34 protein-coding genes are annotated in these 45,140 nt (G+C 72.6%); 21 read left to right on the forward strand and 13 right to left on the reverse strand.

What is annotated here, in order from left to right:
- From HMPREF2863_RS11550 to HMPREF2863_RS07830, 3 genes are all read right to left on the reverse strand, one after another.
- The coding region (locus HMPREF2863_RS11550) for a biotin/lipoyl-containing protein (protein WP_305791288.1) at positions 1 to 147 on the reverse strand (147 nt) is incomplete at its 3' end.
- A gap of 99 nt (positions 148 to 246) precedes the next feature.
- Positions 247 to 1,626, reverse strand: coding sequence for a dihydrolipoyl dehydrogenase (gene lpdA / locus HMPREF2863_RS07825; protein WP_067188629.1), 1,380 nt, complete (start codon positions 1,624 to 1,626; stop codon positions 247 to 249).
- Positions 1,627 to 1,744: 118 nt separating this feature from the next.
- Positions 1,745 to 3,292, reverse strand: a complete 1,548-nt coding sequence (locus tag HMPREF2863_RS07830; protein ID WP_070639259.1) for a leucyl aminopeptidase — start codon at positions 3,290 to 3,292, stop codon at positions 1,745 to 1,747.
- A 263-nt stretch (positions 3,293 to 3,555) separates the two neighbouring features.
- Here HMPREF2863_RS07830 and HMPREF2863_RS07835 point away from each other — a divergent pair, with 263 nt between their 5' ends.
- The 4 genes from HMPREF2863_RS07835 to HMPREF2863_RS07850 all read left to right on the forward strand — a co-directional run bounded on the left by HMPREF2863_RS07835 (position 3,556) and on the right by HMPREF2863_RS07850 (position 8,200).
- On the forward strand, positions 3,556 to 4,518 hold the full coding sequence (locus HMPREF2863_RS07835) for a PAC2 family protein (RefSeq protein WP_070639261.1): 963 nt from the start codon (positions 3,556 to 3,558) through the stop codon (positions 4,516 to 4,518).
- Between the two features lie 50 nt (positions 4,519 to 4,568).
- The gene (locus HMPREF2863_RS07840) at positions 4,569 to 5,639 is read left to right on the forward strand and encodes a DUF4192 family protein (RefSeq protein WP_067188624.1); all 1,071 of its coding nucleotides are present in this window, start codon (positions 4,569 to 4,571) and stop codon (positions 5,637 to 5,639) included.
- Between the two features lie 127 nt (positions 5,640 to 5,766).
- Positions 5,767 to 7,491, forward strand: a complete 1,725-nt coding sequence (locus HMPREF2863_RS07845; protein ID WP_371327627.1) for an RNA polymerase sigma factor — start codon at positions 5,767 to 5,769, stop codon at positions 7,489 to 7,491.
- Between the two features lie 130 nt (positions 7,492 to 7,621).
- Positions 7,622 to 8,200 carry a GNAT family N-acetyltransferase gene (locus HMPREF2863_RS07850; protein ID WP_067188620.1) on the forward strand — a complete coding sequence of 193 codons (579 nt, stop codon included), beginning with the start codon at positions 7,622 to 7,624 and terminating at the stop codon, positions 8,198 to 8,200.
- 188 nt (positions 8,201 to 8,388) lie between these two features.
- Here HMPREF2863_RS07850 and HMPREF2863_RS07855 read toward each other — a convergent pair whose 3' ends face one another.
- Positions 8,389 to 8,610, reverse strand: a complete 222-nt coding sequence (locus HMPREF2863_RS07855) for a DUF7455 domain-containing protein (RefSeq protein ID WP_067188618.1) — start codon at positions 8,608 to 8,610, stop codon at positions 8,389 to 8,391.
- A gap of 213 nt (positions 8,611 to 8,823) precedes the next feature.
- On the opposite strand from HMPREF2863_RS07855, the gene HMPREF2863_RS07860 reads away from it, so the two are divergent.
- The gene (locus tag HMPREF2863_RS07860) at positions 8,824 to 10,929 is read left to right on the forward strand and encodes a DNA gyrase/topoisomerase IV subunit B (protein ID WP_070639264.1); all 2,106 of its coding nucleotides are present in this window, start codon (positions 8,824 to 8,826) and stop codon (positions 10,927 to 10,929) included.
- A 51-nt stretch (positions 10,930 to 10,980) separates the two neighbouring features.
- On the forward strand, positions 10,981 to 11,388 hold the full coding sequence (locus HMPREF2863_RS07865; RefSeq protein WP_143745234.1) for a hypothetical protein: 408 nt from the start codon (positions 10,981 to 10,983) through the stop codon (positions 11,386 to 11,388).
- A gap of 53 nt (positions 11,389 to 11,441) precedes the next feature.
- On the opposite strand, the gene HMPREF2863_RS07870 is transcribed toward HMPREF2863_RS07865, so the two are convergent.
- The gene (locus tag HMPREF2863_RS07870; protein ID WP_067188612.1) at positions 11,442 to 11,807 is read right to left on the reverse strand and encodes a VOC family protein; all 366 of its coding nucleotides are present in this window, start codon (positions 11,805 to 11,807) and stop codon (positions 11,442 to 11,444) included.
- An 87-nt stretch (positions 11,808 to 11,894) separates the two neighbouring features.
- Between HMPREF2863_RS07870 and HMPREF2863_RS07875 the strand changes: the two genes are divergently transcribed.
- Positions 11,895 to 12,923, forward strand: coding sequence for a helix-turn-helix transcriptional regulator (locus HMPREF2863_RS07875; protein ID WP_070639266.1), 1,029 nt, complete (start codon positions 11,895 to 11,897; stop codon positions 12,921 to 12,923).
- Here HMPREF2863_RS07875 and HMPREF2863_RS07880 read toward each other — a convergent pair.
- The 3 genes from HMPREF2863_RS07880 to HMPREF2863_RS07890 form a co-directional block, all read right to left on the reverse strand.
- Positions 12,908 to 13,972 (reverse strand): NAD-dependent epimerase/dehydratase family protein, encoded by a 1,065-nt coding sequence (locus tag HMPREF2863_RS07880; protein WP_070639268.1) that lies wholly within the window; start codon positions 13,970 to 13,972, stop codon positions 12,908 to 12,910. The two genes, HMPREF2863_RS07875 and HMPREF2863_RS07880, sit on opposite strands and share 16 nt — an antisense overlap.
- Positions 13,972 to 16,944 carry an alpha/beta fold hydrolase gene (locus HMPREF2863_RS07885; protein WP_070639306.1) on the reverse strand — a complete coding sequence of 991 codons (2,973 nt, stop codon included), beginning with the start codon at positions 16,942 to 16,944 and terminating at the stop codon, positions 13,972 to 13,974. Before HMPREF2863_RS07885 ends, HMPREF2863_RS07880 begins: the two co-directional genes overlap by 1 nt.
- A 61-nt stretch (positions 16,945 to 17,005) precedes the next feature.
- Positions 17,006 to 18,028: a 3-oxoacyl-ACP synthase III gene (locus HMPREF2863_RS07890; protein ID WP_070639270.1), complete on the reverse strand. Its 1,023-nt coding sequence runs from the start codon at positions 18,026 to 18,028 to the stop codon at positions 17,006 to 17,008.
- A gap of 209 nt (positions 18,029 to 18,237) precedes the next feature.
- On the opposite strand from HMPREF2863_RS07890, the gene HMPREF2863_RS07895 reads away from it, so the two are divergent.
- From HMPREF2863_RS07895 to HMPREF2863_RS07905, 3 genes are read left to right on the forward strand one after another with little or no spacing between them, the layout of a single operon-like run.
- Positions 18,238 to 19,824: a cytochrome ubiquinol oxidase subunit I gene (locus HMPREF2863_RS07895; protein ID WP_067188606.1), complete on the forward strand. Its 1,587-nt coding sequence runs from the start codon at positions 18,238 to 18,240 to the stop codon at positions 19,822 to 19,824.
- 31 nt (positions 19,825 to 19,855) lie between these two features.
- Positions 19,856 to 20,878, forward strand: coding sequence for a cytochrome d ubiquinol oxidase subunit II (gene cydB, locus HMPREF2863_RS07900; protein WP_067188604.1), 1,023 nt, complete (start codon positions 19,856 to 19,858; stop codon positions 20,876 to 20,878).
- Complete coding sequence (locus HMPREF2863_RS07905) at positions 20,875 to 24,456, forward strand: ABC transporter ATP-binding protein/permease (protein WP_070639272.1); 3,582 nt, start codon at positions 20,875 to 20,877, stop codon at positions 24,454 to 24,456. The genes cydB and HMPREF2863_RS07905 overlap by 4 nt, the downstream gene beginning before the upstream one ends.
- Before the next feature lie 102 nt (positions 24,457 to 24,558).
- Here HMPREF2863_RS07905 and HMPREF2863_RS07910 read toward each other — a convergent pair whose 3' ends face one another.
- Positions 24,559 to 27,150 carry a DNA gyrase/topoisomerase IV subunit A gene (locus tag HMPREF2863_RS07910; RefSeq protein WP_070639274.1) on the reverse strand — a complete coding sequence of 864 codons (2,592 nt, stop codon included), beginning with the start codon at positions 27,148 to 27,150 and terminating at the stop codon, positions 24,559 to 24,561.
- 49 nt (positions 27,151 to 27,199) lie between these two features.
- On the opposite strand from HMPREF2863_RS07910, the gene HMPREF2863_RS07915 reads away from it, so the two are divergent.
- The 3 genes from HMPREF2863_RS07915 to HMPREF2863_RS07925 all read left to right on the forward strand — a co-directional run bounded on the left by HMPREF2863_RS07915 (position 27,200) and on the right by HMPREF2863_RS07925 (position 31,859).
- A complete protein-coding gene (locus HMPREF2863_RS07915) occupies positions 27,200 to 29,932 on the forward strand; it encodes a bifunctional acetate--CoA ligase family protein/GNAT family N-acetyltransferase (protein WP_070639276.1) in 2,733 nt (910 codons plus the stop codon).
- 86 nt (positions 29,933 to 30,018) lie between these two features.
- The gene (locus HMPREF2863_RS07920; protein WP_067188597.1) at positions 30,019 to 30,684 is read left to right on the forward strand and encodes a DUF5998 family protein; all 666 of its coding nucleotides are present in this window, start codon (positions 30,019 to 30,021) and stop codon (positions 30,682 to 30,684) included.
- A complete protein-coding gene (locus HMPREF2863_RS07925) occupies positions 30,681 to 31,859 on the forward strand; it encodes an alkaline phosphatase family protein (RefSeq protein WP_070639278.1) in 1,179 nt (392 codons plus the stop codon). The genes HMPREF2863_RS07920 and HMPREF2863_RS07925 overlap by 4 nt, the downstream gene beginning before the upstream one ends.
- A 116-nt stretch (positions 31,860 to 31,975) precedes the next feature.
- Here the strand turns inward: HMPREF2863_RS07925 and sepH are convergent, their stop codons facing one another.
- Entirely contained in the window at positions 31,976 to 33,445 is a 1,470-nt protein-coding gene (gene sepH / locus HMPREF2863_RS07930) for a septation protein SepH (protein WP_083315313.1), read from the reverse strand.
- A 337-nt stretch (positions 33,446 to 33,782) separates the two neighbouring features.
- Here sepH and HMPREF2863_RS07935 point away from each other — a divergent pair, with 337 nt between their 5' ends.
- A complete protein-coding gene (locus HMPREF2863_RS07935; protein ID WP_070639280.1) occupies positions 33,783 to 34,082 on the forward strand; it encodes a DUF4193 domain-containing protein in 300 nt (99 codons plus the stop codon).
- A 128-nt stretch (positions 34,083 to 34,210) separates the two neighbouring features.
- Here HMPREF2863_RS07935 and HMPREF2863_RS07940 read toward each other — a convergent pair whose 3' ends face one another.
- The gene (locus HMPREF2863_RS07940; protein ID WP_070639281.1) at positions 34,211 to 34,732 is read right to left on the reverse strand and encodes a DUF3093 domain-containing protein; all 522 of its coding nucleotides are present in this window, start codon (positions 34,730 to 34,732) and stop codon (positions 34,211 to 34,213) included.
- Between the two features lie 72 nt (positions 34,733 to 34,804).
- On the opposite strand from HMPREF2863_RS07940, the gene dut reads away from it, so the two are divergent.
- The 4 genes from dut to HMPREF2863_RS07960 are packed head-to-tail and all read left to right on the forward strand — an operon-like array spanning position 34,805 to position 37,157.
- Positions 34,805 to 35,305: a dUTP diphosphatase gene (dut, locus tag HMPREF2863_RS07945; protein ID WP_070639283.1), complete on the forward strand. Its 501-nt coding sequence runs from the start codon at positions 34,805 to 34,807 to the stop codon at positions 35,303 to 35,305.
- Between the two features lie 25 nt (positions 35,306 to 35,330).
- Positions 35,331 to 36,089 (forward strand): DUF3710 domain-containing protein, encoded by a 759-nt coding sequence (locus tag HMPREF2863_RS07950; protein WP_070639285.1) that lies wholly within the window; start codon positions 35,331 to 35,333, stop codon positions 36,087 to 36,089.
- 1 nt (position 36,090) lies between these two features.
- Positions 36,091 to 36,384, forward strand: coding sequence for a hypothetical protein (locus HMPREF2863_RS07955; RefSeq protein ID WP_067191155.1), 294 nt, complete (start codon positions 36,091 to 36,093; stop codon positions 36,382 to 36,384).
- The gene (locus HMPREF2863_RS07960; RefSeq protein ID WP_227718818.1) at positions 36,381 to 37,157 is read left to right on the forward strand and encodes a DUF3159 domain-containing protein; all 777 of its coding nucleotides are present in this window, start codon (positions 36,381 to 36,383) and stop codon (positions 37,155 to 37,157) included. Before HMPREF2863_RS07955 ends, HMPREF2863_RS07960 begins: the two co-directional genes overlap by 4 nt.
- Before the next feature lie 41 nt (positions 37,158 to 37,198).
- On the opposite strand, the gene HMPREF2863_RS07965 is transcribed toward HMPREF2863_RS07960, so the two are convergent.
- Entirely contained in the window at positions 37,199 to 37,873 is a 675-nt protein-coding gene (locus HMPREF2863_RS07965) for a potassium channel family protein (RefSeq protein ID WP_070639287.1), read from the reverse strand.
- A complete protein-coding gene (locus tag HMPREF2863_RS07970; RefSeq protein ID WP_067191159.1) occupies positions 37,870 to 38,544 on the reverse strand; it encodes a potassium channel family protein in 675 nt (224 codons plus the stop codon). The genes HMPREF2863_RS07965 and HMPREF2863_RS07970 overlap by 4 nt, the downstream gene beginning before the upstream one ends.
- Positions 38,545 to 38,638: 94 nt before the next feature.
- On the opposite strand from HMPREF2863_RS07970, the gene HMPREF2863_RS07975 reads away from it, so the two are divergent.
- The 3 genes from HMPREF2863_RS07975 to acnA all read left to right on the forward strand — a co-directional run bounded on the left by HMPREF2863_RS07975 (position 38,639) and on the right by acnA (position 45,076).
- A complete protein-coding gene (locus tag HMPREF2863_RS07975) occupies positions 38,639 to 40,609 on the forward strand; it encodes an APC family permease (RefSeq protein ID WP_070639313.1) in 1,971 nt (656 codons plus the stop codon).
- Positions 40,610 to 40,744: 135 nt separating this feature from the next.
- The gene (locus tag HMPREF2863_RS07980) at positions 40,745 to 42,187 is read left to right on the forward strand and encodes a class I SAM-dependent RNA methyltransferase (RefSeq protein WP_070639289.1); all 1,443 of its coding nucleotides are present in this window, start codon (positions 40,745 to 40,747) and stop codon (positions 42,185 to 42,187) included.
- A gap of 186 nt (positions 42,188 to 42,373) precedes the next feature.
- A complete protein-coding gene (gene acnA / locus HMPREF2863_RS07985) occupies positions 42,374 to 45,076 on the forward strand; it encodes an aconitate hydratase AcnA (RefSeq protein ID WP_070639291.1) in 2,703 nt (900 codons plus the stop codon).
- Positions 45,077 to 45,140: the final 64 nt, after the last annotated feature.

Raw genomic sequence — 45,140 nt, forward strand, 5'->3', positions numbered from 1 at the left:
CGGGATCTCGGTGTCGACCTTGTCGGTGGACACCTCCACGAGCGGCTCGTCGACGGCGACCTCGTCACCGACCTCCTTGAGCCAGCGGGACACGGTGCCCTCGGTCACGGATTCGCCGAGTGCGGGAAGGTTCACGGTTTCGGACATGTGGCCGATTCTCCTCACGGACGGACGACCGTCGTCGCAGTCGTCGGGTGGTCTGTCCGGCCCGCGGGGACGCGGGTCGGGATGTCTGGGTGGATGGGGTCAGCCGTGCAGCGGGTGGCCGAACAGGGCCATGGCGGCCTCGCCCAGCGACTCGTTCTGGGTCGGGTGGGCGTGGACGAAGGCCGCCACGTCCTCCGGGTAGGCCTCCCAGTTCACGATGAGCTGCGCCTCGCCGATCTGCTCGGAGATGCGCTTGCCGATGCCGTGCACGCCGACGATCGGGCCGTTCTTCTGGCGAACCATCTTGATGATGCCGCCGGTGCCGAGGATGGAGGACTTGCCGTTGCCGGCCAGGTTGTACTCGGTGATCTCGACGTTGTCCTTGCCGTACTTCTCCTCGGCCTTCGGCTGGGTGAGGCCGACGGACATGATCTCCGGCTCGGTGAAGGTGACCTTCGGGATGTTGACGTCCTCGACGACCATGGGATTGTTGCCGGCGATCTCCTCGGCGACGAAGATGCCCTGCTGGTAGCCGCGGTGGGCGAGCTGCAGGCCCGGGACGATGTCGCCGACGGCGTAGATGTTGCCGACGCCGGTGTGGAGGCGCTCGTCGGTCAGGACGAACCCGCGGTCCATCTTGATGCCCTGATCCTCGTAGCCCATGCCCTCGGTGTTCGGACCGCGGCCCACGGCGACGAGGCAGACCTCGGCGGTGAACTCCTTGCCGTCGGCGAGGGTCACCTTGACGCCGTCCTCGGTCTCCTCGACCTTGTCGAAGAAGGTGCCGAGGTTGGTCTTGATGCCCTTCTTCTTGAACTCGCGCTCGAGGACCTTGATGATGGCCGGGTCCTCGTTCGGGACGAGGTGCTCGAGGCCCTCGATGACGGTGACCTCGACGCCGAAGGAGTTCCACAGGGAGGCGAACTCGGAGCCGATGACGCCGCCGCCCAGGACGATGGCGGACTTCGGGGTGTAGTCGAGCTCCAGGGCCTCGGTGGAGGTCATGATCTTCTTGGAGATCGGCAGGCCCATGGTCTTGGAGACGGAGCCGGAGGCCAGGACGATGTTCTCGCCCTTGTAGCGGGTGCCGTCGACCTCGATCTCGTTCTCGGAGACGAGCTTGCCCTCGCCCTCGATGACCTGGATCTTGCGCATCTTCATCAGGCCAGACAGGCCCTTGTGCTTGCCGGCGACGATGCCGTCCTTGTAGTCGCGGACGGCGGACATGTCGACCGACTCGAGGGTGGCCTTGACGCCGAACTTCTCGGCGTGGCGGGTCTCATCGGCGACCTCCGCGGCGTGCAGGTACGCCTTGGTGGGGATGCAGCCCGTGTGGAGGCAGGTGCCGCCGAGCTTGGCCTTCTCGACGAGACCGACGGTCTTGCCGTACTGGACGGAACGCAGCGCGGCTGCGTAGCCGGCGGAACCACCGCCGAGGACGAGGACGTCGAATTCCTGAGCGGATGCCTTGTCGGCCACGATGGAGCTCCTTGGGTGCTGGATCGATCGCTGATTGCTGTCCGGATGCCGACCGAGCCGCGGCGACGCCCGTGGTGTCGGCGCCGCCGCAGGTCCGGTGCGGACGGTCGTGTCTACCTTACCCGGCGCGGCCCGCGATGAAACCAATCAGGGTGCGGACCATCGTGCCGGTGGCGTCCTTCGGGGTGTAGCCGTACGGGGCAGACTCGTTGAACGAGGGGCCGGCGATGTCCAGGTGTGCCCACGGGGTGGGGGACTCGGCGCGCTCGGACTCGTCGCGGGAGGCGTCCACGAAGTCACGCAGGAACGCGGCGGCGGACATCATGCCGCCGAAGCGGTCACCCACGTTGGAGATGTCTGCCACGCGGGAGTCCAGCGAGGCGCGCAGGTTCTCCGGGATCGGCATGGCCCAGGCGGTCTCGCCCACGCGGTCGGCGGTGGCGACGAGCTCGTCACGGATCTCGTCGTCGCCCATGATGCCGGTGGTGCGGGTGCCCAGCGCGATCATCTGGGCGCCGGTGAGGGTCGCGATGTCCATGACGACATCCGGGGTCTCCTCGGTGGCGGCGACGATGGCGTCGGCCATGACCAGGCGGCCCTCGGCGTCGGTGTTCATGACCTCGACGGTCTTGCCGCCGTACATGGTCAGGACGTCGGACGGGCGGATCGCGGTGTCCGAGGGCATGTTCTCGGCGAGGGCGAGCCAGCCGGTGACCTTGACCTTCAGGCCGAGGCGGGCGGCGGCGCGCACGACGGCGAACACGGAGGCCGCGCCGCCCATGTCCGACTTCATGGTGGTCATGGACGTCGCCGGCTTCAGGGAGATGCCCCCGGTGTCGAAGGTGATGCCCTTGCCCACGATGGCGACGTGGGCCGCGGCGTCAGCAGGGGCGTGCTCGATGCGCACGAGGCGCGGCAGGCGCGAGGATCCCTGGCCTACGCCCATGATGCCGCCGAAGCCCTCGGCAAGCAGCTGCTTGTCGTCCCAGACCTTGACGGAGACGCCCGAGCCGGCGAGGTCCTCCTCCACGGTCTTCGCGAAGGTCTCCGGGTAGAGGTGCGACGGCGGGGTGTTGATGAGGTCGCGGGTGGCGCACACGGCGTCGGCGATGTGCCCGGCGCGCTCGAGGACGGCCTCGGCGTCGGCGGCCTCGGTCACGAAGGACAGGGCGGAGACCGGGGCGGAGCGGCGGGCGGCCTCGGTGTCCTTGGTGGACTTGTGGGCGGTGAAGGCGTAGGAGCCCATGCCGGCGCCCTCGGCGACGGCGGCGAGACGCTCGGCCGTGTCGGCCGGCAGGCCCACGGCGACCTTCTCGGTGCCGGCGAGGGCGCGGACCGCGGCGCCGGCGGCGCGGCGCAGGGCCTCCTCGGTCGGCTCGGCGTCCTCCACCGAGCCGACGCCGGTGAGCACGACCAGCTCGACGGGGCAGCCCTCCACGCCCGGCACGCGGACGACCTCGTCCGCCTTGCCCGAGACGCCCAGCGGCTCCAGCAGGGACTGGAGTCTCTCCGCCGCGTCGGCCGGCAGGGGGTTGGCCAGCAGCTCGGCGCCGTCGGCGCCGGTGCCCACGCCGATCACGAGGGCAGCGGCGTCGGTGCCCTCGAGCGTGCAGGTGGTCAGGGTCGGACGATCGGTGGTGATCACGTCGTCGGTCCTCGTTTCCATGTCGATGGTTCTGGTCGCGAGCGCGCTGTGCCGCGCACGGGCGGGCCCCGCGGCATGATGCGCGTCACGCCCGATCCTATCGTCGCCTGTTGCGAGCCGTTCGCGGCGGGCGATCGGAGCGGCGCGGCATCGGCGGACGACCCGCATCGTGCGGGGAATGGACCGGCATGCGGCATCGTTGTGGATCGAGGCGGGGCCGACGGCGAGCCGTCTGCGCCGAGATCGAGGAACCGGACCAGGAAGGACCAGGTGAGGCCGCGGCCATGCAGACTCCCGAGACGCTCATGACCCTGCACCCCGGCGTGGAGGTGCCCGAGGGGCTCGACCTTCTGGTCGCCCTCTCCGGGCACATGGACGCCGGACGCGTGGCCCGCCAGCTGCGCGAGGCCGTCCGCGACCGGCTGGAGACCACCCCGGTGGCGGACGTCGACCTGGACGCCGTCTACGACTACCGCGCCCGCCGTCCGCACGTGCGCTTCGAGCGGGACCGCTATCTGGACCTGCAGGTGCCGCGCATCGGCGTGGATCTCGTGAAGGACCTGCTGGGCCATCCGTTCCTCATGCTCTCCGGGCCGGAGCCGGATTTCCGATGGCACGGCTTCGCCGCAGAGGTCCTGGAGCTGGCCGACCGCTGGAGGGTCAACTCGTTCGTCCTCGTCGACTCCGTGCCGATGCCCGTGCCGCACACGCGCCGGGTCGGCGTGACCGCCCATGGCACGCGCACCGACGTCCTGGCGGGCTTGAGCACCTGGTCCGCCGAGGCCGAGATGATGGCCGGGATGCTCCAGCTGCTGGAGACGGCCGCCGAGGAGAAGGGCATCCCGACGGCCGGCTACTCGCTGCACGTGCCGCACTACATCGCCGAGGCGAAGTTCCCCCAGGCGGCGGTCGCGGCCTTCGAGTACGCCGGCGCCGCCATGGGGCTGATGCTCCCCACCGACGAGCTGCGGGACAAGGCACGGGACGTCGAGGCCGAGCTCGAACGGCAGACCGCAGGCTCCGAGGAGATCCAGGCCATGGTGTCCGGTCTTGAACGCACCTTCGACCAGAACGTCGCGGAGCAGGGGCGGTCCCTGCTCGAGACCTCCGAGGGACTCCCCGACGGCGACGAACTCGCCTCGGCCGTGGAGGCGTACCTGCTCGGACGGGAGGGTGGCCCGTCCGCACGCCCCTCCTCTCCTGCACAGGACGACGAGGGCCCGGACCCGTCCACAGACACGCCGTGACGCAAGGGGTCGCGCTGGTCTGAAACGGCACGGCGGTCCAGCGTGACGGCATGGACACCACACAGCACACCGCCACCGTCCCGCACGCCTCGGCCCGCGACGTCGACGACCTGCTCGGCTACATCGGGCACGTCCTGGGCCGACTGCCCCGCTCCAGCCTCTGCTTCATCACCCTCCGGGGGAAGACCATGCGCGCCGTGGCGCGGGTCGACGTCCCCGTCCCCGCCCCGTCGGCAGAGGGGACGCGGCGACGCTGGGCCGAGGCCGTCGCCCGCGCCGTCCGCTCGGACCGCGACGCCGACGGCTGCCTGCTCGTCGTCCATGAGCCCGGCCTGGACGAGTCCGTGCACCGGCCGCTGGCGCCGGTCCTGCGAGCAGTCCTCCAGCGGGCCGGAGTCCCCGTCGTGGCCGCATGGTGCGTGGAGGACGGGGCCGCCGTCGCCTGGACCGGAGAGGGTGAGGACATCGACGTCGGCCAGGACGACGAGCCGCGCCCGATCGGTTCCCCCGAGCTGAGCGCCGTCTCCCTGTCCCTGATGGCGGCGGAGGGGTCGATCTGGAACTCCGGGCCCGGACGCGCAGATGTGCCCACCCCGGCGGCACAGCACGCCCCCTGGCCGCTGCCGGCGGACGACGACGAGGCCTCGATCACCGCCTGGCTCGGACTCTGGGCGCGGATCCTGGCCGGGCGGTCGCGCATCGGCGTGCTGAACCGCAGGCAGGCTGCGGCCCCGCTGGCGCTGCCCCTGTGGCGGGACCGCCTGCTGGGGATGGCCGCCGTCGGGCATGACCACGACGCGGGGCCCGACGCCTGTCCCGTCGACCTCTTCTTCGCCGACTCGGACGAGGCGCCGCGCTGGGACCTGCTCGACCGTCTCCACGACGAGCTGCGGGCCGCCGTCCCGGACCTGCCCGTCGAGCAGGCGGCCAATGCGCTCGCCGTGGTCGGATGGATCGCCTGGGCCCGAGGGCAGGGGTCACGGGCCGGCGCGCACCTCGAGGAGGCATGGCGCCTGCGGCCAGGCCACGGCCTGACCTCCCTGCTCCTCCGTCTGGTCGAGGGCGGGCGCATCGCCGGTTGGGCGTCGAACCCGCGGACCGCCTGGCGACCCGCCGGGTGAGGGCCCGGCCGAGCGCGGGTCTGCGTGGCATAATCGGGCCTCACGGCAGGCCGCGGAGCATTTCCGTCCCGAGCGGGAATAGACCGTCAGCAGGCCGTGTTGTGCGCACCGAAGACCCTGGAGTCCGATGCGGTCGCCGGACACGCCGCGGCGCGGTGTGGCCTTCAGGCCTGGACTTGACAGGGTCACGCGCATGTCGGCTCCCTGCGGTCCTCCACCGGGCCGGAGAGGCGACGGTGCGCGCCACTGCAGACACCCGCGGAACGGCCGCGGACCAACCGAAAGGCCACGTGTGACCCCGACGTCGACCACCAGCGGCAAGCAGGACGGTCCGGAGACCACCTCGACCCCCGCCGCGAAGAAGACCACCGCTCGCAAGACCACCGCGGCCAAGAAGTCCGGCACGACGGGCTCGACGACGACCGCTGCGAAGAAGCCTGCGGCGAAGAAGGCCACGGGCACCGGCTCTGCCTCGACCGCGAAGTCCTCGACGGCGAAGAAGACCACCGCCGCGGCGAAGAAGACGACGTCGACCGCGACCAAGAAGGCCTCCACCGCCAAGACCCCCGCGGCGAAGAAGACCACGGGCACCGGCTCTGCCTCGACCGCGAAGTCCTCGACGGCGAAGAAGACCACCGCCGCCGCGAAGAAGACCACCGGCACGGCGGCCGAGAAGGCTCCGGCCGCGAAGACCGCAGCCCGCAGGCCTGCAACGAAGAAGGCCTCGGCCAAGGCCGCCGCGGAGCTCGAGGACCTCCAGCCGACCGCGCCCGACGCCGTCGAGGAGACCGAGGTCGAAGAGCCCCAGTCCGACGAGTCGGCGGCCAAGGAGCAGGCCGGCGTCAAGGGCGACAAGAAGGGTGAGGACGCCGGTTCCTCCGGCGGCTTCGTGGTGGACAACTCGGAGGACGACGCACCGGTCCAGCAGGTCGTCGTCGCCGGTGCGACCGCTGACCCGGTGAAGGACTACCTGAAGCAGATCGGCAAGGTCGCCCTCCTCAACGCGGAGCAGGAGGTGGACCTCGCGATGCGCATCGAGGCCGGCCTCTACGCCGAGCACAAGATGAAGGAGAACCCGGTCGAGGACTACCGCGAGCGTCGCGACATGCAGCTGATCATCGCGGACGGCCGCCGGGCGAAGAACCACCTGCTCGAGGCGAACCTTCGTCTCGTGGTCTCCCTGGCCAAGCGCTACACCGGCCGCGGCATGCTCTTCCTGGACCTCATCCAGGAGGGCAACCTCGGTCTGATCCGTGCCGTCGAGAAGTTCGACTACACCAAGGGCTTCAAGTTCTCGACCTACGCGACCTGGTGGATCCGTCAGGCCATCACCCGCGCGATGGCGGACCAGGCGCGCACCATCCGCATCCCGGTGCACATGGTGGAGGTCATCAACAAGCTCGCCCGCGTGCAGCGCCAGATGCTCCAGGACCTGGGCCGCGAGCCCACCCCGGAGGAGCTGGCCAAGGAGCTCGACATGACCCCGGAGAAGGTCGTCGAGGTCCAGAAGTACGGCCGCGAGCCGATCTCCCTGCACACTCCGCTCGGTGAGGACGGCGACTCCGAGTTCGGCGACCTCATTGAGGACTCCGAGGCGGTCGTCCCGTCGGATGCCGTGTCCTTCACCCTGCTTCAGGAGCAGCTGCACTCCGTGCTGGACACGCTCTCCGAGCGCGAGGCCGGCGTCGTCGCCATGCGCTTCGGCCTCACCGACGGCCAGCCGAAGACCCTGGACGAGATAGGAAAGGTCTACGGCGTGACGCGGGAGCGCATCCGGCAGATCGAGTCGAAGACCATGTCGAAGCTGCGCCACCCCTCGCGTTCCCAGGTCCTCCGCGACTACCTCGACTGACCCCGCGGCCCCACGACGCCCCTGCCGGCCCCGCCGAGCGGGGCGTCGTCGCAGGCACCCACGCCGCGTCGTCGCAGGCCCCCACCGTTGCCCGCCGCGACCGGCGAGCCCGTCTTCGAGAGGACGCCCGATGTCGGACATCCCCGTTTCCGGCCGACGGCCGGAGGTCACCCTGCCCGAGACCGTCCATCCGGACGCGCCGCTCTCGCTGCGTCTGCTGGACGAGGCGGACTGGGAGTCCTACCGCGAGCTGCGCCTGGAGATGCTCGCGGACGCCCCGGACTACTTCTGGGCAACCCTGGACGACGTCGCCGACTACACGGAGGCCACCTGGCGTGAACGGGTGTCCGGACCGCACACCCACCTCCAGGCACTGGCGGACGGTGTTCCGGTGGGCGCGCTGAGCATCGACTGGGTCGGCTACACCGAGGACATGCTCCTGGACGAGGACACGGTGAACATCGTGTCCGTCTACGTGCGCCCCGGTCACCGCGGCCGCGGCGTCGTCGAGGCGCTGTTCGCGGGGGCGGACGAGGTGATGCGGCAGGCAGGGCGGAGCCGCCAGCTGCTCGAGACGCCGGAGGACAACATCGCGGGGCGTCGCGCCTACGAGCGGCTCGGATTCACGGAGACCGGTCACCGCTCCGCGGACCCCCGCCGGCCCCAGCTCGCGGAAGTCGAATACGGACGCCTGGTCCCGGCCCGCTGACGTGGGCTGGGTGGTGGGCCTGTGAACCTCGTCCTTCGCCCGCGCAACGGGCCCGCCAGAGCGTGAGCGACGGCGGGCAGGAGGTCGAACCTCGTCGGCCGGGGACGCGGGCGAACCTCGTCGACCGGGAACGAACTGAGGGCCGGGACCCCGCACTGGAGTCCCGGCCCTCGTCTGCGTCCGGCAGGTCAGTCCTCCGGGGTGGGACGCACGGTGAGCTCGTGGGTCTGGTCCTGCCACACCGAGGTCTGCGGACGCAGGACGTCCTCGACGGCCCGGGCGTGGTGGCCGCAGAAGAGCAGCTCGCCGCCGGCGGTGAGGACGGCGCGCACGTAGGCCTGCGCACCGCAACGGTCGCAGCGGTCGGTGGCGTTCAGCGAGGCCGGTTCGGCCACAGCGGTCGTGGACATGGCGTCCTCCTTCGGTCTTCGGTGTCCGGCAGCGGGCGACGGGTCCGTCTCGACGGTCCCGCGGGCGTGCCCGCTCCATCCATCAGAACCACCACTATGGCAGGTCTGTTCCCTCCCGTGGTGTCGCGGCCGCGGTGTTTCGCCGCCCGCGTAGCGGGCTGCCGACGTACCCTGGAAGACGCCCTCGATCCGCAGGAAAGGCAAGATCCCGCCGTGAGCCGCTCAACCGAGTACAACGCCCGCCACCTCTCCGTGTTGGAGGGGCTCGAGGCCGTGCGCAAGCGCCCCGGCATGTACATCGGCTCCACCGACTCCCGCGGCCTGATGCACTGCCTGTGGGAGATCATCGACAACTCGGTGGACGAAGCCCTGGCCGGCTACGGCTCCTCGATCGAGATCACGCTGCACCCGGACGGTTCTGTGGAGGTCGAGGATTCCGGCCGCGGCATCCCCGTGGACGTCGAGCCCCGCACCGGCCTGTCCGGCGTGGAGGTCGTCTTCACCAAGCTGCACGCCGGCGGCAAGTTCGGCGGCGGCTCCTACGCGGCCTCCGGCGGCCTGCACGGCGTGGGCGCCTCGGTGGTGAACGCGCTGTCCTCCCGCCTGGACGTCCACGTCTCGCGCGGCGGCAAGGTGCATCGCATGTCCTTTCGCCGCGGAGTGCCGGGCACCTTCCAGGACGGCTCCCGCCCGAGCCCGGAGGCGCCGTTCGCCGAGAGCACCGAGGTCACCCCGCTCGAGGTCGTCGGCAGGGCCAAGCGCGGTGTCACCGGCACCCGGGTCCGCTACTGGGCGGACGAACAGGTGTTCACTCCGGACGCCCGCTTCTCCGTGGAGGAGCTGCAGGCCCGCGCCCGCCAGACCGCCTACCTGATCCCGGGCCTGCGCATCACGGTGCGGGACCTGCGCCGGCTCAAGGGCACGCCGGGGGAACAGGGCCCGCATGAGGAGGTCTTCCAGTACGACGGCGGCATCGCCGAGTTCGCCGAGCACCTCACCCCGGCCTCGCCCGTCACAGATGTGTGGCGCCTGCAGGGCTCCGGCACGTTCTCCGAGCGCGTCCCCGTGCTGGGCGCGGACGGCCGCACCCAGATGAAGGACGTGGATCGCACCTGCGAGGTGGACGTGGCCCTGCGCTGGGACGTGGGCTACGAGACCACGTTCCGCTCCTTCGTGAACATCATCGCCACCCCCAAGGGCGGCACCCACCAGTCCGGCTTCGAGGCAGCGCTGCTGAAGACCTTCCGCGACCAGGTCGCCGCGAACGCCCGCAAGCTCAAGGCCGGCACCGACAAGCTGGAGAAGGACGACGTCCTCGCCGGACTCACCGCGGTGCTCACCGTGCGCCTGGCCGAGCCGCAGTTCGAGGGCCAGACGAAGGAGGTGCTCGGCACCCCGGCCGTGCGCCGCATCGTCAACAACGTGGTCTCCAAGGAGCTCGCAGCCCTGCTGAAGTCCGGCGCCCGAACCCAGAGGCAGCAGTCCGCCGCGGTGCTGGAGAAAGTCGTGGCGGAGATGAAGTCCCGCATCGCGGCCCGCACCCACAAGGAGAACCAGCGCCGCAAGAACGCGCTCGAGTCCTCCTCCATGCCGTCGAAGCTGGCCGACTGCCGCACCAACGACGTCACCTCCTCCGAGCTGTTCATCGTGGAGGGCGACTCGGCGCTGGGCACCGCGAAGCTGGCCCGCTCCTCGGACTTCCAGGCGCTGCTGCCGATCCGCGGCAAGATCCTCAACGTCCAGAAGGCCTCGGTGGGGGACATGCTCTCCAACGCCGAATGCTCCGCGCTGATCCAGGTGGTCGGCGGCGGTGCCGGCCGCTCCTTCGACCTGGACGCCGCCCGCTACGGCAAGGTCATCCTCATGACCGATGCGGACGTGGACGGCGCCCACATCCGCACCCTGCTGCTCACCCTGTTCTTCCGCTACATGCGGCCGCTGGTGGAGGCAGGCCGCGTCTACGCCGCCGTCCCGCCGCTGCATCGCGTGGAGGTCGTGGCCCGCGGCAAGAAGGAGCGCGAGGTCGTGTACACGTACTCCGAGAAGGAGCTGGCGCAGCTGCTGACCCGCCTCGAGTCGGAGGGCCGCAGCTACAAGGAGCCGATCCAGCGCTACAAGGGCCTGGGCGAGATGGACGCGGACCAGCTGGCGGAGACCACCATGGACCCGCGCCACCGCATGCTGCGCCGCGTGCGCATCAGCGAGTTCGAGGCCGCAGAGAAGGTCTTCGACCTGCTCATGGGCTCCTCCGTGGCACCCCGCAAGGAGTTCATCGTCTCCAACGCGGACGAGCTGGACGCCGAGCGCATCGATGCCTGAGGACGCGGTGCGGTGGACCCGGCGGCCGGTGGGGCCCCTAGGGTGGGGGACATGAGCTTCGCCGCCGTGACAGAGCCTTCCGTGCTCAGACGATTGACGGTCGCCTCCGTGTGCGTCGGCGTCGCGTTGACGAGCGCCGGCCTCCGCGCGCTGGTGGGGGACTGGCCCGCCCTGGCGGGCATGGTGGTGGCGATGGTCGTCGCCGTCGTGGCCCTGCTCCCCGTGCAGCGGCGGTTCAGCGAGCTCCGGGCGGCCGGCGGTTCGGCGTCCCAGGACACGGTGCCCGCCGCGGCCGCGCTCGCCCTGGCGTTCGGGGCGGCCATCGGACCGGCTCTGATCGCGGGACTGCCGGGCGGGACGTTACAGGTCGCGGCGGCCGTGGCGCTGGGCACCGTCGTCGGCGTCCTCTTCCACCGGAGCTACCGTGCAGTGCTGCTCGACTCGCCCGCCGACCGGTGAGGCCGGGCGCCGCCCCGTGACGGGAACGCGGCGCATCAGCCTCCGGCCGCCGGTCAGTCGACGGGGCTGACCCGGATGAGGTTGCCGTCGGGGTCGGCGATCACGAAGGTGCGGCCGAACACCTCGTCGTAGGGCCCTTCGACCACCCGCACGCCCTTGGCGGCCCACCGCCGGTACACCTCGTCGACGGCCGACGCCGGGCCGGGGACCATGAGTCCGACCTCGCTCGTCCGAGGCGTGCCGGCGACCGCGTTCTCGCTGCGGCCGGTCCAGATGGCGAACAGCACTCCCGGGGCCACCTCGAAGGCGACATAGCGGGGGCTGGTGAAGGTCGGTTCGATCTCGAACAGGTCGCTGTAGAAGGCGGTGGACCGCTCGGCGTCGCTCACGTAGTTCAGGAACAGGTTGGGTGCCGTCATGGTGGCTCCTCGGATCGGTGGTTCAGGAGCCACCATTCGAGCAGGGAAACATGACATCTGCTGTCATGCTTCTGGCAGGATCGGCCTATGAGGTCCTCCCGGCTGCTGTCGATCCTGTTGCTCCTGCAGACACATGAGCGGATGACGAGCGCCGAACTGGCCCGTCGCCTCGAGGTGTCCTCGCGCACCATCCTCCGGGACGTTGTGGCACTGTCGGCCGCGGGTGTGCCCATCCACACGGAACAGGGCCGCGGCGGAGCGATCGTGCTGGACCGCCGGGCACGGCTGGACGTGGCACGCCTCGATCCGGGCGAACTGCAGGTGCTGACCGCGGCCGGCCCGGATGCCGAGCTGCTGAACCAGATCGGACTCAAGGCGCACCAGGTGAGTGCCCAGGAGAAACTGACGGCCGTGGCCCTCCGGGGACGGGCCCCCGAGACGACACCGCTGTCCGAGGTCCTGCTCATCGACCCCACCGGGTGGTTCACCGTGGGGCAGGAGCAAGACCTGAGCGATCTTCTCACCGCCGCGCGCCGGCGACGACGCATCCGCCTGCGTTACCGCCGCAGCGGTCAGGCCGACGGGACCTGGCTCACCGCGGATCCGTACGGCCTCGCGAACAAGGCTGGCGCGTGGTACCTCGTGGCCGACGTCGGCGGCGCGCCCCGCATGTTCCATGCCGGCCGCATCGACCGGTACGAGGCCCTCACGGACGACGCGGTGCTGCGCCCCGGCAGCGATCTGCGATCGGTCTGGCACGAGCTGGTCACCGGACTCTCACCGACCCCCGGCGTCGAGGTGCAGGCGATGCTGCGCTCGACCCGTCTGGACCTGGCGCGGCGGATCCTCGGAACCCGGCTGGTCGCCGCGGGTGTCCCGGAGGAAGGCTGGACCCCGATCACCGTCCACTATTCGGATGTGGAATCGGTGCGTCAGCTGCTCCAGTTCGGCGACCACATCCGCCTCCTCAGTCCTCCCGGGGCGATCGAGCGCTTCCGTGAGATCGCCGCGCAGATCGTGCAGGCACACGCCGGCGGCGTGACCGACCCGCGGCCCAGCGCCGGCGGTAGGACGCGGCCGGGACGGCCCGGCGCGGAGGGTCAGCGCTCGGCGTAGTGCTCGGCGACGCGTTCGAGGCCCTCGTCGATGCTCACCCGGGGACGCCAGTCCAGGACCTCGCGGGTCCGGCGCTGGTCGAACCAGTGGGAGGTGGACAGCTGCTCGGCGAGGAACTCGGTGAGCGGCGGTTCGCCGTCGGCGGTGGCACGGCGCATGCCGAAGAGGTTCCGCTCCCACGCGCGCTCGACGAGGGCGCCGGCGCGGCGGGCCACGCCCGCGGGCAGGCGCAGGCGGGGCGGGGCGGCACCGCCGGCCATGGCGATGCGGGTGATGAGCTCGCCCACCGGGCGCGGCTCGCCGTTGGTGACCACAAGGGACTCGCCGTGCGTGTGGTCCGCGGCGGTCACGGCGGCCAGGACGGCCTCGACGGCGTTCCAGGTGTAGAGGGTGTCGACGAGGGCGGCGCCGGAGCCGAGCACCGGCATGCGGCCGGCGCGGGCCCGCTGCACGATGCGGTCGGTCAGCTGCATGTCTCCGGGACCCCACATCAGGTGCGGGCGCAGGGCGAGCACGTGGAAGGACGGCGAGTCGGCGGACAGCGCGATCAGCTCGCCGGCGGCCTTGGTGCGGGCATAGGGCCCCCGCGCGGCGGCCGGGTCGGCCGGGCCGGCCCCCTCACCGACGATCGAGTTGCCGGCATGCGCCACGGACGGGGAGGAGATGTGCACCATGCGGCTGACGCCGGCGTCCCTGGCGGCCTCCACCACGTACTGGGTGCCGGCGACGTTGACGAGCTCGAACTCCTCCTCGCGGCCGGACACCGAGACCTTGGCGGCCACGTGCACGACCGTGTCCACGCCGTCCATGGCGCGGGCGACCGCCTCGGGATCCGCCACGGAGCCGCGGACGTCCTCGGCGCCCTCGACGCCGGAGGGGCGGCGCTGGAGGGTGACGACCTCGGAGCCGGAGGCGAGCAGCGCCCGCGCCACGCCCTGGCCCAGGATGCCGGAGGCGCCGGTGACGAGGACGCGGTGCGCCTCGGGCTGCTCGAAGACCTGAGGAGTGCCCAGCGCGTCGAGCTCGACCTCGAATCCCATGCGTGACATCAGGGACGGCCCACCTTTCCGCCGGCCAGCACGTGCTCGGCCCACCGGGCCATGCGGGCACGGTCGATCTTGGAGTTGTGTCGGATGTCCGTGGGGATGGCCTCCGTGACGAGGACGGCGGAGACGGCCAACGGCGCCACGGCCGCACGGACCTGGGTCGCCAGCTCGGCGGGGGCCAGACCCGGCTTCGGGCGGCCGTCCCGCAGGTGACCGGCACGCTTCTCCGGACGGGTCGCAGGCTTCGCCGCCTCCACGCAGACCACCAGCGCCTGGGTGCCGGCGGGGCCCACGCCGACGACCGCGCAGCGGTCGACCGGGCCGAGGGCGTCGATGGCGGCCTCCGGGCCCACCGGGGCGACCGGGCCGTGAGGGGTGGACACGACGTGCTGCAGTCGGCCCTCGATCCAGAGGCGCCCCTCGGCGTCGACGTGGCCGACGTCGTTGGTGCGGTGCCACACGCGCCCGCCGCCGCCGAACAGGCTGTCCCGCTTGGACTGCTGGTCCGTGTACCAGAGGGCGTCGTAGCGCTCCTTCAGATGCGGCGCCGAGACGACGACCTCGCCCAGCACGCCCCAGCCGGACTCGCGGTCCAGGATGACCTCCTCCGCGGAGCCGTCCTCCAGCAGCGGGGCGATCGCGACCTCCACGGTCTCGATGGGGGTGCCGACGCACACGCCGGCGTCCTTGGCGTGCACGAGCTCCTGGACGGTGTCCGCGTCGATGTCCGTGAGCAGCAGGCCCTCGGTCATGCCGTAGGGGGAGTGGACCCGCGCGTTCGGCACGAGCGCGGTCACCTGGCGCATCAGGGACGGCGGGACGGGGGCCCCGGCGGAGAGGACCAGACGGATCCGGTCGAGGACGGCGTGCCCGGCCTCGTCCAGCTCGTCGGCCGTGGCCACGACGTTGCGCAGTGCGGCGGGGGAGGCGAACAGCACGGTGGACTGGCCTGCCTCTGCGGCTTCGGCGAGGCCGCGGGCCGTCAGCGTGGCCGGCTTGGTGACGTCCATGTCCGGGGACACGGAGGTGGCGCCCAGGGCAGGGCCCAGCAGCGCGAACGGCGCGAACCCGGCGAGCAGGGACGAGCCCGGCTCGATGCCGAGCGTGCGGCGGATGCGCCGCACCAGGTGGCCCAGGCGGCCGTGGGTGTAGACGACGCCCTTGGCCGGACCGGTGGAGCCGGAGGTGAACAGGACGGCGGCCTCTTGGTGCTCCTCGGGGACCGGCAGGATCTGGCCCTGCTCGTCCACCGGGCCGACGCGGTGCGGGTCGCGGTGGCGCTCCACCATGGCGTAGAGGCTGTCCTCCACGTTCAGCAGGGAGCGCTGGGCGGCCCCCAGCGTGGCCACGGAGAAGCGGGTGCCCGGCCAGGACTGCGCCCGGGCGAGGGTGAGGCCGGGGGTCTGACCGATGATCCACTTCGGGCGGGCGGACTTCATGGCCCGGGTCATGCCCTTGATGCCCAGGCCCTGGTCCGCGACGACGGCCACGGCGCCCAGGCGCAGCACGGCGTAGAGGGCGGCGGTGAGGTCCCGGCCCGGCGGCACGAGCATGGAGACGCGGTCCCCCGGACGGACCCCCGCGGCCCACAGGCCGGTGGCGATCGCCGAGACCATCTCCTGCAGCTCGCCCCAGCTCACGGCCACGGGGCGGCGCTTCCGGCGCACGATCGCTCGGGAGCTGGCGGCGCCGGTCATGTCCACCAGGGCGGTGGCGTCGCGGTTGTAGGCCTCCGGGGCGCCCCATTCCTCCAGCTGGTCCCACAGGCGACGGCGTCCGGAGGACGGGGAGGTGGGCTGCACCGGGGCGGCGGCGACGTCCTGGCCGGAGGGTGCGGTGCCGTCGTCGTCCTCCTCACCGGCTGAGACGTGGGACTCGAGGTCCTCCAGGTGCAGGGACGTGGTGGACGGGTGCGCCTCGTAGCGCAGCTCGGGCTCCGGCAGGGACACGGGCAGGCCCGATCCCGGGGAGGAGAGCATGCCGGTGTCCAGCAGCTCCAGCCACGTGAGGACGGGTCCGGTCAGGTCCCGGTCCTCGATGAGCAGGTGGCCGGCCTCCTCGTAGCGGTGCACACGGGCGGCCGGAAGGCGGTCGCGCAGGTCGTCGAGGTAGCGGTCGAGGAAGACCGGGTCGTCTGCGCCCCACAGGATCAGGGCGGGAACGTCGGCGGCGCCCAGGGCGGACACGCCTGCGGAGACCTCCCGCAGCGCGGGGTGGGAGCCGTGCTCGGCGGTGGCGGGGATGTCCGCCACGAAGCCGCCCACACCGCCGCGGCGGTCCGCAGAGGTGTACGGCAGGTGATAGGCGGCGCGCACCGCGCGGGACAGCTGCGGGCTGGCCAGGGACGTGGTGACGGAGACGAACGCGTCCGTGGCCACGGTCGAGTTGGCCAGCAGGGGGCCGGCGAGGGCGGCCTGCAGCGGCACCGGGATGGGGGCGCCCTCCGGCTGGTGGACGGCGGTGTTCAGCGTCATCACACCGGACAGCAGCTCGGCGTGGCGGCCGGCCCAGCCCAGGGAGACGACGCCGCCCCAGTCGTGGCCGATCGTCACGAGGCGGTGGCCGGCGGCCACGAGGCCGGGCAGCTCCAGGGCGTCGGTGATCGCGGTGAGGTCGTCCAGGCGGGCGGCGAGGCCGCGGTAGTCCGAGTCGGCGGTGCCCATCGTCTCCGGGCGGGGCATCTGCGCGTGGGGAAGGCGCTCGGAGAAGCCCATGTCCAGCTGGTCCGGGGCGATCACGCGCCAGGCGGTGCCGCCGGCACGGGCCTGGTCCACGGTGGCGCGCATGAGCGAGCGCCACAGGTAGGACCAGGTCGGGTTGCCGTGGACGGCGAGGATGGTGCCGTGCACCTCCACGCCCATCGCGGCCAGGGCCGGGCCGGTGTCCGCGATGTGGAAGGTCCGGACGGTGCCGGCCGGGTCCGCGGGGGACTGGACCGTGAGCAGGCGGGACCACTGCGGGTCCCACCCGGGCATCCTGTCGATCGGGGGGATGGTCGCTGCGGCTGCGGGGATGCTCACGGCGTGGTCCTCCTTCTCACCACTGGATCTCGAGCATGGCGGTGTTCAGTCCGGAGCCGACGCCGAGGCAGAGGACCTTGTCCCCGCGCTCGAGGGTGTCCTGCTCGCGGACGAGGGTGATGGGCAGGGACGCGGGGCCGATGTTGCCGAGCGTCGGGAAGGTGGTGGGGACGCGGTCGAGGTCCAGGCCGGCGGCCTCCGCGATCGCGTTGGTGTGCAGCTGGGAGACCTGGTGGGTGATGAACCGGTCCGCGTCCTTCCAGCCCCAGTCCGCGGGCGCGTCGTTCCAGGCGTCCATGACGAGCTCGAGGCCGCCGTCGAGCAGGCCAGTGGAGTCGGTGTACATGCCGTTGTGGTCGCCTACGCAGAGCAGGTGGTGCTCGGAACCGGCGCGGGTGACGCCGCGGACGATGCGGTGGCCCTCCGGGTGCTCCTCGGCGGAGCCGATCACCGCGCCGGCGGCGCCCGAACCGAGGGTGAGGGAGGCGAACTGCTCCATGAAGTTGCCGCGGTTGGTCTGTGGGGAGTGCAGGTTCTCCACGGTGGCGTCCTGGACCTTGAGGGCGTCCTCTCCGGCCACGACCACGGCGTAGTCGATCTGGCCGGCGTCCACGAGGGAGGAGGCCAGCATGATGCCGTTGACGAAGCCGAGGCAGGCGTTGGTGATGTCGAAGTTCACCGCGGAGGTCGGCAGGCCCATCATGTGGTGGACGCCGACGGCCACGGACGGCTCGAGGGTGGCGCGGGTGACCGAGGTGTTGACGATCAGGCCGACCTGGTCCGGGCGCACCCCCGCGGCCTCGAGGGCGGCGGTGCCGGCGCGGGCGGCGGCCTCCTGGAAGTCGCCCGGCCTGTCCCAGTTGCGGCGGGCGCGGACACCGGCCACGCGCTGCAGCAGCCCCTTGGGCAGCTTGAGGCGCTTGAGGACGTCGTCCAGACGGACGTCCAGCTCATCGGAGGTGAGCTCGTTCGGGGCCTCGACCTCGGTCACCGCCAGGAGGGCGGCGCGGGAGTATTCGAAGCTGGCGTTGCCGGACACGTTCGGTTACCTGGGCCAATCTGCTCGGGGCACGTCTGTCGGGCCCGCCGAGCGGGCAGGCCGGAGAACGAGTCTATCCCCCGGGGGGACCGAGGACCTCAGGAGGGTGATCGGAGCCACTCGACACATGCCTGACCGGTGATGGCCCAGGGGTATCCTGAGAACGTCCCACACCGTGGAATCACGTCTCTGCGCTGGAGTCTCACAGTATGGATCCCCTGGAACTCGCCCGCTGGCAGTTCGGCATCACGACCGTCTACCACTTCCTCATGGTCCCGCTCACGATCGGCCTCGGCCTGCTCGTGGCGGTCCTGCAGACCGCCTGGTTCGCCACCGGAAAGGAGGCGTATCTGCGCATGACGAAGTTCTGGGGAAAGCTCTTCCTCATCAACTTCATCATGGGTGTGGCCACGGGCATCGTGCAGGAGTTCCAGTTCGGGATGGCCTGGTCCGAGTACTCCCGCTTCGTGGGCGACGTGTTCGGCGCCCCGCTGGCCATGGAGGCGCTCATCGCGTTCTTCCTGGAGTCCGTGTTCCTGGGCGCCTGGATCTTCGGCTGGAAGACGCTGCCGAAGGCCGTCCACCTCGCCGCACTCTGGCTGGCCGTGATCGGCGCCCACTTCTCCGCGTTCTTCATCATGGCGGCCAACGCCTTCATGCAGCATCCGGTGGGATACCGGGTCGTGGACGGACGCCCGGTGCTGGACGACATCGGCGCGGTGCTGACCAACCCGATCCTGCTGACCCACTTCCCGCACACCCTCATGGGCGCCTACGCCGTCGGCGGGGGCTTTCTGCTCGGCATCTCCTGGTACCACCTGTGGCGACGACGTGCCGACGGCATCGACACCGTGGACGCGGACGGCCGTGTGGTGGTGGGGGAGACCGGCTCGGCCGCCCGTGACCGCCAGGACCACACCGTCTGGCTCCGCTCCCTGCGGATCGGCGCCGTGGTCGCGATCATCGGGTTCGTCGGCACCGCCTTCACCGGTCACGCGCAGGCTCAGCAGATGATCGAGAACCAGCCGCTCAAGATGGCCTCCGCGGAGGCGGCCTGCCACGACGGCACCGCGTTCTCGGTCTTCTCCTTCGCCGACCTCTCCAACCGGTCGGGCGCCACCACCTGCGACGACGTCGTCGGAGTGGTCGAGATCCCGGGCCTGCTGTCCTACCTCGCCTATGAGGACTTCACGACCCCGGTGAAGGGCGTCACCACCCTCATCCCCGAGTACGAGCAGAAGTACGGCACCCACCTGCCTGACGACCCCATGTACGGCGAGCGCGCCGGCATGCAGATCGACTACCAGCCGCTCATGGAGGTCACCTACTGGGGCTTCCGCCTGATGATCACCTTCGGCGGCCTCGCAGCGCTCGCGGCCGCCTGCGCCCTGTGGATGACGCGCAGGGGGACGGTGCCGGCCAGCCGGAACTGGATGCGCGTGGCCGTGCTGTCCATCGGAGGCTCCTTCGGAGCGAACATGGCCGGCTGGGTGTTCACCGAGATGGGCCGCCAACCGTTCGTCGTGGCCCCGAACCCCGCCCTGCCCGCCGGCGACCAGGTGTTCATGTTCACCGCCGCGGCGGTGTCCCCGGGCGTCGACGGGTTCGAGATCCTCGTGTCCCTGATCGTCTTCGCCCTGCTCTACGGCACGCTGCTCGTGGTCGAGGTCGTCCTGCTGGCCCGCTATGTGCGCGGCGGTGTGCCCGCCGGCATGCCGGAGCTCACCGCACACGAGCACGCGGACCCCGCCGACCACGACCACGACGAGGACGACGTCCTCGCCTTCGCCTACTGACCCGCGATCGGGACCCAAGGAGAACGTCACCATGGCAGAGACCCTGCCCACCATCTGGTTCGCCCTCATCGGAGTCCTCTGGCTCGGCTACCTGCTGCTCGAGGGCTTCGACCTCGGCGTCGGGATGCTCATGCGCCTGTGGGCGCGGGACGAGCGCTCCCGGCGCCAGCTGCTCAACACCATCGGTCCCGTGTGGGACGGCAACGAGGTGTGGCTGCTCACCGCTGGCGGCGCGACCTTCGCGGCGTTCCCGCACTGGTACGCCTCGCTGTTCTCTGCCCTCTACCTGCCGCTGACGCTGACGCTGGTGGGACTGATCCTGCGCGCCGTGGCCATCGAGTACCGCGGCAAGGCGATCACCGACGCCGGGCGCGCCGTATGGGACGCCTGCCTGGCCGGCGGCTCGCTGCTGGCCGCCTTCACCGTGGGCGCCATGCTCGCCCTGACCACCACCGGCCTGCCGCTGGATGCCAACGGCGACCGCGTGGGCGGCCCCTTCGTCTGGATCACCCCGTATGCGCTGCTCGGCGGCGTGGCGGTGGTCCTCTACGCGATCGCCCAGGCATGGGCATTCCTCGGCCTGAAGACCGACGGCGCCGCGCGTGAGGCGGCCCGTCGGGTGCTGGGCCGCTGGCTCCCGGTGCTCGTGGCGCCGTTGGCCCTGTGGGTGGTGCTCGTGGTCGCCCGCCGCGGCGCCGTCCTGCCGTGGGTGCTCACGGTGCTCGCCGTGGTGGCCCTGGCGGCGGCCTGGATGTGGGCGCGTGCCGGCCGTGAGGGCCTGACGTTCGCCGGCATGGCGGGCTTCCTGGCCGCCGGCGTGGCCGCGCTGTTCACCGCCGTCTACCCGGTGGTGCTGCCCTCCACCATCGACCCCGCGTACAGCCTCACCGTGGAGAACGCCTCGTCGGGTGCCTACACGCTCACTGTCATGGCGTGGGTGACGGTCGTCTTCGTGCCGATCGTCCTGGCCTACACCGCCTGGTCCTACTGGACCTTCCGCCGCCGCATCGCCGTCACCCACATCCCCACGGCCCACGCGGTCCGCCCGGTGTGAGTCGTCCCGACGACGGCCGGGCACCTCGGTCTTCCGGCCCCCTTCCCCGAGACTCCGCCTCCCGGCGGCTGCTGGTCCCCCTGCTGGGCTGCGCCGTGCTGCGTGCGGGCGGATGGATCCTGCTCGCCGAGGCGCTGACCCGGCTGCTGACCGGGCTGGCTGCGGCCCTGCCCGTCCCCGATGCCTCCGACCTGCTCGACCTGCTCCTGCGCCCGCCGGCCCCTGCCGGGCCGGTGGAGGCGGACCAGGTCGGCCTCGCCCTGCTGCTGGGCGCGGCGGGCACCCTGCTGCGTGCGGCGGCGGAGGCGATCGCTCCGGCGCTGGGGCGCCGGACCTCCCTGCAGGTGCAGGCGGACCTGCGCCGTGCGCTGCTGCGGCGCCGCCTGGACGAGGCCGACGCCCTGGGCGAGGATGTGGGCCCGGACGCGGTGGTGGCGACCCGCGGCCTGGAGGGACTGGACGACTACCATGCGCGGGTGCTGCCCGCCCTGGCCGCGGCCGCGGTGGTCCCACCCGCGCTGATCGGGTGGGCGCTGCTGCGAGATCCGCTGTCCGCGCTGCTGCTGCTGCTCACCCTGCCGCTGGTGCCGTTGTTCATGGTCCTGATCGGCCGGCACACCGCCGAGCGCATCGCCGACTCCGCCGCGGGACTGGCCCGGCTCTCCTCCCAGCTGGCCGAGCTCGCCCGTGGGCTGCCGGTGCTCGTGGGCCTGCACCGGGCCGGGGTGCAGCGGCGCTCTCTGGAAAGGGTCTCCGAGCGGCACCGGGCCGCCACGATGGGCACCCTGCGCACCGCGTTCGTCTCCGGTCTTGCTCTGGAGCTGATCGCCTCCCTGTCCGTCGCGGTCGTGGCGGTGGTGATCGGCGTGCGTCTGGTCTCCGGGAGCCTGGGGCTCGCGGAGGGGCTGGTGGTCCTGGTCATGGCCGCCGAGGTCTACCTGCCGCTGCGGGACCTGGGTGCCGCCTTCCATGCCACCGAGGATGCCGAGGCGGCCCGGGACCGCATCGACGCCCGCCTGCACGAGCCGCTGCGTGTCCCCGCCCTGGACAGGCTGCGGGGCGCAGACGACGCAGGTGAGGACCCTGCGCAGCCGGTGCTGGCCCTGGACGGGCTGCGGATCGCCTACGGGGCCGGGCCATGGGTGGTGGACGGCCTCGACCTGTCCGTGCCCGCCGGCGAGGCCCGGGTGCTCTCGACCGGGTCCGGCACCGGCAAGTCCACCGTCCTGCACCTGCTGGCCGGGCTGCTCCGCGACGACGACGTCCGTGTGGCCGGCACGGTGCGGGCGCCCGAGCCCGGACGCGTCCTGTGGCTGGGGCAGCATCCGGAGTTCGCCGCCCCCACGGGCGCCGAGGAGCTGGCGTTGGCGGGGGCGGACCCGGTGCAGGCCCGGTCCGCTCTGGAGGCGGTGGGCCTTCGCGCGGACCTGGCGGAGCGCCCGGTCGACGACCTCAGCCCCGGGGAGCGGCGTCGTCTTGCCCTGGCCCGGCTGCTCGCCCGGCTCGCGCAGACGGGCGACGACGACGCGGACGGCGCGCCTCGGCTGGTGCTGCTCGACGAGCCCACCGCCCACCTGGACGAGACGGCGGCGGACCGGGTGCGCAGACTGCTGCTGACGATCAGGACGGATCGGGTGCCCGGACTGTCCCTGCCGCCGGTCGCCCTGCTCATCGCATCCCACGACCCCGCCCTCGCCGGATCAGGGCGGCCGCCGACGGCCGCCGTGGCCGATGCCGGCATCGATGCGGTCGATACCGGGCCGCCGGTCGCCTCCACCGCACAGCGTGTCCCGCGCGGGCGCCACGTCCTCCGGCTGCTGCCCTGGGATGCCCGCAGGCTGTGGGCGTCGGTCGGCTGGGCCGTGGGGACCCACCTGTCCGCCGCGCTGCTGGCCGGTCTGTCCGGCTGGCTGATCGTCATGGCCGCCTATCAGCCGCCGATCCTGTACCTGCTGGCCGTGATCGTGCTGGTGCGGGCGTTCGGCGTGTCCCGCGGCGTCTGCCGCTACCTGGAGCGGCTGTCCGCCCACGACGCGGTGCTGGCGTGGGCGGGCCGGCTGCGTCTGCGGATCTGGGACCGCCTCGGCGCGGATCCCGCCGCCTTCCGCCGGCTCAGCCGGGCCGACGGGGCCCTGTCCGCGCTCGTCGCGGACGTCGACGCACTGCGCGACGCCGTGCCCCGCGTCCTCGTCCCGGTCCCGGCGGCGCTGCTGGCCTGGGCTGTCACGGCCGCGATCGTCTCCGTGCTGGCCCCCGGTCCGGCCGCGGCGGCCCTGCCCGTCGCGGCCGCCGGGCTGGTGCTGGTCCCCGCGGCGGTGCTGCTCGTCGACCGGGCCGCCTCCGGGGCCGCCGCCACGCGACGCTCGGCGCTGCTCGGACACGTCACCCGCCTGCTTCAGGCAGCGGCAGACCTGCACGCCAACGGCCTGGCAGAGCGCGCCCTGCAGAGGCTTGACCGGACCGCCGAGCAGCTGGACGCCCCGGCACGCCGCGCCTCCCGCGCGGCCGGGCTCGGGGCGGCCCTGGCCGTGGCCGCGTCCTCGGCGTCCGCCCTGGCCGCCGCCCAGGCCGCCCTGGACACCGGCACCGCCGCTCCGGCCGCGGCGTTGGCCGTCCTTATCGCTCTGAGCTGGGCCGAGCCGCTGGCCGCCCTGGGGACCGCCGCGGCGCAGCTGCCCGTGCTGCGGGATCGGGGCCGCGCCGTCGCGCCACTGCTGGCCGGGCCGGAGCCGACCGGATCGGGGCGTCCGACATCCGCCGCCGAGGCCGACACCGTCGTCGAGGCCGACACCGTCGTCGAGACCCTGCTGCTCGAGGACGCCGCCGCGTGGCATCCGGGGGCACAGGAGCCGGTCTGGACCGGCCTGGACCTTCGTGCTCGGCGGGGCGAGCGGATCGGGGTGGTGGGGCCGTCCGGCTCCGGCAAGTCCACGCTGCTGTCCGTGCTGCTCGGCCTGCTCCCGCCTGCCCAGGGCCGCTATGCGCTGCTCACCGCGGCGGAGTCGGAAGAGGTGGAGTCAAAGGAGGCGGGGCCGGAGCTCGGGCCCGGGACGGCCCCGGTGTGCCGGCCGGGCGCCGACGCGGCCGGCACGGGGCGCCGAGCCGAGGCCGGGCGCAGGCCCTCGGCGGACCGCCTGCGCCGGGTGGCGTGGACGCCGCAGGACGCGCTCGTGTTCGACTCCACCGTGCGCGGCAACCTGGCGCTGTCCCGAGACCCGCAGCAGGCCCCGGACGAGGAGGAGCTGACAGACGCCCTGCGCCGGGTCGGGCTGGACGGCTGGCTCGCGGCACAGCCGGACGGGCTGGACACCCGGGTCGGACCGGGCGGCCGGCGACTGTCCGGCGGGCAACGTCAGCGTCTCGCGGTGGCCCGGGCCCTGCTGGCCGGGGCGGATGTGGTCCTGTTGGACGAGCCGACGGCGCACCTCGGCCGCGACGAGGGCCACGCGCTCATGCAGGATCTGGTGGCGGGCCTGGGGGAGAGGATCACGGTGACGGTCACCCATGACGAGGCGCTGGTGGCGGACGCCGACGTGGTCCTGCGGCTCGGGGCCGAGCACGGCCACCGCCGGCGGTGACCCGACGCCGCGTCAGGGGCCGTCACGGCGCGCAGTGAGTCGTCGTCCACGCGCTCGGCAGGTCAGCCCCGGGTGCCGGAGCGGTGACCTGCACCGCGACGCTCACTCGGCCGAGACCTCCACCGCGTCGTCGGCCTCCGGGGCGGCGGCCACCAGGATCGGCGAGGCGCCGGAGCCGATCGCCTCGATCCTCTGGTCCACCGGGACGCCCGAGCCGTCGCGGCGGCCGAACTCGGTGGGCAGGGCGCGGGCGACGCCGGCCTTCGACGCGGCGAGGGCGGGGGAGGCGCCGGCCCAGGCCAGCACCACGGCGTTCTCGCCCTTGAGCATCCGGTGGGCGCGGACGCCGGCGGTGCCGCGGCCCTTGGTCGGGTACTCGCCGAGCGGGGTGACCTTCACGGACCCGGGCGCGGAGCCGAGCAGGTCGGACTGGCCGTCGGCCACGGTGACCACCACGGCCGGACGCTCGGAGGAGGACAGCTCGGCCTCGGGCACCACGGTGCCGGCCGGGGCGACGGCGAACGCGAGGACGGTGTCCTTGTCCGCCACACGCATGCCGGCCATGCCGCCGGCGGACGGGCCCTGCGGACGGACCAGCGAGGCCTCATAGTGCAGCAGCTGGCCGGCGGCGGTGACGAACACGAGGTGGTCCTCGTCCTGCACTGCGGGTGCGGCGCCCACCACGGCGTCCCTGTCCTTGAGGGTGATGGCCTCGAACACGTCCCGGTTCAGCGGCCACTGTGGGCGGACGCGCTTGACCACACCGCGGGCGGTGCCGATCGCCAGGACGGCGTCCAGGGGGACGAGGGCGACGAGGGACTCGCCGCGCTCGAGCGGGACGAACTCCTTGGCGGGCACGGACTCGGCCATGGCCGGGGAGGCGGAGGCCTCCGCGGCGGCGGGGATGTCCACGACCTGGAGGCGGTGGAGGCGGCCTGCGGAGGTGAGGGCACCGATCTCGCCGCGGGCCGTCGTCGGGACCACGGAGGTGTAGGAGTCGTGCTTGTGGCGGCGGCCGACAGGGGCGATCGGGGTCCGGTCCGCGGTGCGCAGCAGGCGGCCCGCGGTGGACAGCAGCACCCAGCAGGGGGTGTCCGCGACCATCATCGGGGACGCGACGGCCCCGGCCTCCTTCGCCGCCGGGGCGGAGGCGGTGGGGGAGGCGAGGTTCTCGGCGTCGAGCAGCCGGGTGCGGCGGTCGTCGCCGTACTCGGCCGCCACGTCCGCCAGCTCGCCGGAGACGACCTCGCGCAGGCGGGCGTCCGAGGCGAGGATGGCCTCCAGCTCGGCGATCGCGGCGGCCAGCTCGTCCCGCTCTGCTTCGAGCTCGATGCGGGAGAACCTGGTCAGCTGGCGCAGGCGCAGCTCGAGGATGTGGTTGGACTGGACCTCGGTGAGGTCGAAGACCTGCATGAGGCGGGTGCGGGCCGCGGCGGCGTCGTCCGAGGTGCGGATGATCTCGATGACCTCGTCGATGTCGACCAGGGCCAGCAGCAGGCCCTCCACCAGGTGGAGCCGGTCCCTCTTCTTGCCGAGGCGGTACTCGGTCCGGCGACGCACCACGGACAGGCGGTGGTCCACGTAGACCTGGAGCAGCTCCTTCAGCCCCAGGGTCTGCGGCTGGCCGTCCACGAGGGCCACGTTGTTGATGCCGAAGGTCTCCTCCAGCGGCGTGTGCTTGTAGAGCGCGGCGAGCACCGCCTGCGGGTTGAACCCGGACTTGAGCTCGATGACGAGCTTGAGGCCGTTCTTGCGGTCCGTCAGGTCGACGACGTCGGAGATGCCGGTGATCTTCTTGGCGTTGACGCCGTCCTTGATCCGCTCGATCACCTTCTCCGGGCCGACGCCGTACGGCAGTTCGGTGACCACGAGTCCGGTCTTGCGGGCGGTGACCTGCTCCACGGCGACGGTGGCGCGCATGCGGAAGGAGCCGCGGCCGGTGGCGTAGGCGTCCTTCACCCCGTCCAGGCCCACGATCCGTCCGCCCGACGGCAGGTCCGGGCCGGGGACGTGCTCCATCAGGTCCGCGAGCTCCGCGTCCGGGTGCCAGAGCAGGTGGCGGGCCGCGGCGACGACCTCACGCAGGTTGTGCGGGGCCATGTTGGTGGCCATGCCCACCGCGATGCCGGAGGCCCCGTTGACCAGCAGGTTCGGGTAGGCCGACGGCAGGACGCCGGGCTGGGTGAACTGGTTGTCGTAGTTCGGGACGAAGTCGACCGTGTCCTCGTCCAGGTCGGCGGTCATCGCCAGCGCCGCCGGAGCCATGCGGGCCTCGGTGTAGCGCGGGGCCGCCGGACCGTCGTCGAGCGAGCCGAAGTTGCCGTGGCCGTCCACCACCGGCAGGCGCAGGGAGAACGGCTGGGCCATGCGCACCATGGCGTCGTAGATCGCGCCGTCGCCGTGGGGGTGCAGCTTGCCCATCACCTCGCCGACCACGCGCGCCGACTTCACATGCCCCTTGTCCGGGCGCAGCCCCATCTGGGACATCATGAACAGGATGCGCCGCTGGACCGGCTTCAGGCCGTCGCGGGCGTCCGGCAGGGCGCGGGAGTAGATCACCGAGTACGCGTACTCGAGGAACGAGCCCTCCATCTCCTGCGCGACGTCGACGTCGACGATGTTCTCCTGCTCCACGGGAACGGGCTGCGGGGCGTCGCCACCGGCCGAGCGGGAACGGGTCGATCGGGCTGTCATGGTGCTTCGGGAGTCCTCAACGGTTCGGAGATTGTCTAGGCTGAATCCTATGGGTGAGAAGCGTCAGAAGCCTGTATATCCCCGCCACTGGGAGGCGGACGTCGTGCTCAGGGACGGCACCACCGCCCGCCTGCGGCCGATCACTCCGGACGACGCGGACGGCCTGCAGGCCATGCACCGCGGCCAGTCGGAGTCGTCGATCTACCTGCGCTACTTCACGTACAAGTCGCAGCTGTCCAAGAAGGACCTCGAGCGCTTCACCGTCGTCGACTACAAGGACCGCGTGGCCTTCGTGGTCCAGCGCCGCGGCCGCATCCTCGGCGTCGGCCGCTACGACCGCTACCCGAACCAGGACGTCGCCGAGGTGGCGTTCAACATCGCCGACGACGCGCAGGGCCGCGGCCTCGGCTCCATCTTCATGGAGCACCTGGCCGTCGCCGCCCGTGAGAACGGCATCCGCCGCTTCACCGCCGAGGTCCTCCCGGAGAACCGCAAGATGCTCTCCGTGTTCCAGGAGTCCGGCTTCGAGATCGCCCGTCGCTTCGAGGACGGCGTCGTGGCCGTCGAGTTCCCCATCGACCCGACCGCCCGCTGGCGTGCCGTCATGGAATCGCGCGAGCACCGCGCCGAGGCCCGGTCCGTCTCCGAGATCGTCAACCCGTCCTCCGTGGCGGTCGTCGGCGCCTCGCGTCACCCCGAGTCGGTCGGCCACGTGGTCCTCGAGCACATCCTCGCCGGCGGCTTCACCGGGGACGTCCATGCCGTCAACCGCGAGGCCTTCGAGGTCTGCGGTGTGCCCGCCCACGCCCATGTGAAGGACATCCCGGGCCCGGTCGACCTCGTGGTGGCGGCCGTCCCCGTGGACGAGATGCCGGGCGTCGTCGAGCAGTGCGCCGAGCACGGCGTCAAGGGGATCCTTGTGCTCACCTCCGGCTACGCGGACGCCGGCGCCGAGGGCGTGGCCGCCCAGCGCGCGCTCGTCTCCCGTGCCCGGTCGGAGGGCATGCGCATCATCGGCCCCGCCTCGCTCGGCGTGATCTGCACCGACCCGAAGATCCGCCTGAACGCCTCCCCGGCGCCCGGCATGCCGGCTCGTGGCCGCATCGGCCTGTTCAGCCAGTCCGGCTCGATCTCCGCGATGCTCGCCTCCTCCGCCCTGCGCCGCGGCATCGGCGTGTCCACCGTGATCAGCGCAGGCAACCGTGCCGACGTCTCCGGCAACGACGCGATGCAGTACTTCGAGGACGACCCGCAGACCGCCGCCGTGGGCGTGTACCTCGAGTCCTTCGGCAACCCGCGCAAGTTCTCCCGGATCGCGCGCCGCCTCTCCCGCACCAAGCCGGTCGTGGTGGTCCGCTCGGACGTCACCGGACGCAACCTGCCCCCGGGCCACGAGACCCGCACCACCCGGGCACCCGAGGGCACCGTGGACTCCATGCTGGACCAGACCGGCGCGATCGAGGTCATCACCCACGAGGAGCTCATGGACCTCATGCAGGCCCTGGCCTCCCAACCGCTGCCGCGCGGCCGCCGCGTGCTGCTGGTGGGCGACTCCCTCGCCCTGGACCGCCTCGCCCGGGACGCCGCCTCCGCCGAGGGCCTCGAGGTCGTGGACACCGTCGGCCTCGCCTCCGCCGAGGACGGCACCGCCCGCCACGCAGACGCCGTCCGCAAGGATCTGGAGACCGCGCTCGCCGACGGCCGCGCCGACGCCGTGGTGGTCATCGCCCGCGCCGGCCTGCACCAGTCGGCCGAGGTCCCCGCCGATCTGGCCCGCGAACTCTCGGACGCCGCCCGCGGCGCCGAGGTGCCGGTCCTGGTCTGCCTCACCGATGTGGTGGACCCGGAATACTCCGGTGCGCTGCTCGCCGGCTCGGCTCCGCTGGACGACGACGCCGAGCCCGGTGCCCTGCAGCCGGGCGTCCCGTTCTACCCGTCCCCTCAGAAGGCCCTGCGCGTGCTCGGCCGCCTGGCCACCTACGTGGACTGGCGGGACGAGGACATGGGCGAGCCGATCGAGCTCGAGGGCGTGGACCGCCACACCGCGGAGGAGATCGTGGAGGCCGCCGTGGCCCGCGGCAACAACGGCACCGAACTCACCCGTCTCACCCCGGAGGAGACGGCGCGCCTGTTGGGCTGCTATGGCATCTCCACGCTCCCGTCCGAGCGCTTCAGCACCACGGATGAGGCCGTGGAGGCGGCCGAGCGCCTCGGGTTCCCGGTGGCCGTGAAGGCGGTCGACCCGCACCTGCGCCACCGTCTCGACCTGGGCGGTGTGCGGCTGTCCATCACGGACGCGGACTCGCTGCGCCGCAACGTGGAACAGATGCGCCAGGCGCTGAAGGCCTTCGGCGTCACCGAGCTCGAGGTGCAGGCCATGGCGCCGGCCGGCCAGGCCGTTACCGTCACGGCCCTGGAGGACCCGCTGATCGGCCCCGTGGTGTCCTTCGGCATCACCGGCGACGCCACCGACCTGCTGGACGACTGGGTGCACCGCGTCCCGCCGCTGACCTCCGGAGACGTCTCCCAGATGGTCCGCGCCCCGCGTGCCGCGTCCAAGCTGCAGGCCCACGGCGGTGTGCCCGCCGCGGACATGGGGGCCCTGGAGGACCTCGTCTCCCGCGTGGCCGCCCTCAAGGACGACCTGCCGTCTGTCGCCCGCCTGAGGTTCGCCCCCGTCCTGGCCGGCCCCGGCGGAGTCACGGTGCTGCAGGCCGAGGTGGACGTCGCGGACGCCGGCCAGCGCACCGACTCCGCCCGCCGTGCCATGCGTGGGGACTGACCTCTGAGACGACGCCCCTCGGCGCCGCCAGGGCGTCGCCTGTGGATGCGGCGGTCAGGTGTCCGGGCGCCGATAGCATGGAGCCCATGACCCCGCTGCGCAGGAACCACGAGCACGACGACCATCGCTCACCGCTGAACCGCCTGGGCGCGGCCGAACAGGGCCGCCGCTGGACGGTGGGCTCGGGTCCGTCGCTGACCGAGTCCCTCGCCCGCGCCGGGTTCTACCCGGACCTGGTGGCGCACCACCTGGCCCAGGAGCTGGAGGGGCGGCAGCCACTGGCCCACCTGGTGCACGTGGACACCCACTTCGACTACGACGAGATCCACCGCCACATCACCGTGCTGGTGGTGTGTGAGGACGTGGTGGTGGCCGCGCACCTGGACGACCACCCGCTGGACACCGAGGGGCGCCGCATGCTGGCCCAGATCTCCACGGAGCTCGTCCCGGTGTCCGCGATCGGCTCCGTGGTGATCACCACCGGCCACGCCGAGCCCGAGCGGTTCCGCCCCACCGACCCGGTGGCCGAGATGACGCTGGCCGTGCAGTGGGCCGGCGGCCAGCGCCTGGACCTGCAGCCGGCCGGCTGCGCCGACCCGAACTGCGAGGCGGACCACGGCTATACCGGCACCTCCACGCGCGAGGACCTCGTGATCCGCGTGGCGGCGGACGCCGACGGGCGTGCCGCGGTCGAGGACGCCCTGGCGTTCGCCCGCACCCTGCGCCGCGTCCACCTGGCGGCGGTCGCATGAGCGCACCCGTCCCCGCCGGCGTCGTCCCGGCCGAGCGGCATCTGCGCTCCGTCATGGCCTCGGCGGCCGCGGCGCTCGGGGTGGAGGGGCTGGACAACGCGCTGGCCTGGCCGCAGACCCGCCGTGCCGTGGTCGCACTGGTGGACGGGCTCGGCCGCAACGTGCTGCGCCGCTACGGCGGTCACGCCCCGTTCCTCAAGTCCGCCATGGAGTCCCACGGCCGCGTCCTGCAGGCGCCCGTGCCGACCACCACCGCGGCCTCCCTGACCAGCCTGGGCACCGGCGAGGAGCCGGGCGTGCACGGCGTGGTCGGCTATGACGTGCTCGATCCGGAGCGGGGCGTGGTGGTGAACATGCTCGGCGGCTGGGACCCGGCCACCGTCCCGGAGCAGTGGCAGCCGCTGCCCACCGTCCTGGAGCGGGCCGAGGCGGCCGGCTGTGCGGTGGTCACGGTCTCCCTGCCTCTGTTCGCCGGCTCCGCGCTGACCCGCGCCGCCCTGCGCGGCGGCGAGTACCGGGCCGGCTCCACGATGGCCGCCCGCATGCAGCTGGCCCTCGGCGTGCTGGACAGCGTCCGGCAGCCTGCCCTGGTCTACCTGTACTTCAACGAGCTGGACAAGGCCGGCCACCGCGACGGCCTGGGCTCCGACTCCTGGCTCCATGCCCTCGAGGAGGTCGACACCACGCTGAAGCGGCTGCACGAGCGGATGCCGCCCGGCTCCACCCTCGGCATCACCGGGGACCACGGGATGGTGGACGTGCCCGACTCCCGTCGGCTCGACTACGCGGAGGCGCTCGAGGACGGGAGTCTGCGCTTCCCGGAGCTGCTCGACGGCGTGGAGCACACGGCGGGGGAGCCGCGCCTGGTGCAGCTGCACTTCGGGGCGGACGTCTCCGCCGAGCGCCGCGCCGCCGTGGCCGAGGCCTGGCGTGCCGCCCACGGCGCCCACGCATGGGTCCTGACCCGGGACGAGGCGGTGGCCGCCGGCTGGTTCGGCGCCAAGGTCGCGGACCGGGTGCGCCCGCGCATCGGCGACCTGCTCATCGCCGCCCACGGCGACCTGGCCCTCTACGACGGCCGCCGGGTCGGTGCCCACGCCTTCGAGATGGTCGGACAGCACGGCTCGCCCACCCGCGCGGAGCGTGAGGTGCCCCTGCTGCTGCTCAGCACCTGAGCGGGGAGAGCCCCTCCTGACGGTGCCCTGCCGTGCGTCCTGACGGTGCCCTGCCGTGCGCCGTCTCCCGTGCGCCGTCTCCCGTGCTCCTGGGGGGGCGGAGGCCCGGGAGGGGGTCAGTCGTTCTTGCGGCCGAAGACGATCTCGTCCCAGCTCGGCACGGAGGCACGGCGGGTCGAGGACTTCGACCGGGTCGGCTCCTTCTGCGCGCCGGGCTTCGGCTCCGAGGTGTCCTTGATCAGCACGTCCGCGATGCGTCCGCGCGAGGTCCCGCGGCCGGAGGTCGACCGGCCGGGGCGAGGCTTCTGCGCGGCGTCCTCGTTGGCGGCCTCGTCCTCGGCGGCCTTGTTCTCGTCCTGCGGGTTCGTGGTCTCCTCAGCCGCGGCATCCTCGTCACGGGCGACGGCGTCGCCCGCGTCCTCGTCACGTGCGGGGTCCGCGGAGCGGAAGGCGTGCACGGAGGCCAGCGGGCTGTCGTCGCCGGCGTCCTCGTCGTCCCACAGGTACTCGGTCCGGTCGGCCGAGACGGCGGAGCCGGCGCCGGTGTCGTCTGCGGCCGCCAGGGTCGGCTTCGCCGGCGGCTGCGGGTTCGGGGTCTCCTCCCGCGTGAGCATCAGGGCGAGGGCGTCGTCGGACTCCTCGTCTGCGCCGAGGCGCTGGCCGCGGCGGGCCCGGAGGATGTCGAGCAGCTCCTCGTCCGGGTCCGGGGCGGTGTCCGGGTGCAGGGCGGTCGGCTCGGCGGCCGGGCGCTCGGGGACGTCCCCCGCCTCGACGTCGAACGGGGTCTCGTCGTCCTTCGACCGGCCGGAGGGGATGTTCCAGGTCTCGGCGTCGGCCAGCAGCTGGGCCCAGCGGTTCACGTGGTCCACCTGCTTGGCACCCTGGCGGAACGCGAACCGGGCCGGCGGCTGCTCCTGCGTCGGCTTGGAGCGCAGCCCTTCCAGGCTGAAGTCCGCGACCACGGTCCATGGGCCCGGGCCCTCGCGCCAGGCGTCCCAGGTCACGGCGTCCGCGTCCAGGCCGAGCTCCTGCAGCCGATGGGAGACGAGCTCGCCCAGGGTGCTCGGGCCGCCGTCCTCGACCGTGGAGGAGTAGAGGTCCGGGCCACCGACCCACACCTCGAGCTGCTGGACCTGCTGTGCGATCCACGCGCGCTCGGCCAGGACCGGGTACTCGAAGACGCGGACACGGGCCAGGGAGGCGCCGGTGGCCTCGGCGACCTGCTCGGCGGTGGCGCCGGCGCGGATGCGGGCCTGGATCTCGCGGGGGGACACCTGGGCGGCCGGGACCTCGTCTGCGGCGTCGGCGCCGGGGCGGGTCGAGGAGCCCGGGCGGGGCCGGCCGACGGCGCCGGCGTCGTCCTGCCGGCCGTCGGAGGCGACGTCCCCGGCGGAGGTGGGGCGGTCGTCGTCCTTCTCCCGGGACGCCGTGGCGGCGGGGGAGTCGGCGGTGCCGCCGCCGGAGTCGGCGGTCACCAGAGAGCGCACCTCGTCGGTCAGGGGGAGGGTGTGCTCGCCGCCGTCCTGGTCGGTCAGCCGCAGGGCGGTGCCGTCCTCGGTCAGTCCAGCCGGTCGCATCTCGGCCATGGGCGCCAGTGCCTTCCTTCGGGTCGTCTCCGTGCTCACCGGTGCGGCGGCGTCGGCCCGGGCCCGGACGGGTGCCGTCAGGACCGGGCGCGCCTGCGCGCGTCCGTCGTCCGATCCTAGAACACGTCCACGCTGTGACGAACGGAACACGGATGCGGCCGGCTCTCACTTGGCACCGCGCCGACGATCGTGCACAATCTACGCGCAACGGCGCCGTGTGGTCAGCCCCTCGTCGGGGTGACGAAGCCCCACAGTGACCAGCGGTCCGTCCCCCTTTCTTCACCGGCGGTGCGGCCCGTCCCGCCGGTCCAGACCTGAGCGGAGCGTGAGATTCCCCATGGCCACCGACTACGACGCCCCCCGGAAGAACGACGACGACGGCACCGAGGACTCCATCGAGGAGCTGAAGTCCCGTCGCACGGACACCCAGTCCGCCGTCGTCGACGAGGATGAGACCGAGGCCGCGGAGGGCTTCGAGCTGCCCGGCGCCGACCTCTCCAACGAAGAGCTGATGGTCCGGGTGCTGCCCGCCCAGTCCGACGAGTTCACCTGCGCCTCCTGCTTCCTGGTCCGCCACCGCTCGCAGGCCGCGCGCGAGAAAGGCGGCCTCATCTTCTGCACCGACTGCGAGAGCTGATCCGCCGGGCGCACCCGCCGGCAGCAGACCACGCAGAGCGCCCCGGGCATCCGATCGGATGTCCGGGGCGTTCTGGCGTGTCAGGGCGGGTAGTGCGCAGCCTCTGGTCCCTTGCGCGGCGCTGCGACTCAGCGGTGCCCGTCGTGCTCCAGGTCCTCCGCCTCGGCGGTGTGCATGGTGCCGCCGAGGGCCTCGACGAGCTCCTGCGGACGGCGGGTGCTGGTCAGCCAGTACGGGGTGCGGTCGCGTTCGTCGGTGAGCTGGATGCGGACCACGGGGGAGATCCACCCGCGGATGACCGTGTAGGCGAGGCCGTGCAGACGGGCGCCGCGCTGCTGACGGGCGTCGTCGCCCAGGAAGCCGGTGACCTCGCCGAGGTAGGAGCGCTCGATGCGGGCCTTGCCGACCTGCAGGTCCGTGCCCGTCACCACGATCCGCGGAGTGGACGTGACCAGGACGATCGCCTCCACGATGAAGAACAGGACTGCCGCCACGATGCCGGTGGTCAGGTTGATCGGCGCGAACACCAGCACCGAGAGCGCGGCCAGCATGACGGCCACGACCCACACGCCCATGGACGGCGTCAGGCGCTCCTCGAACAGGACGGTCTCGGCCTCGGCGGCGGGGGCGGTCTGCTGGTTCTCACGCATGTGCTCCAGCTTCCCACACGCACCCTGCTCCGCCCGGCCCGGCGCGCGGTCGCTCGGGTAGAGTGGCCCGCTGTGAGTGACATCCACCGCATCCCTGTGCCGCTGCAGCTGCTGGACGATGGGCTCGAGCCGCCCGCCTACGCCGTCGAGGGCGACGCCGGCGCCGACCTGCGCACCACCGTGGACGTGGAGCTCGCCCCCGGGGAGCGCGCGCTGGTCCCGACAGGCGTGGCGATCGCCCTGCCCGCCGGTTACGCCGCCTTCGTGCATCCGCGCTCGGGCCTGGCCGTGCGCCAGGGCCTGAGCGTCGTGAACGCCCCCGGCACCATCGACGCCGGCTACCGTGGCGAGATCAAGGTGCCGCTGGTCAACATGGACCCGTCCTCGCCGATCCGCCTCCAGCGCGGTGACCGCATCGCCCAGCTGGTGGTCCAGCCGGTGGTGCAGGCCGACTTCGTGCGCGTCGAGCGGCTCGAGGACTCCGCCCGCGGCGCCGCCGGATTCGGATCGACCGGAGGCTTCACCCCGGCCGCCGGACCGGACGCCGCCGCAGCCCCGCAGAACGACCGCTGAGCCGGACGCCCGCAAGGAGGAACGCATGATCTTCGGACGCAACCGCAACGTACGCCATGAGCAGGTCACCCTGCCCGAGGAGCTGATGGAGGACCGGGACCGCATCGCGGCCGGCCTGATGCCTGCCGGCGACGACACGACCGGCCCGTTCGACGTGGCCGACCGTCCGGACGCCAAGGGCTACATCGACCTCGGCTCCCTGCGCATCAAGGCCCGCCAGGGCATGAAGCTGCGCCTGGACTTGGAGGACAAGACCCAGCGCGTGATCGCCGTGACCGTCACCGCCGGCACGTCCGCCGTGCAGCTACAGGCCTTCGCCGCCCCGCGCCGGTCGGGCCTGTGGGACGACCTGCGGGCCGAGATCCTCGACGCTCTGGGCACCACCCCCGGTGCCGTGGCGGACGAGCGGCAGGGCCGCTTCGGCACCGAGGTCATGAGCCGTGTGCCCGCCTCCATGCCGGACGGCTCGCCGGGCTGGAACGTGGCCCGCTTCATCGGCGTGGACGGGCCCCGCTGGTTCGTGCGCGGCGTGATCCAGGGTGAGGCCGCCCTGCACCCGGAGGACGCCGAGGAGATCGAGGGCGTCTTCGCCGACCTCGTGGTCGTCCGCGGTGAGGAGCCCGTCCCGCCGCGCGAGCTGCTCCCGCTGCGCCCGCCGGTCAACGCGCGGCCGGTACGTCGTCGTCGGCCGGGCGGCGAGTCCGCCGACGTCACCGGCGAGCGTGCCCCGGCCGAGGCCCCGCAGCTGCCCGAGCGCGGTCCCGAGATCACCGAGGTCCGCTGACATGGCCGAGACGGTCGAGCGCGTCGGCGTGGTCGCGACCGTCACGGTCCCGGCGGCCGACGCGGACGCCGTCTTCCGCGCCGAGCTCGCGGAGGCCCTGCCCGAGCCGGGGCAGGAGTCTGCCGAGGACACGGTCGTGCTGCTCTGGCATGGGCGCCGCCGAGTGCCCCAGGTGCTGCCCGGGCAGTGGCTGCGGGTGCGCGGAACGCTGACCACCGCCGACGGCGTCCCCACCGTCCACAACCCCGCCTACGACCTGGTTCCCGCACCGGGTCGCCGACAGGAGCGTCCGTGACCCAGCCCGACGAGCACCCCCGTCCCTCCGGGCGTCCCGACGACGGCGGCGCACCCGGACAGCACCGGCCCGCCCCGGCGCCGGGCCGCGACGCCGCTGAGGCGGACGCGCCCCTGTCCCCGGACGCGCCCTCCGCGCTGATGCGCTCGTGGGGCGGGTCCGCACGGCTGGACGAGAAGGGCCGACTGGACCCGTTGGCGAGTGTGGGCGGCTGGCGCGGCATCGTGGAGGCCTCGCTGCCGACCTTCGTGTTCATGGTCGCCTTCATGGTGACCCAGGCGGTGTGGCCCTCCGGCGTCGCCGCGGTGGGCGTGGCCGTGGTGATGGGCGCGGTGCGCCTGGTCCAGCGGCAGTCTCCCGTGCAGGCCGTCGCCGGCCTCGCCGTGGTGGTGCTCTGTGTGGTCATGGCCCTCACCACCGGGCAGGCCCGCGACTTCTACGTCTGGGGCTTCGTGACGAACGGTCTCTACTCGCTGGGGTTCGTGGTCTCGATCCTCGTCGGCTGGCCCGTGGTGGGCCTGATCTTCGGCATGGTGCGCGGGGAGGGGGTGGACTGGCGCCACGACCGTGCCCGCCGCCGCGCCTACGCGGTGGCCACGTGGATCATGGTGGCCGTCATGCTCACCCGTCTGGCGGTGCAGCTGCCGCTGTATCTCGCCGAGGCCACGACGGCGCTCGGTGTGGCGCGTCTGGTGATGGGCCTGCCGTTCTACGCCCTCGGGCTCTGGCTGGCCTGGTCCGTGTCCGCGCCGCGGAGGACGGCGGCGGGCTGAGGCGGGGCGCCGTCCCCCGGGCCGGTGCGCGACGGAGTCGGTCAGGACCGACCGTCCACCGGGTCCACGAGCAGGTCACGCAGCGTCGCCTCCGAGTCCGTCGAGCTCAGGAAGAACACCTCGTCCCCGGCCTGCAGCACCTCGTCAGCCTGCGGCGTCCGCGGGCGGCCGTCGCGCACGACCGCCACGAGCGGGGCCTCGTCCGGCCAGCTGATGGAGCCGATGCGCCGTCCGACGGTCCAGTGGTCCCGGGGCACGGTGTACTCGGACAGCGCCGCCGCGCCGGAGCCGATGTCCAGCAGCCGGACGAGGTCGCCGGTCTCCACCGCCTCCTCCACGAGCGCCGTCATGATCGACGGGGTGGAGACCGCCACGTCCACGCCCCATGCCTCGCCGAACAGCCAGTGGTTGCGCGGGTTGTTGACACGGGCCACGGTCCGGCCGACGCCGAACTCGCTGCGGCCGAGCAGGGACACCACGAGGTTCGCCCGGTCGTCGCCCGTGGCGCACACGAGCACGTCCGCCCGGTCCAGCTCGGCGCGGCGCAGCACGGACAGGTCCGCGGCGTCGCCGACCAGGACGGCGGCGGAGCCCAGGTCGGCGCGCTCGGCGATCTCGTGACGGTGCTCGATCACGCACACCTCGTGCCGGCGGGCGCACAGCTCCCGTGCGATGGACGTGCCGACCGCGCCGGCCCCGACGATGACCACCCTCATGACTCCTCCTTCTCCGGTGCACCGGCCACGAGGGCCTCGACCTCGTCACGGCGGTCCACCGGGTGCACCAGGTGCACGACGTCGCCCTCCTGCAGCAGCGTCTCCGCGGAGGGGACGACGCCCTCGCCGAAGCGGGTCAGGTACGCCACCCGGGCCTCGGTGACCTCCTCGAGCTCGCCCACGGATCGGCCGTACCAGGACGCGGCGCAGGTGAGCTCGCCGATCAGCAGCTCGCCGGAGGCGTCGCGGTGCTCGGAGCGCCCGGTGCCGGCCGGCAGCAGGCGGGAGAGGATGCGGTCGGTGGTCCACTGCACGGCGGCCACGGTGGAGACGCCGAGGCGCTGGTACACGGTCGCCCGCTCCGGGTCGTAGATCCGGGCCACGGCATGGCGCACGCCGTAGTGCTCGCGGGCCACCCGGGCGGCGATGACGTTGGTGCTGTCGTCCGCGGAGACCGCGGCCATGCCGACGGCCTGCTCGATCCCGGCCCGGCAGAGGATGTCCTGGTCGAAGCCGACGCCGGCGACGGTGGTGCCGGAGAAGTCCTCGCCGAGCGCCTCGAAGCGGTGCCGGTCGCGGTCCACCACGGCCACCGAGTGGCCGGCGTCCTCGAGCGTGCGGGCCAGGGCGACGCCGACGCGCCCGCAGCCCAGGATGACGAAATGCGCCACGGTGAGTGCCTCCTCCTGCGGCCACGCTGGCCGCCGATCGCCATCATCCCACCCGGAGAGGACCGACGCCCGCGACGCGGGTACTGTGTCCGACGTGACGACGGTCCTGTCCTCTCTGCGCCGACTGCTGGTCGGCCGCCCCGTGGCCTCCGGGCCGGGGCAGCGCACTGCTCTGCCGCGCACCACGGCATTGCCCGTGCACTCCTCGAACGCGTTCTCCTCACTGGCCTACGCGCCGGACGAGGTGATCCTCACGCTCGTGACCGCCGGCGCGGCGGGGCTGGCGCTGGGGCCGGTCGTGGGCATCGCGGTGGTCGCGATCATGCTGCTGATCGTCCTCGCCTTCCGCGCCGCGGTCGTCGCCGTGCCGCGCGGCGGCATCTACGAGATGGCCCGGACCAACCTCGGCCCGCGCTCGGGCGTCGTGGCGAGCTCGGCGCTGCTGGTGGACCTCGTGTTCACGGTGGCCGTGTCCCTCGCCGCGTTCGCGCAGTACGCGGTCGCCCTGTTCCCCGTGTTCCGCGGGCACCGCCTCCCCGTGGCGCTGGCGGCCCTGCTCCTGCTGGTCCTCGTGTGCCTGCGTGGAGCGGGACGCGGCCGCAGGATGACGGCCGTGCTGGTGAGCGTCTTCGTGGTGCTGCTGACCGCGACGATCGCCGTCGGTGTGGTCCAGGACCTGACCGGCGGCCTCGCCCGGGCCCAGTCCGCCGGCTACACCGTGGTGGACGCGGTCGCAGCACCGGCCACGGCCCTGGGCGTCGGGCTGCTCGCCCTGCGCGCCTTCGCCGCGGGGTCCGCCCTGCTGACGGGCGTGGAGGCCCCGGTCGGCGCCGTCGAGCAGGTCCGCCGGCCGTCGGTGCCCGGGGTGCGCTGGATCCTGCTCTGCATGGCCGGGACGATGGCCGCCCTCACCCTGGGCGTCATGCACCTGGCGCAGCGCACGGGGGTCGTCGTCGCCCTCGACCACGACCTGCTCCGCACCCCGGGCGGCAACCCGGTGCCCGACGAGCTGACTCCGCCTCCCGTGGTGGCGCAGATCGCCGCGGCGGTCTTCGGCGGGCAGGCCCCGTGGACGACGCTCGTGGTCGCCTCCGCGGCCGTGCTGCTGCTGATCGCCGCCCGCGCCGCCTTCGCCTCGTTCCCCGCGCTCACCGCGCGCCTGGCCGAGGGCGGCTACCTGCCGCGCCACTTCAAGTCCCGCGGCGACCGTCTCGTCCAGAGCTGGTCGGTGATCTGCCTGGGCATCGGCGCGGCGGTCCTCCTGCTGGTCTTCGAGGCCAACACGGCCTACCTGGTGCAGGTCTACGTCATCGGAGTCTTCCTGGCGTTCAGCCTCGCGCTCGCCGGCATGCTGCGGCTCTGGCGTCGCCGCCTGGCGCACACCCCGGGCACCCGCGGGCGCGCCCTCGTCCGGCTGCGCCTGGTGCTGACGGCGGCCGCGCTCGGCGTCACCGTCCTGGCCGGCGTGGTCGTCTTCGTGACCCGCTTCGCCAGCGGCGCCTGGGTCGCGCTGCCGGCGATCCTCCTGGGCGCGCTGCTCATGGGGCGGATCCACGCCCATTACGGGGCCGTCGCCGCAGAGCTGGCCCCCGCCGAGGACGACGACGCACGGGCGCTGCCGTCGCGGGTCCACGCCACCGTGGTGGTGACGTCGCTGAACCGGCCGACCCTGCGGGCCCTGGCCTACGCCCGGGCGAGCCGCCCCGGGAGCCTGGAGGCCGTCGTCGTGGACATCGAGAGGGAACAGACCGCCGCTCTGCTGGCGGAGTGGGAGAGGGCCGCCGTGCCGGTGCCGCTGACCGTGGTCGGGTCCCCCTATCGCGACGCGGTGACCCCGCTCGTGCGCCACCTGCGCAGGCTCTCCGGCCGACGCGGCCACGGGCTCACGATGGTCTACCTGCCCGAGTACGTGGTGCGGCCGGGCTGGCGCACCCTCCTGCACAACAGGGCCGCCTCCCGGCTGCGGAGCCGCCTGCAGCGCGAGCCGGGTGTCATGATCGCCTTGGTGCCCTGGCAGGTGCAGGACGGCCTGCGGGCCGGTGACCTGGGGGCGAACAGCCGTTGACGGTTCGGTGACACGTGGGGCGGGCGCGCGCGCCGCCGCGCGTCCCCGGGTCCACCGGCCCCTTCCGAGCGTGCAAAGATAGGACCACAACAGCGTCGGCGCAAGGTCCGGCGTGCGGCTCCGGAAGGAGAATCCATGGCGGTCACCGACACCTCACACGACTGCGTCGACGTGGACCGGCTCATCGAGCTCGAGGTCGGCGCTGTCGCCCACGGAGGCCACTGCGTGGCCCGTCACGAGGGGCGCGTCGTCTTCGTGCGCCATGCGATCCCGGGCGAACGCGTCCGCGTGGCCCTCACGGAGAGTGAGGAGGGCGCCCGCTTCTGGCGCGGGGACGCCGTGGAGATCATCCGTCCCTCGGAGTTCCGTCGCATCCACCAGTGGAAGCTGGCGGACATGCTGCGCGCCCATGCCTCCGGACGCCTTCCGGTCGGCGGCGCAGAGTTCGGCCACATCGTGGTTCCGCACCAGCGCCGGCTCAAGGCCCAGGTCTACCGGGACACCCTGGCCCGCATCGCCGGCATCACGGTCGAGCCGGAGGTCATGTTCGCCGGCGAGGACGAGCCCACCGGCCAGCGCTGGCGCACGCGCAACGCCTTCGCTGTGACGCCCAACGGCCGCATCGCCATGCACGCGCACCGCTCCGGCACCCTCGTGGCGGTCCGCAATATGCCCCTCGGCGTGCCGGCGCTGGACGCCCTCGCCCTCTGGGACTGGGACTTCTCCGGCGCCGAGCGCGTGGACGTGACGACCCCGGCCGACGGCGGCCGTCCGCTCGTGCTCGTCACCCCCACCGCCCAGACCCGCTCCGACGAGGTCCGCCTCGGACGGCTGCGCACCCGGATCCGCCAGGCCGCCAACGCCCACGGCGAGCTGTCCACCGGCTTCCTGCTGCCGGCCAAGCGCCGCAATGCTCCGGCGAAGGTCGAGCGCATCACCGGGCGCACCTGGGTCGAGGAGACCGTCGCCGCCGCCCACGGCGTGACCCGCACCTTCCGCGTCTCCGGTGACGGGTTCTGGCAGGTCCACAAGGACGCGGCCACCACGCTGGTGGACGCCGTCATGGAGGATGCCGCCCCGCAGCCGGGGCAGGTCGTCGCGGACCTCTACGCCGGCGTGGGCCTGTTCACCGCCTTCCTCGCCGAGGCCGTGGGGCCGGGCGGCCACATCCTGTCCGTCGAGGTCGCCCCCCATGCCTCCCGGGACGCCCTGCGCAACCTTCACGACCTCCCGCAGGCCACCGTGCTCAACGGTCCCACCGACCGTGTGCTCGGCAACCTGCTCGCCGACCCGGACGCCGAGGAGCAGGACGGTGGCCTCGCCGGCCGCACCCTGGACACCGTCGTGCTGGACCCGCCGCGTGCCGGGGCCGGCCGACGCGCGGTCGAGCGCATCATCGCGCTCGCCCCGGAGACGGTCGTCTACGTGTCCTGCGATCCGGCCTCACTGGCCCGGGACCTGGCCTGGCTGGCCCGCGGCGGCTACGAGGTCACCCGGGCCCGCGTGATCGACCTCTACCCGGACACCCACCACCTGGAGTCGGTGACGGTCCTGACGCGGACCGCGCCGGCCGTCTGATCTGCGAGAGATCAGGCAACACAGCCTCTCTCCGCTCTGCCTTCAGGGTAGGGTGGAGGCGAGTGCGGTGCACCACATCTCGGCGCCGATCGGCTCACGGATCGCCGTCGCGACGCACCGCTCATGTGAGACCCACAACTGGACGAGCGCCCGGTGCAGAGGCCGGGCAGGAAAAGGAGTCCTCCCGTGACGACTGTCGACAGCTTCGGCTCGAAGGGCGTCCTCGACGTCAACGGCGCCGAGTACGAGATCTTCCGCCTCAACAAGGTCGAGGGCGCGGACAAGCTGCCCTACTCCCTCAAGGTCCTCCTCGAGAACCTGCTGCGCACCGAGGACGGTGCGAACGTGACCAAGGAGCAGATCCAGGCCCTGGCGAACTGGGACGCCTCGGCCCAGCCGGACACCGAGATCCAGTTCACCCCGGCCCGTGTGATCATGCAGGACTTCACCGGCGTGCCCTGCGTCGTGGACCTGGCCACCATGCGCGAGGCCATCAAGGACCTCGGCGGTGACCCGACCCGCGTGAACCCGCTGTCCCCGGCCGAGCTGGTCATCGACCACTCCGTGCAGATCGACTTCTTCGGCAACGACCAGGCGATCGAGCGCAACATGGAGGTCGAGTACCAGCGCAACGGGGAGCGCTACAAGTTCCTCCGCTGGGGCCAGACCGCCTTCGACGACTTCAAGGTCGTCCCCCCGGGCATGGGCATCGTCCACCAGGTCAACATCGAGAACCTGGCCCGCACCGTCATGACCCGTGAGGTCGACGGCGTCCTGCGCGCCTACCCGGACACCTGCGTCGGCACCGACTCCCACACCACCATGGTCAACGGCCTGGGCGTGCTGGGCTGGGGCGTCGGCGGCATCGAGGCCGAGGCCGCCATGCTCGGCCAGCCGGTCTCCATGCTGATCCCGCGCGTCGTCGGCTTCAAGCTGACCGGTGAGATCCCGGCCGGCGCCACGGCGACCGACGTGGTCCTGACCATCACCGAGATGCTCCGCGAGCACGGTGCGGTGGGCAAGTTCGTCGAGTTCTACGGCGAGGGCGTCGGCTCCGTGCCGCTGGCCAACCGCGCCACCATCGGCAACATGTCCCCGGAGTTCGGCTCCACCGCCGCGATCTTCCCGATCGACGACGTCACCCTGGACTACCTGCGCCTCACCGGCCGCTCCGAGGACTCCATTGCCCTCGTGGAGGCGTATGCCAAGGAGCAGGGCATGTGGCACGACCCGTCGAAGGAGGTCGAGTACTCCGAGTACCTGGAGCTGGACCTGTCGACCGTGGTCCCGTCCATCTCCGGCCCGAAGCGTCCGCAGGACCGCATCGAGCTGACCTCCTCCAAGGACCAGTTCCGCAAGGACCTGGCGAACTACGCCTCGGGCGACGAGGAGGGCCTCGGCCGTCCCTCCAAGGCCGTGAACGTGACGATGGAGGACGGCCGCGAGTTCGGGCTGGACCACGGCGCCGTGACCATCGCCTCGATCACCTCCTGCACCAACACCTCCAACCCGTCGGTCATGATGGCCGCGGGCGTGCTGGCGCGCAACGCGGTCGCCAAGGGCCTGACCTCCAAGCCGTGGGTGAAGACCTCCGTGGCCCCGGGCTCCAAGGTCGTCACCGACTACTACGAGAAGTCCGGCCTCAACGAGTCCCTGGACCAGCTGGGCTTCAACATCGTCGGCTACGGCTGCACCACCTGCATCGGCAACTCCGGTCCGCTGGAGTCCGAGATCTCCCAGGCGATCCAGGACAACGACCTCTCCGTGACCGCGGTGCTCTCTGGCAACCGCAACTTCGAGGGCCGCATCAACCCGGACGTGAAGATGAACTACCTGGCCTCCCCGCCGCTGGTGGTCGCCTACGCCCTGGCGGGCTCCATGGACTTCGACTTCGAGAACGAGGCGCTGGGCCAGGACTCGGAGGGCAACGACGTCTACCTGAAGGACATCTGGCCGGACCCGGCCGAGGTCGAGAAGATCATCGACGAGTCCATCGACACCCAGATGTTCGTGGACAAGTACTCCACGATCTTCGACGGCGACGAGCGCTGGCAGGCCCTGGAGACCCCGTCCGGCAACACCTTCGAGTGGGACGCCGACTCCACCTATGTGCGCAAGCCCCCGTACTTCGAGGGAATGGGCATGGAGCCGGATCCGGTCACGGACATCGAGGGCGCCCGCGTCCTGCTCAAGCTCGGCGACTCCGTGACCACGGACCACATCTCCCCGGCGGGCTCCTTCAAGTCCGACACCCCGGCCGGCAAGTACCTGCTGGAGAACGGTGTGGAGCGCAAGGACTTCAACTCCTACGGTTCGCGTCGTGGCAACCACGAGGTGATGATCCGCGGCACCTTCGCGAACATCCGCATCAAGAACCAGCTGCTGGACGGCGTGGAGGGCGGCTTCACCCGCGACTTCACCCAGGACGGCGCCCCGCAGGCCTACGTGTACGACGCCGCGCAGAACTACGCCGAGCAGGGCACCCCTCTGGTGGTGCTGGGCGGCAAGGAGTACGGCTCGGGCTCGTCCCGTGACTGGGCGGCCAAGGGCACCGCGCTCCTGGGCGTCAAGGCCGTGATCACCGAGTCCTTCGAGCGCATCCACCGCTCGAACCTCATCGGCATGGGTGTGCTGCCGCTGCAGTTCCCGGAGGGCGAGAACGCCGACTCGCTGGGCCTGACGGGCACCGAGGTCTTCTCGATAACCGGCGTCACCGAGCTGAACGAGGGCACGACCCCGAAGACCGTGAAGGTCACCGCCGAGGGCGAGGACGGCAAGGTCACCGAGTTCGACGCGGTCGTCCGCATCGACACCCCCGGTGAGGCCGACTACTACCGCAACGGCGGCATCCTGCAGTACGTGCTGCGCCAGATCGCCGCGAAGGCCTGATCCACAGGACACCGCCCGCGCGCGGGCACCACGACGGCGGCCCGCCGCCCTCCGCACAGAGGGC

It is taken from the genome of Micrococcus sp. HMSC067E09 (assembly GCF_001812555.1).
GTDB lineage: Bacteria > Actinomycetota > Actinomycetes > Actinomycetales > Micrococcaceae > Micrococcus > Micrococcus lylae.

Bases quoted from the DNA above. Each gene is read 5' to 3' on its own strand.
- HMPREF2863_RS07955 (WP_067191155.1), top strand. From the start codon at position 36,091: ATGGCCGAGACGGTCGAGCGCGTCGGCGTGGTCGCGACCGTCACGGTC.
- HMPREF2863_RS07840 (WP_067188624.1), top strand. From the start codon at position 4,569: ATGGACACCACACAGCACACCGCCACCGTCCCGCACGCCTCGGCCCGC.
- HMPREF2863_RS07925 (WP_070639278.1), top strand. From the start codon at position 30,681: ATGAGCGCACCCGTCCCCGCCGGCGTCGTCCCGGCCGAGCGGCATCTG.
- HMPREF2863_RS07845 (WP_371327627.1), top strand. From the start codon at position 5,767: ATGCGGTCGCCGGACACGCCGCGGCGCGGTGTGGCCTTCAGGCCTGGA.
- HMPREF2863_RS07915 (WP_070639276.1), top strand. From the start codon at position 27,200: ATGGGTGAGAAGCGTCAGAAGCCTGTATATCCCCGCCACTGGGAGGCG.
- HMPREF2863_RS07855 (WP_067188618.1), bottom strand. From the start codon at position 8,610: ATGTCCACGACCGCTGTGGCCGAACCGGCCTCGCTGAACGCCACCGAC.
- HMPREF2863_RS07870 (WP_067188612.1), bottom strand. From the start codon at position 11,807: ATGACGGCACCCAACCTGTTCCTGAACTACGTGAGCGACGCCGAGCGG.
- HMPREF2863_RS07935 (WP_070639280.1), top strand. From the start codon at position 33,783: ATGGCCACCGACTACGACGCCCCCCGGAAGAACGACGACGACGGCACC.
- sepH (WP_083315313.1), bottom strand. From the start codon at position 33,445: ATGGCCGAGATGCGACCGGCTGGACTGACCGAGGACGGCACCGCCCTG.
- HMPREF2863_RS07940 (WP_070639281.1), bottom strand. From the start codon at position 34,732: ATGCGTGAGAACCAGCAGACCGCCCCCGCCGCCGAGGCCGAGACCGTC.
- HMPREF2863_RS07885 (WP_070639306.1), bottom strand. From the start codon at position 16,944: ATGCCCGGGTGGGACCCGCAGTGGTCCCGCCTGCTCACGGTCCAGTCC.
- HMPREF2863_RS07850 (WP_067188620.1), top strand. From the start codon at position 7,622: ATGTCGGACATCCCCGTTTCCGGCCGACGGCCGGAGGTCACCCTGCCC.
- HMPREF2863_RS07950 (WP_070639285.1), top strand. From the start codon at position 35,331: ATGATCTTCGGACGCAACCGCAACGTACGCCATGAGCAGGTCACCCTG.
- HMPREF2863_RS07865 (WP_143745234.1), top strand. From the start codon at position 10,981: ATGAGCTTCGCCGCCGTGACAGAGCCTTCCGTGCTCAGACGATTGACG.
- cydB (WP_067188604.1), top strand. From the start codon at position 19,856: ATGGCAGAGACCCTGCCCACCATCTGGTTCGCCCTCATCGGAGTCCTC.
- HMPREF2863_RS07880 (WP_070639268.1), bottom strand. From the start codon at position 13,972: ATGTCACGCATGGGATTCGAGGTCGAGCTCGACGCGCTGGGCACTCCT.
- HMPREF2863_RS07875 (WP_070639266.1), top strand. From the start codon at position 11,895: ATGAGGTCCTCCCGGCTGCTGTCGATCCTGTTGCTCCTGCAGACACAT.
- HMPREF2863_RS07830 (WP_070639259.1), bottom strand. From the start codon at position 3,292: ATGGAAACGAGGACCGACGACGTGATCACCACCGATCGTCCGACCCTG.
- HMPREF2863_RS07980 (WP_070639289.1), top strand. From the start codon at position 40,745: ATGGCGGTCACCGACACCTCACACGACTGCGTCGACGTGGACCGGCTC.
- HMPREF2863_RS07920 (WP_067188597.1), top strand. From the start codon at position 30,019: ATGACCCCGCTGCGCAGGAACCACGAGCACGACGACCATCGCTCACCG.
- HMPREF2863_RS07895 (WP_067188606.1), top strand. From the start codon at position 18,238: ATGGATCCCCTGGAACTCGCCCGCTGGCAGTTCGGCATCACGACCGTC.
- HMPREF2863_RS07835 (WP_070639261.1), top strand. From the start codon at position 3,556: ATGCAGACTCCCGAGACGCTCATGACCCTGCACCCCGGCGTGGAGGTG.
- HMPREF2863_RS07910 (WP_070639274.1), bottom strand. From the start codon at position 27,150: ATGACAGCCCGATCGACCCGTTCCCGCTCGGCCGGTGGCGACGCCCCG.
- HMPREF2863_RS07965 (WP_070639287.1), bottom strand. From the start codon at position 37,873: ATGAGGGTGGTCATCGTCGGGGCCGGCGCGGTCGGCACGTCCATCGCA.